This window comes from Vibrio sp. ArtGut-C1, from assembly GCF_002105475.1.
Lineage (GTDB): Bacteria > Pseudomonadota > Gammaproteobacteria > Enterobacterales > Vibrionaceae > Vibrio > Vibrio diabolicus.
This window is the reverse complement of sequence record NZ_NCTH01000028.1, coordinates 1-57671: the sequence shown is the minus strand read 5'-3', so window position 1 is coordinate 57671 and position 57671 is coordinate 1. Positions and strand designations below refer to the sequence as shown.

The 57671-nt window shown below is 46.7% G+C and carries 55 protein-coding genes and 1 pseudogene; 20 read left to right on the top strand and 36 right to left on the bottom strand.

Annotation, left to right across the window (positions count from 1 at the left end; genetic code table 11):
* Window positions 1-261 precede the first annotated feature (261 nt).
* A pseudogene (locus B7360_RS24945) lies at window positions 262-387 on the bottom strand (ATP-binding protein); the annotation flags it as partial.
* A gap of 464 nt (window positions 388-851) precedes the next feature.
* Here B7360_RS24945 and ilvG point away from each other — a divergent pair.
* From ilvG to ilvA, 5 genes are read left to right on the top strand one after another with little or no spacing between them, the layout of a single operon-like run.
* Window positions 852-2498 (top strand): acetolactate synthase 2 catalytic subunit, encoded by a 1647-nt coding sequence (ilvG, locus tag B7360_RS19750; RefSeq protein WP_085344408.1) that lies wholly within the window; start codon window positions 852-854, stop codon window positions 2496-2498.
* 11 nt (window positions 2499-2509) lie between these two features.
* Window positions 2510-2794 carry an acetolactate synthase 2 small subunit gene (gene ilvM / locus B7360_RS19745; RefSeq protein WP_005378958.1) on the top strand — a complete coding sequence of 95 codons (285 nt, stop codon included), beginning with the start codon at window positions 2510-2512 and terminating at the stop codon, window positions 2792-2794.
* Window positions 2795-2806: 12 nt separating this feature from the next.
* On the top strand, window positions 2807-3745 hold the full coding sequence (gene ilvE / locus B7360_RS19740) for a branched-chain-amino-acid transaminase (protein WP_005378953.1): 939 nt from the start codon (window positions 2807-2809) through the stop codon (window positions 3743-3745).
* A 13-nt stretch (window positions 3746-3758) separates the two neighbouring features.
* On the top strand, window positions 3759-5600 hold the full coding sequence (gene ilvD, locus B7360_RS19735; RefSeq protein WP_005394064.1) for a dihydroxy-acid dehydratase: 1842 nt from the start codon (window positions 3759-3761) through the stop codon (window positions 5598-5600).
* A gap of 2 nt (window positions 5601-5602) precedes the next feature.
* Window positions 5603-7150, top strand: a complete 1548-nt coding sequence (ilvA, locus tag B7360_RS19730; protein ID WP_085344407.1) for a threonine ammonia-lyase, biosynthetic — start codon at window positions 5603-5605, stop codon at window positions 7148-7150.
* A gap of 55 nt (window positions 7151-7205) precedes the next feature.
* Here the strand turns inward: ilvA and punR are convergent, their stop codons facing one another.
* Complete coding sequence (punR, locus tag B7360_RS19725) at window positions 7206-8108, bottom strand: DNA-binding transcriptional activator PunR (RefSeq protein ID WP_005394068.1); 903 nt, start codon at window positions 8106-8108, stop codon at window positions 7206-7208.
* Window positions 8109-8260: 152 nt separating this feature from the next.
* On the opposite strand from punR, the gene punC reads away from it, so the two are divergent.
* Window positions 8261-9466, top strand: coding sequence for a purine nucleoside transporter PunC (gene punC, locus B7360_RS19720; protein WP_031780373.1), 1206 nt, complete (start codon window positions 8261-8263; stop codon window positions 9464-9466).
* A 45-nt stretch (window positions 9467-9511) separates the two neighbouring features.
* Here punC and B7360_RS19715 read toward each other — a convergent pair whose 3' ends face one another.
* Window positions 9512-10288 carry a transporter substrate-binding domain-containing protein gene (locus tag B7360_RS19715; protein ID WP_085344406.1) on the bottom strand — a complete coding sequence of 259 codons (777 nt, stop codon included), beginning with the start codon at window positions 10286-10288 and terminating at the stop codon, window positions 9512-9514.
* A 115-nt stretch (window positions 10289-10403) separates the two neighbouring features.
* Here B7360_RS19715 and B7360_RS19710 point away from each other — a divergent pair, with 115 nt between their 5' ends.
* Entirely contained in the window at window positions 10404-11144 is a 741-nt protein-coding gene (locus tag B7360_RS19710) for an amino acid ABC transporter permease (protein WP_031780374.1), read from the top strand.
* A gap of 81 nt (window positions 11145-11225) precedes the next feature.
* Here the strand turns inward: B7360_RS19710 and glmU are convergent, their stop codons facing one another.
* The 23 genes from glmU to B7360_RS19595 form a co-directional block, all read right to left on the bottom strand.
* The gene (gene glmU / locus B7360_RS19705; protein ID WP_005394079.1) at window positions 11226-12587 is read right to left on the bottom strand and encodes a bifunctional UDP-N-acetylglucosamine diphosphorylase/glucosamine-1-phosphate N-acetyltransferase GlmU; all 1362 of its coding nucleotides are present in this window, start codon (window positions 12585-12587) and stop codon (window positions 11226-11228) included.
* A gap of 149 nt (window positions 12588-12736) precedes the next feature.
* The gene (locus tag B7360_RS19700) at window positions 12737-13159 is read right to left on the bottom strand and encodes a F0F1 ATP synthase subunit epsilon (protein ID WP_005378937.1); all 423 of its coding nucleotides are present in this window, start codon (window positions 13157-13159) and stop codon (window positions 12737-12739) included.
* 18 nt (window positions 13160-13177) lie between these two features.
* Complete coding sequence (gene atpD, locus B7360_RS19695; protein WP_005383849.1) at window positions 13178-14581, bottom strand: F0F1 ATP synthase subunit beta; 1404 nt, start codon at window positions 14579-14581, stop codon at window positions 13178-13180.
* Window positions 14582-14616: 35 nt separating this feature from the next.
* Window positions 14617-15483, bottom strand: a complete 867-nt coding sequence (gene atpG / locus B7360_RS19690) for a F0F1 ATP synthase subunit gamma (RefSeq protein WP_005394082.1) — start codon at window positions 15481-15483, stop codon at window positions 14617-14619.
* Window positions 15484-15527: 44 nt separating this feature from the next.
* Window positions 15528-17069, bottom strand: a complete 1542-nt coding sequence (gene atpA, locus B7360_RS19685; RefSeq protein WP_005394084.1) for a F0F1 ATP synthase subunit alpha — start codon at window positions 17067-17069, stop codon at window positions 15528-15530.
* Between the two features lie 13 nt (window positions 17070-17082).
* Window positions 17083-17616: a F0F1 ATP synthase subunit delta gene (atpH, locus tag B7360_RS19680; RefSeq protein WP_005394085.1), complete on the bottom strand. Its 534-nt coding sequence runs from the start codon at window positions 17614-17616 to the stop codon at window positions 17083-17085.
* 14 nt (window positions 17617-17630) lie between these two features.
* On the bottom strand, window positions 17631-18101 hold the full coding sequence (gene atpF / locus B7360_RS19675) for a F0F1 ATP synthase subunit B (RefSeq protein WP_031780375.1): 471 nt from the start codon (window positions 18099-18101) through the stop codon (window positions 17631-17633).
* A 74-nt stretch (window positions 18102-18175) separates the two neighbouring features.
* Complete coding sequence (gene atpE, locus B7360_RS19670) at window positions 18176-18430, bottom strand: F0F1 ATP synthase subunit C (protein WP_002540812.1); 255 nt, start codon at window positions 18428-18430, stop codon at window positions 18176-18178.
* 57 nt (window positions 18431-18487) lie between these two features.
* Window positions 18488-19300 carry a F0F1 ATP synthase subunit A gene (atpB, locus tag B7360_RS19665; protein WP_005378922.1) on the bottom strand — a complete coding sequence of 271 codons (813 nt, stop codon included), beginning with the start codon at window positions 19298-19300 and terminating at the stop codon, window positions 18488-18490.
* An 8-nt stretch (window positions 19301-19308) separates the two neighbouring features.
* Window positions 19309-19698: a F0F1 ATP synthase subunit I gene (locus tag B7360_RS19660; protein WP_005378921.1), complete on the bottom strand. Its 390-nt coding sequence runs from the start codon at window positions 19696-19698 to the stop codon at window positions 19309-19311.
* Between the two features lie 189 nt (window positions 19699-19887).
* The gene (locus tag B7360_RS19655; RefSeq protein WP_085344405.1) at window positions 19888-20769 is read right to left on the bottom strand and encodes a ParB/RepB/Spo0J family partition protein; all 882 of its coding nucleotides are present in this window, start codon (window positions 20767-20769) and stop codon (window positions 19888-19890) included.
* A 24-nt stretch (window positions 20770-20793) separates the two neighbouring features.
* Window positions 20794-21567 carry a ParA family protein gene (locus tag B7360_RS19650; RefSeq protein WP_005383838.1) on the bottom strand — a complete coding sequence of 258 codons (774 nt, stop codon included), beginning with the start codon at window positions 21565-21567 and terminating at the stop codon, window positions 20794-20796.
* Between the two features lie 10 nt (window positions 21568-21577).
* Window positions 21578-22213: a 16S rRNA (guanine(527)-N(7))-methyltransferase RsmG gene (gene rsmG, locus B7360_RS19645; RefSeq protein ID WP_005394093.1), complete on the bottom strand. Its 636-nt coding sequence runs from the start codon at window positions 22211-22213 to the stop codon at window positions 21578-21580.
* On the bottom strand, window positions 22213-24108 hold the full coding sequence (mnmG, locus tag B7360_RS19640) for a tRNA uridine-5-carboxymethylaminomethyl(34) synthesis enzyme MnmG (protein ID WP_047010278.1): 1896 nt from the start codon (window positions 24106-24108) through the stop codon (window positions 22213-22215). The genes rsmG and mnmG overlap by 1 nt, the downstream gene beginning before the upstream one ends.
* Window positions 24109-24585: 477 nt before the next feature.
* Window positions 24586-25020: an FMN-binding protein MioC gene (mioC, locus tag B7360_RS19635; RefSeq protein WP_005394096.1), complete on the bottom strand. Its 435-nt coding sequence runs from the start codon at window positions 25018-25020 to the stop codon at window positions 24586-24588.
* Window positions 25021-25120: 100 nt separating this feature from the next.
* Window positions 25121-26482: a tRNA uridine-5-carboxymethylaminomethyl(34) synthesis GTPase MnmE gene (gene mnmE / locus B7360_RS19630; RefSeq protein ID WP_012841264.1), complete on the bottom strand. Its 1362-nt coding sequence runs from the start codon at window positions 26480-26482 to the stop codon at window positions 25121-25123.
* Between the two features lie 117 nt (window positions 26483-26599).
* Window positions 26600-28222: a membrane protein insertase YidC gene (gene yidC, locus B7360_RS19625; protein WP_005394100.1), complete on the bottom strand. Its 1623-nt coding sequence runs from the start codon at window positions 28220-28222 to the stop codon at window positions 26600-26602.
* Window positions 28223-28224: 2 nt separating this feature from the next.
* Window positions 28225-28482 (bottom strand): membrane protein insertion efficiency factor YidD, encoded by a 258-nt coding sequence (yidD, locus tag B7360_RS19620; protein WP_005378822.1) that lies wholly within the window; start codon window positions 28480-28482, stop codon window positions 28225-28227.
* Entirely contained in the window at window positions 28449-28772 is a 324-nt protein-coding gene (rnpA, locus tag B7360_RS19615) for a ribonuclease P protein component (protein ID WP_005394102.1), read from the bottom strand. The genes yidD and rnpA overlap by 34 nt, the downstream gene beginning before the upstream one ends.
* Window positions 28773-28818: 46 nt before the next feature.
* Entirely contained in the window at window positions 28819-28953 is a 135-nt protein-coding gene (gene rpmH, locus B7360_RS19610) for a 50S ribosomal protein L34 (protein ID WP_005378825.1), read from the bottom strand.
* 242 nt (window positions 28954-29195) lie between these two features.
* Window positions 29196-29933, bottom strand: a complete 738-nt coding sequence (locus B7360_RS19605; RefSeq protein ID WP_005378827.1) for an amino acid ABC transporter ATP-binding protein — start codon at window positions 29931-29933, stop codon at window positions 29196-29198.
* Window positions 29930-30601: an amino acid ABC transporter permease gene (locus tag B7360_RS19600; protein WP_005378829.1), complete on the bottom strand. Its 672-nt coding sequence runs from the start codon at window positions 30599-30601 to the stop codon at window positions 29930-29932. Before B7360_RS19600 ends, B7360_RS19605 begins: the two co-directional genes overlap by 4 nt.
* Before the next feature lie 114 nt (window positions 30602-30715).
* Window positions 30716-31462, bottom strand: coding sequence for an amino acid ABC transporter substrate-binding protein (locus B7360_RS19595; RefSeq protein WP_005378831.1), 747 nt, complete (start codon window positions 31460-31462; stop codon window positions 30716-30718).
* 412 nt (window positions 31463-31874) lie between these two features.
* Between B7360_RS19595 and dnaA the strand changes: the two genes are divergently transcribed.
* From dnaA to gyrB, 4 genes are all read left to right on the top strand, one after another.
* Window positions 31875-33281 carry a chromosomal replication initiator protein DnaA gene (gene dnaA, locus B7360_RS19590; protein ID WP_005378835.1) on the top strand — a complete coding sequence of 469 codons (1407 nt, stop codon included), beginning with the start codon at window positions 31875-31877 and terminating at the stop codon, window positions 33279-33281.
* A gap of 63 nt (window positions 33282-33344) precedes the next feature.
* A complete protein-coding gene (dnaN, locus tag B7360_RS19585) occupies window positions 33345-34445 on the top strand; it encodes a DNA polymerase III subunit beta (protein WP_005394106.1) in 1101 nt (366 codons plus the stop codon).
* Between the two features lie 9 nt (window positions 34446-34454).
* Window positions 34455-35534 (top strand): DNA replication/repair protein RecF, encoded by a 1080-nt coding sequence (gene recF, locus B7360_RS19580; RefSeq protein WP_005394107.1) that lies wholly within the window; start codon window positions 34455-34457, stop codon window positions 35532-35534.
* Window positions 35535-35547: 13 nt separating this feature from the next.
* Entirely contained in the window at window positions 35548-37965 is a 2418-nt protein-coding gene (gyrB, locus tag B7360_RS19575) for a DNA topoisomerase (ATP-hydrolyzing) subunit B (RefSeq protein WP_005394109.1), read from the top strand.
* A 12-nt stretch (window positions 37966-37977) separates the two neighbouring features.
* Here gyrB and B7360_RS25130 read toward each other — a convergent pair whose 3' ends face one another.
* Window positions 37978-38253 (bottom strand): hypothetical protein, encoded by a 276-nt coding sequence (locus B7360_RS25130; protein ID WP_085344404.1) that lies wholly within the window; start codon window positions 38251-38253, stop codon window positions 37978-37980.
* Between the two features lie 57 nt (window positions 38254-38310).
* On the opposite strand from B7360_RS25130, the gene B7360_RS19565 reads away from it, so the two are divergent.
* Together B7360_RS19565 and B7360_RS19560 are read left to right on the top strand one after the other, a co-directional pair.
* Window positions 38311-38727: a GreA/GreB family elongation factor gene (locus B7360_RS19565; RefSeq protein WP_047010275.1), complete on the top strand. Its 417-nt coding sequence runs from the start codon at window positions 38311-38313 to the stop codon at window positions 38725-38727.
* Between the two features lie 532 nt (window positions 38728-39259).
* The gene (locus B7360_RS19560; protein WP_085344403.1) at window positions 39260-39697 is read left to right on the top strand and encodes an Hsp20 family protein; all 438 of its coding nucleotides are present in this window, start codon (window positions 39260-39262) and stop codon (window positions 39695-39697) included.
* An 84-nt stretch (window positions 39698-39781) separates the two neighbouring features.
* On the opposite strand, the gene B7360_RS19555 is transcribed toward B7360_RS19560, so the two are convergent.
* The 5 genes from B7360_RS19555 to B7360_RS25125 all read right to left on the bottom strand — a co-directional run bounded on the left by B7360_RS19555 (window position 39782) and on the right by B7360_RS25125 (window position 46878).
* A complete protein-coding gene (locus B7360_RS19555; protein WP_085344402.1) occupies window positions 39782-41035 on the bottom strand; it encodes a valine--pyruvate transaminase in 1254 nt (417 codons plus the stop codon).
* 221 nt (window positions 41036-41256) lie between these two features.
* Entirely contained in the window at window positions 41257-43341 is a 2085-nt protein-coding gene (locus B7360_RS19550) for an alpha-amylase (RefSeq protein ID WP_085344401.1), read from the bottom strand.
* A gap of 218 nt (window positions 43342-43559) precedes the next feature.
* The gene (gene glyS, locus B7360_RS19545) at window positions 43560-45626 is read right to left on the bottom strand and encodes a glycine--tRNA ligase subunit beta (RefSeq protein ID WP_085344400.1); all 2067 of its coding nucleotides are present in this window, start codon (window positions 45624-45626) and stop codon (window positions 43560-43562) included.
* A gap of 12 nt (window positions 45627-45638) precedes the next feature.
* Entirely contained in the window at window positions 45639-46556 is a 918-nt protein-coding gene (gene glyQ, locus B7360_RS19540) for a glycine--tRNA ligase subunit alpha (protein WP_048625586.1), read from the bottom strand.
* Window positions 46557-46734: 178 nt separating this feature from the next.
* Entirely contained in the window at window positions 46735-46878 is a 144-nt protein-coding gene (locus B7360_RS25125; RefSeq protein ID WP_012841258.1) for a hypothetical protein, read from the bottom strand.
* A 162-nt stretch (window positions 46879-47040) separates the two neighbouring features.
* Between B7360_RS25125 and B7360_RS19535 the strand changes: the two genes are divergently transcribed.
* Window positions 47041-47595, top strand: coding sequence for a TMEM165/GDT1 family protein (locus B7360_RS19535; protein WP_012841256.1), 555 nt, complete (start codon window positions 47041-47043; stop codon window positions 47593-47595).
* 206 nt (window positions 47596-47801) lie between these two features.
* The gene (locus tag B7360_RS19530) at window positions 47802-48062 is read left to right on the top strand and encodes a hypothetical protein (protein WP_031780377.1); all 261 of its coding nucleotides are present in this window, start codon (window positions 47802-47804) and stop codon (window positions 48060-48062) included.
* Between the two features lie 42 nt (window positions 48063-48104).
* Here B7360_RS19530 and tusA read toward each other — a convergent pair whose 3' ends face one another.
* Window positions 48105-48353, bottom strand: coding sequence for a sulfurtransferase TusA (gene tusA, locus B7360_RS19525; protein ID WP_005394130.1), 249 nt, complete (start codon window positions 48351-48353; stop codon window positions 48105-48107).
* A gap of 133 nt (window positions 48354-48486) precedes the next feature.
* Between tusA and B7360_RS19520 the strand changes: the two genes are divergently transcribed.
* Window positions 48487-48669, top strand: coding sequence for a hypothetical protein (locus B7360_RS19520; RefSeq protein WP_005394131.1), 183 nt, complete (start codon window positions 48487-48489; stop codon window positions 48667-48669).
* Window positions 48670-48835: 166 nt separating this feature from the next.
* The gene (locus B7360_RS19515) at window positions 48836-49780 is read left to right on the top strand and encodes a LysR family transcriptional regulator (protein WP_005378881.1); all 945 of its coding nucleotides are present in this window, start codon (window positions 48836-48838) and stop codon (window positions 49778-49780) included.
* A 51-nt stretch (window positions 49781-49831) separates the two neighbouring features.
* Here the strand turns inward: B7360_RS19515 and B7360_RS19510 are convergent, their stop codons facing one another.
* The 3 genes from B7360_RS19510 to fadB all read right to left on the bottom strand — a co-directional run bounded on the left by B7360_RS19510 (window position 49832) and on the right by fadB (window position 54455).
* Window positions 49832-50812, bottom strand: a complete 981-nt coding sequence (locus B7360_RS19510) for an MDR family oxidoreductase (RefSeq protein WP_085344399.1) — start codon at window positions 50810-50812, stop codon at window positions 49832-49834.
* Between the two features lie 281 nt (window positions 50813-51093).
* A complete protein-coding gene (fadA, locus tag B7360_RS19505) occupies window positions 51094-52269 on the bottom strand; it encodes an acetyl-CoA C-acyltransferase FadA (RefSeq protein WP_047010268.1) in 1176 nt (391 codons plus the stop codon).
* A 14-nt stretch (window positions 52270-52283) separates the two neighbouring features.
* The gene (gene fadB / locus B7360_RS19500; RefSeq protein WP_085344398.1) at window positions 52284-54455 is read right to left on the bottom strand and encodes a fatty acid oxidation complex subunit alpha FadB; all 2172 of its coding nucleotides are present in this window, start codon (window positions 54453-54455) and stop codon (window positions 52284-52286) included.
* A gap of 261 nt (window positions 54456-54716) precedes the next feature.
* On the opposite strand from fadB, the gene B7360_RS19495 reads away from it, so the two are divergent.
* The 3 genes from B7360_RS19495 to hemG are packed head-to-tail and all read left to right on the top strand — an operon-like array spanning window position 54717 to window position 57381.
* Window positions 54717-55340: a YigZ family protein gene (locus B7360_RS19495; protein WP_085344397.1), complete on the top strand. Its 624-nt coding sequence runs from the start codon at window positions 54717-54719 to the stop codon at window positions 55338-55340.
* A 46-nt stretch (window positions 55341-55386) separates the two neighbouring features.
* Complete coding sequence (locus tag B7360_RS19490; protein WP_085344396.1) at window positions 55387-56844, top strand: TrkH family potassium uptake protein; 1458 nt, start codon at window positions 55387-55389, stop codon at window positions 56842-56844.
* Between the two features lie 9 nt (window positions 56845-56853).
* Window positions 56854-57381: a menaquinone-dependent protoporphyrinogen IX dehydrogenase gene (gene hemG, locus B7360_RS19485; RefSeq protein ID WP_085344395.1), complete on the top strand. Its 528-nt coding sequence runs from the start codon at window positions 56854-56856 to the stop codon at window positions 57379-57381.
* The last annotated feature ends 290 nt before the right edge of the window (window positions 57382-57671 follow it).

The following is a 57671-nucleotide window of genomic DNA, read 5'->3' as shown; positions in this document are numbered from 1 at the left end:
ATGTAACCTGGTATCACTCACTAGGAGAGGGAATTTATCAACAACATGTTCTCGCTGGTGAGTAACTTGTCGGATTTTGTGACCATCGCCAACCTCAAGGAATTCATCACTAAGAGATGGCAGTGCTCCAAGGTCCAAGCGTGTTTGGATAATAGAGATCATCGTACTGTCCATTTATATCCGTTTAATACATTAATAATGTAACAATATAAACAAAAAGTTAATATGCAATTAATACCAAAATTAGATAGATGTGACTATTACCGTCGTCTCTGGCAGCCCTACCAAGGTAAACCCGGGCATACCATTGCTAATATGAACTTCTACACTAACCGATGGCGCTTGCACCCCGACGCTTGCTCGACTATGAATGATTGCCAGCCCCATACGTTCCTCAATTTATTGAACACTCTGTAAACAAATGTTTTATCTAGTTGGTTATGTTATATACCGCGTCCCAATTGAGAGTTAATGTGAAAAAAGAATGACTTTTTGCTTGTCATGCAGCGGAATTGTGTGATACCACTAATGACGCAAACAATTTCGTAGAACATTACACAACATTTTTTAACGAAAAAAGAACGACAGACAGATGAACCTTTTCGCTCATATCAACGCACTGCTAGCCCTGATTATCGTGGTCATTATTGGCACCGCGCGGGGTATTGTGGGCGAAAGGTAACCACAAATTACAAAAGACCCCCGCACTGAAAAGTCCGGGGGTTTTTTTACAACTACAAGTTGTCATCTGTCTAACCCTCGGACAGTTTAACGGGAAGAATGGGAGTGCACATGAAGTGCAATAAATATGGCAATCGCTACGAGCCACAACGTAGCAAAGGAGGTTTACGATGACTGGTGCACAACTTGTCGTAGCCGCTTTAAGACAGCAAGGCATCGAAACCGTTTTTGGCTACCCTGGCGGGGCCATCATGCCAATCTACGATGCTTTGTATGACGGAGGGGTGGAGCACATCCTATGCCGTCATGAGCAAGGAGCCGCCATGGCCGCCATCGGTATGGCTCGTTCCACACAAGACGTTGCCGTATGCATGGCAACTTCCGGCCCAGGAGCCACTAACCTTGTTACCGGCCTTGCCGACGCTTTCCTTGACTCCGTACCTCTAGTTGCCATCACAGGCCAGGTTGCTAGCTCTCATATCGGTACCGATGCATTCCAAGAAATGGATGTGATCGGAATGTCCCTAGCCTGTACTAAGCACAGCTATCTCGTGACCGAAATTGAAGACCTGGCGCCAACGCTAGCCGAAGCGTTTGAAGTGGCCAAAACGGGTCGTCCGGGTCCAGTCATTGTCGATATCGCCAAAGACGTTCAACTGGCTCAAACCCCAACAGATCTACTGCCTCCATACGTAGCGCCTGCAATCGAAGATGTCAGCGCTGAAGACATTAAGCGCGCACAAGATGTACTGGCAGCCTCAACTCGCCCAGTGTTGTATGTTGGTGGTGGCGTGCAACTCGCGAAAGCAACCGATGCAGTACGCGAATTCCTTCGCTTAAACCCAATGCCAGCAGTTAGCACACTAAAAGGCCTCGGTACCATTGAACGCCATGACCCTCACTATCTTGGTATGTTGGGCATGCACGGCACCAAAGCCGCTAACCTAGTGGTTCAAGAAGCCGATCTATTGATCGTGGTTGGCGCACGCTTTGATGACCGTGTGACGGGTAAGCTCGACACGTTTGCACCAAATGCGAAAGTGATTCACATCGACATTGATGCCGCAGAAATTCATAAACTGCGCCACGCCAACGCACCATTGCGTGGCGACATCAACACCATTCTTCCTCAGCTAGAGCTGACTCAAGATATCTCACCGTGGGTTCATCACAGTGAAAGTCTGCGCAGCGGCTTTAAGTGGCGTTACGACCACCCGGGCGAGTTAATCTACGCACCTCTATTGCTTAAACAACTGTCAGACATGATGCCAGACAGCTCAATTGTCTCGACTGATGTAGGTCAGCACCAGATGTGGGCAGCGCAACATATCCAGCCACGCGAACCACAAAATTTCATCACTTCTGCTGGCCTTGGCACCATGGGCTTTGGCTTGCCAGCAGCGATGGGGGCAGCAGTCGCACGTCCTGATGATCAGTCTATCCTTATTACAGGTGACGGTTCATTTATGATGAACGTGCAGGAATTGGGCACGCTGAAGCGTCGTCAGATTCCAGTGAAGATTGTCCTTCTTAATAACCAACGTCTTGGCATGGTTCGCCAATGGCAGTCGCTGTTTTTCGACGGTCGCCACAGTGAAACCATTCTTGATGACAACCCAGATTTCGTGATGTTGGCAAAAGCCTTCGACATTCCGGGCAAAGCCATCACCAAGAAAGAAGAAGTCGAACCAGCGCTGAAAGAGATGCTAGCGAGTGAAACTTCTTACATGCTTCACGTTTTGATTGATGAAGAAGAAAACGTGTGGCCATTGGTGCCACCTGGCGCATCAAACAGTGATATGTTGGAAAATACATAGGAGGCAATCGCATGGACAGATATTTACTCGACATCAAAGCCGATGACAAACCGGTACTGTTGGAGCGCGTTCTACGTGTGATTCGTCACCGAGGCTTCGTGATCAAACAAGTCGCTGCTACGCAAAACCATGAAAGTAAAGTAGCCAGCGTCGAGATCATCGTCGACAGCGATCGACCAATCTCGTTTTTGATCAATCAAATAGAGAAGTTGTGGGACGTTCGTAAGGTTGAGGTGCTAAAAATCCGCAACGATGAACTGCCAAATCACAACTTACAACAACACGTAAGTGCATAAGGAAGGCAACAAATGGCAACGAAAACTGCAGATTTCATTTGGTTTAATGGTGAGATGGTTCCATGGGCAGAGGCGAACGTTCACGTTCTAACTCACGCAATGCATTATGGTACATCCGTGTTTGAAGGCGTGCGCTGTTATAACACACCAAAAGGCCCAATTGTCTTCCGTCACCGTGAGCATGCACAACGTTTAAAAGATTCCGCCAAGATTTACCGTTTCCCGATCCCTTTTTCTGTAGAAGAAATAATGGAAGCGACCCGCGAAACACTGCGCCAAAACAAACTCGATAGCGCCTACATTCGCCCATTGGGTTTTGTGGGTAATGTCGGTTTGGGCGTGTGTCCACCAGTTGGCACTGAAATGGATCTAATCATTGCGGCATTCCCTTGGGGCTCTTACTTAGGCGAAGAAGCGCTAGAGAAAGGCGTGGATGCGATGATTTCAAGCTGGAACCGCGCGGCACCAAACACCATCCCGACAGCAGCTAAGGCCGGCGGTAACTACCTATCTTCACTACTGGTTGGCGGTGAAGCCCGTCGTCACGGATACGACGAAGGTATCGCACTGAGCGTTGATGGTTACCTATCTGAAGGGGCTGGCGAAAACATCTTCGTTATCAAAGATGGCGTGATCACCACACCACCAGCAACCAGCGCGATTCTGCCGGGCATCACTCGTGATTCGATCATGACGATTGCACGCGATAAAGGCTACGAAGTACGTGAAGCTAACATTGCTCGTGAAGCCCTTTACCTTGCCGATGAAGTCTTCATGACAGGTACTGCGGCTGAAATTGTGCCAGTTGCAACCATCGACAAAATTGAAGTGGGCACTGGTAAGCGCGGCCCTATCACTAAAGAACTACAAGCAGCCTACTTTGGCCTATTTGACGGCACCACGGAAGATAAGTGGGGCTGGTTAGACTATGTGTACCCAGAACAGAAGTAAGAAGGATTAGGAAATGCCAAAATATAGATCAGCTACCACCACACATGGTCGTAACATGGCGGGTGCACGAGCACTGTGGCGTGCAACGGGTGTGAAAGAAGAAGACTTCGGTAAACCAATCATCGCCGTTGTAAACTCGTTTACTCAATTTGTTCCGGGTCACGTACACCTGAAAGACATGGGTCAGCTTGTAGCACGCGAAATCGAAAAAGCTGGCGGTATTGCGAAAGAATTCAACACCATCGCGGTTGATGATGGTATCGCAATGGGTCACGGCGGCATGCTGTACTCACTGCCTTCACGCGAACTGATCGCAGACTCAGTAGAATACATGGTCAACGCGCACTGTGCCGATGCCATGGTATGTATCTCTAACTGTGACAAAATCACTCCGGGAATGTTGATGGCATCTATGCGTCTTAACATCCCTGTTATCTTTGTTTCTGGTGGTCCAATGGAAGCGGGTAAAACCAAGCTTTCTGATCAGATCATCAAACTAGACCTTGTTGATGCGATGATCCAAGGTGCGGATCCAAAAGTGTCTGATGAGCAAAGCGAACAGATCGAACGCAGCGCATGTCCAACCTGTGGATCGTGTTCAGGCATGTTCACGGCAAACTCGATGAACTGTCTAACGGAAGCGCTGGGTCTTTCTCAGCCGGGCAACGGTTCTATGCTGGCGACTCACGCTGATCGTGAACAACTATTCCTTAACGCGGGCAGACGCATTGTTGAACTGACTCGCCGTTACTACGAGCAAGATGACGAATCCGCGTTGCCACGCAACATTGCAACTTATGATGCCTTCGAAAATGCAATGGCACTGGATATCGCCATGGGTGGCTCAACCAACACCATTCTGCACCTACTGGCCGCGGCGCAAGAAGGTGAAGTGGATTTCGATATGGAAGATATCGATCGCCTATCACGTCAAGTACCACACCTATGTAAAGTGGCACCATCTACCCAGAAATATCACATGGAAGACGTACACCGCGCAGGTGGCGTAATGGCGATTCTTGGTGAATTGGATCGTGCTGGTCTACTGCACAATGATGCTCGCACCGTACTGGGTCTTTCAATGAAAGAGCAGTTGGCAAAATACGACATCATCCAAACGGAAGACGAAGAAGTACTTAAGTTCTACCGTGCCGGTCCGGCTGGTATTCGTACCACCCAAGCGTTCTCGCAAGATTGTCGTTGGGATCGCCTTGATGACGACCGTGCAGAAGGTTGTATTCGCGCGAAAGACAACGCCTTCAGCCAAGAAGGTGGCCTAGCCGTTCTATCAGGCAACATCGCATTGGATGGCTGTATCGTTAAGACAGCCGGTGTTGATGAAAGCATTCTTAAGTTCACTGGTCCAGCTGTGGTATTTGAGAGCCAAGAAGATGCGGTGGAAGGCATCTTGGGTGGCAAAGTCAAAGCAGGTGACGTGGTTGTTATCCGTTACGAGGGCCCTAAAGGTGGTCCGGGCATGCAAGAAATGCTTTACCCAACCACTTACCTAAAATCGATGGGCCTTGGTAAAGAATGTGCACTGCTGACTGACGGTCGCTTCTCTGGTGGTACATCAGGACTCTCTATCGGCCATGCTTCTCCTGAAGCCGCTAACGGCGGTGCTATTGGACTGGTGAAACCGGGCGATATGATCGCGATTGATATTCCGAACCGTTCAATTTCACTCGAAGTGTCTGAACAGGAACTTGCAGAGCGCCGTGCAAAACAAGACGAACTTGGCTGGAAACCTGTTGATCGTCAAAGAGAAGTTTCCTTTGCACTTAAAGCGTACGCGAGCATGGCCACCAGTGCTGACAAGGGTGCAGTACGAGACAAGTCGAAGCTAGAGGGCTAGCAATGATGGAATCTCAACCCGAAAAGAAAGTAAATCAAACTGGCGCAGACTATCTGCGCCAAATCCTCCGCGCACCTGTTTATGAAGTAGCAACAGTGACGCCACTGCAAGAAATGCCTCGTTTATCTGCACGTATCGGGAATAATGTGCAGATCAAGCGTGAAGATCGCCAACCCGTGCACTCGTTCAAATTGCGCGGTGCATACAACATGGTGGCGAGTTTATCTGAAGCGCAGAAAGCCGCTGGTGTCATCGCAGCATCGGCAGGTAACCACGCTCAAGGCATGGCGCTGTCTGGCACTAAGCTGGGCATCAAAACCACCATAGTGATGCCAAAGACCACGCCGGATATCAAAGTCGACGCAGTACGCAGCTTTGGTGGCAATGTGGTACTACACGGCAGCAACTTTGATGAAGCAAAAGCAGAAGCCGAACGTTTGTCAGAGCAATATAGCTATACTTTTGTACCCCCCTTTGATCACCCACTGGTGATCGCAGGTCAAGGCACCATCGGTATGGAAATGCTACAGCAAAATGGTCACCTTGATTACATCTTTGTTCCTGTCGGTGGCGGCGGTTTGGCCGCTGGTGTTGCGGTACTCGTGAAGCAGTTAATGCCAGAAATCAAAGTCATTGCCGTAGAGCCGGAAGACTCATCTTGTCTAAAAGCCGCGCTGGATGCTGGTGAACCTGTGGTACTAGACCAAGTCAGCATGTTTGCCGATGGCGTCGCAGTAAAACGCATTGGTGAAGAGACTTTCCGTCTGTGTCAAAAGTACATTGATGGCCATATTGCGGTCTCTAGTGATGAAATCTGCGCAGCCGTAAAAGACATCTTTGAAGATACCCGTGCGATTGCTGAGCCTTCGGGTGCGCTTGCTCTGGCGGGGCTGAAGAAATTTACTGAACAGAACAAGCTGAAAGACAAAAACCTAGGTACGGTACTGTCTGGCGCAAACACCAACTTCCACGGGTTACGCTATGTTTCTGAGCGCTGTGAGCTTGGTGAAAAACGTGAAGGTTTATTGGCAGTGACGATCCCTGAACGCCAAGGAGCATTCTTTGAGTTCTGTAACTTGATTGGCGGCCGTGCAGTTACGGAGTTTAACTATCGTTATAACGATGACGAACTCGCTAATATCTTTGTCGGTGTTCGTCTGCAAGGTGGTCAAGAAGAGTTGGAAAACATCATTCACGATCTACGTGAAGGTGGCTATCCGGTGGTTGACCTTTCTGACGATGAAATGGCGAAGCTACACGTTCGCTACATGATCGGCGGGAAGCCATCGAAGCAACTCAAAGAGCGACTCTACAGCTTTGAATTTCCAGAGTACCCAGGTGCCTTGCTGAAATTCTTAAGCACTCTTGGTACCCATTGGAATATTAGCTTGTTCAACTACCGTAACCACGGTGCAGACTACGGACGCGTTTTATGTGGTTTCGAGTTAGATGAAGGGGATTTAGCTCAATTTTCGGCACATTTGCGCGAACTTGGCTATCAATGCAAAGACGAAACAGACAACCCGTCTTACAAGTTCTTCCTGTCATAAAACGCCACGCTCCAAACATATCAAATAAAACACCTCGCTATTGCGAGGTGTTTTTTTATGACTGTAACCAATCTTGATGTAGTTGATTAGGCGATCCTAGATAATCCACCATCCATTGGATCAATTTATGATTATCATCTTTGCGCCAGACCAAGCAACAATGACTGAGCGGCTTATCATCTGGCATCACCTTCTCCACCAGCACACCATCATTGATCAGTGGCGTTGCAATATGACGTGGCATATAACCCACGCCAACTCCATTTTTCAAACATTCAATTGCACTGTACCAGTTGGGTAGTAACAATCGGCGTTGTTGCGGATAATGGCCAGTATGGCGCTTTGGCAGCACGTTCGAAGTATCATCAAGGCAGATCGCCGGAAATTGACTCACAAACTCTTCAGTAAGCACTTGTTGGCGAACACAGGGATGAGCGGGAGACATCACAAATGCCCAATCCAATACGCCCATATCTTTGACTTCAAAATCCCCACCAACGGGAACCGCAGACGTGGCTCCAACGACTATATCAGCTCGTCCTTGTGCTATAGCCTCCCAAGAACCATTGAAGACCTCCATATTGATCTGCAATTCAGCAAATTCAAACTCGCGATAAAAATCTTCCACCAAAGGTTTGAGCTTCTCTAACTTCACCACGTTATCTAAGGTCAGCTTTAACGTGCTCTTCCATCCTTGAGCTGCTCGGCGTGTTTGCGCTTTCACCTCTTCCATTTGACGCAGCAAAGAGCGAGCCTCAGCCATAAAAAGTTCACCTGCTGGAGTTAACTCCACTTTCCTCGGTAAGCGTCGAAACAGCACCACATCTAAATCTTGCTCGACCTGCCTTACTCCATAACTGATGGCTGAAGGGACTTTATGCAGCACCTCAGCCGCAGCGGTGAAACTGCCTAAACGGGCAACCGTATCCAGCATTTCCAGAGACGCTTTAGAGAACATGATTTAACCTTTCAAAAAATTTGATTGATAACCAACAATTTTAGCGTTTTATTTTCTTAAAATCGAAAAATAGAATAATAAGGTAAATAAATCAGGGTTGGCGCCAACTGATGTTGATTAAAAAATGATTAAATAATTTGACTGGTTGAATCATGAAAATATCAAAACTACAGCTCATTTATCTGGCAGCATTATCGATGCTTGGCTTCGTTGCTACCGATATGTATCTGCCAGCATTCAAAGCGATGGAAATCGACTTTGCAACAGGCCCTGAGCAAATAGCGCTCTCTTTAACAGTATTCCTAGTTGGTATGGCGGTTGGCCAGCTAATGTGGGGATTGGCATCCGATAAATTTGGCCACCGCAATACACTCGCAGCCGGGTTAGTGCTGTTTACTATCGCGTCATTCGGTTTGGCTTTCTGTGACCAAGTATGGCAACTACTGACACTGCGCTTTATCCAAGCTATCGGTGTATGTGCACCAGCCGTGATCTGGCAAGCCATGGTCATTAAACGCTACTCAAGCAGCAGTCAGCAAATTTTCGCAACGATCATGCCGTTAGTCGCGCTATCACCAGCACTAGCACCTCAATTAGGGGTAGTGTTGGCAGATAACTTCGGCTGGCACAGTATCTTTATTACGCTAACACTAGTTGGTGTCTTCTTGGTCTTTGCGACAATGGCCCAAAAAGACGAGAAAGCAGAAATCAAACAAACCAGTATGTCTGCCGATATCAAAGCGCTGCTAAGCTCTAAAAAATACCTTGGCAACGTGTTTATGTTTGCGACGGCTTCGGCTGCATTCTTTGCTTACCTAACTGGTATGCCAGAAATCATGGCGCAACTGGGCTACGAAGCCAAAGACATTGGTCTGAGCTTTATCCCACAAACTATCGCGTTTATGGCTGGTGGTTACTTGGGTAAAGTCGGCGTTCGTAAATTTGGTGATGAAAAAGTTCTACGTCAATTGATTGGACTATTTAGTGTCGCGGCAATAATGATATTCATTGCCTCACAATGGGAACTGTCTTCTATCTGGCCAATTCTAGCGCCTTTCTGTTTAATTGCGGTAGCCAATGGTGCGCTATACCCAATCGTAGTAAACCGCGCGTTGGCAAGTGCTAAGCAAAGCCCTGCAACAGCTGCAGGCCTGCAAAACAGCTTACAAATTACTGTGAGCAGTCTATCAAGCGCATTAGTTGCTGCAATGGCAAGCCAAGCTCAAATGGTAACGGGCGTTGCAATCATCATCTGTATGGGTGGTCTTTGGATGGGTTACATCTTATCTAACCGTGAATTGTCTCAGCACTTCACGACTCCAGACAATGCTCGTGTAGTGAGTGAAGACGAACTTTAATTGTTCAGATAATAAAAAAGAGCCGCGTAATGCGGCTCTTTTTGTTTATAAGCTTTTCAACCCCCACTTCTTGGCAGTCAGCTTGAAAAAGCCTTGGGTCTTTTTCAGCTCAACCCAGTGGTTGATGTAATTAATCCATACTTGATCGTCTTGCGGCAACAGCATCGCAATTGGTGTCGGTTTACGCGGAGCGGTCACTGGTACTATCGCTAGTTGTTTAAACTTGTCCACCAACGTCGCTGCTTCCACATTGGACGTCACCGATACATCGGCCCTGCGAGCTAGTAATTCTTGGAAGTCGCGCGCTGGCGCTTCAATCACAATGTGTTGAGCCAGCGGGAAAAACTCTTTCACCATTTTTTCTTGCACCGTTCCTAGTGTCGCCGCGACTTTCACATCAGGCGTATTAAAATCTGCCCAATCAGAGAATTTGGCGAGATCTTTCTTTTGCACAACAGGTACAAAGGCAAGGTAGAAATACGGTTGGCTGTATCCAGCGACTTTCGCGCGCGACATATTCAGGGACGCGCTGCCAGTAATATCGTATTTGTTGGCGGTAATGCCATTGACTAACGTCTTCCAATCCGTGGCTACATACTCTACTTTTACACCGAGATCTTTAGCAAGCTCTGTCGTTACGTCGATATCAAAGCCACGATAACTGTTGGTTGCAGGGTCTTTCATCGTCATCGGATTCCAATCTCCCGTCGTTCCAACACGGAGTACACCATTGTCTAAAATGGATTGAAGACGGCTTTCAGCATGAGCAATTTGAGTTGCAGCAAGTAAACACATTCCTAGCGTTAGTAAAATCTTTTTCATTTTTATTCCCTTAAAAATAATGACCTTATACGGTTTAATGATTAACCTTTATTAAAGCTCTATTGATAACATAGCAGCAACAATGGAAGTTTTTTAGTTAATTCAGGGAGTAAATGTGACCTTTCGAACTCTATGGCTGATTTCGCTGCTGTTGCTCACAGGTTGCTCAGATTATCAATGGGGCTGGTATGTACTCGATCCTTCTACGGAGCAAGGACTCACCAATCTGAAGTTTTTAATCGCCGGATTTAGTGACACCATCCAAGTATCACTCCTCAGTATGTTATTTGCGATGACATTAGGTTTAATCATCGCCCTACCGGCTCTGTCGAACTCTCCCTACTTGAAGTGGATCAACCGCATTTACGTCGAGGTAGTCCGTTCAGTGCCTGTTTTAGTCTTACTACTTTGGGTGTATTACGGCATGCCAACGCTGTTGGATGTCTCACTCAATCACTTTTGGGCGGGTGTTATTGCACTGACCATTGCTGAGAGTGCGTTTATGGCGGAGGTGTTTCGCGGTGGGATACAAGCGATCAGCCGTGGCCAGCATGAAGCGGCTGAATCTTTGGGCTTAAGCTATTGGCAAAAGATGCGCTTGGTAATTCTTCCCCAAGCGTTTCGACAAATTCTCCCACCATTGGGAAATCAATTTGTGTATATCCTGAAGATGAGTTCTTTGGTTAGTGTGATTGGTTTGAGCGATCTCACTCGCCGTGCCAATGAGCTGGTGGTGAATGAGTACTTACCCCTAGAGATTTATACCTTCCTCGTTTTGGAGTACTTGTTGCTCATTCTATTCGTATCCCAAGCCGTTCGTTGGCTCGAAAAACGCATCGCCATTCCCAGTTACTAACGATGAAGCCTTTAGCTAGAAACAACAAAGCCGCTCTTGTTGAGCGGCTTTGACAATATATCTACAGAGTGCAGGTACTGCTTATTTCTGTTTTACAGGGCGTTGCCAGCCATTAATTTTGCGCTCTTTGACGCGAGTAATCACTAACTCGCCTTCTTCAACATCTTTTGTCAGCGTCGTGCCTGCACCGATGGTTGCGCCATCAGCGATAGTGACAGGAGCCACCAGCTGACTATCAGAACCAACAAATACATCATTACCGATGATGGTTTTAAACTTGTTCGCACCATCGTAGTTACAAGTAATCGTACCGGCACCGATGTTCGTACGTTGACCGATTTCAGCATCACCAAGGTAAGTTAGGTGGTTCGCTTTTGACCCTTCTCCGATACGCGCATTTTTAACTTCTACGAAGTTACCCACATGGGAATCGTTACGCATCTCAGCACCAGGACGAAGGCGAGTAAATGGACCAACGGTACATTCTTCACCAACCGTTGCACCTTCAATCACACTGTAAGGGCGAACGATGGTGTTGTCGTCGATTTCGCAATCTTTCAGTACACAGCCAGCACCGATAACCACGTTATCACCGAGTGATACTTTACCTTCAATGATAACATTCACGTCAATTTCACAGTCCATACCGCACTGCAACTCACCACGCAAATCAAAGCGTGCTGGATCGCGTAGCATCACACCTTGCTCTAGTAGCTTCTGAGCTTGCATTGATTGGAAAGCACGCTCTAGACGAGCAAGCTGTGCGCGGTCGTTGACCCCTTCCACCTCAATGGCATTGACTGGGTGTACAGCTTCAACGGCACGACCTTCATCGTGTGCGGCTGCAATAACGTCAGTTAGGTAGTATTCGCCTTGCGCGTTGTTGTTGTTTAAGCCAGACAACCAACGCTTGAGATCCCCACCAGTCGCAACCATGACACCCGTGTTGATCTCTTTAATTTGTTTTTGTTCTTCCGTTGCATCTTTTTGCTCAACGATCGCAACAACAGGACCATTTTTACGAATAATACGACCATAACCTGTTGGGTTATCAAGCATCACTGTAAGCAGTGCAATACCACCAGTTGGTTGAGCATCCAACAAGTTCTCGATGGTTTCAGCTGAGATTAATGGCACATCACCATAAAGCACGAGGATTTTCTCATCGTCTTCGAAGCGAGGAGATGCTTGGTCAACTGCATGGCCAGTCCCCAACTGATCCGCTTGCAGCACCCAGTTTACTGGCTCTTCAGCAAGAGTGGTTTGCATTTGATCACCACCGTGACCAAATACTAAGTGAATATTTTGTGCACCAAGACCAGTACATGTATCAATCACATGTTTTGCCATTGGCTTCCCTGCCAAAGTGTGTAGCACTTTAGGCATGTTCGAATGCATACGGGTACCTTTACCCGCAGCAAGAATCACAGCACTGAATTTCATTGAGAACCTATTGACGTTTTATGTTAATTGGCCGTTATTTTAAACAGCTCTTTTAAAATAGTTAATGGAGTAAGGTAAATTTCCAACTAAAATTAATCAAAAAGGCGACCATTTGGCCGCCTTTTGTCATGCAACGTTGCTAATTGAGCTTAGCGACGCTTTTTTGTCAGCTCGATAACTCGTAGCTGAGCAATGGCTTTAGCCAGTTCACTGGCCGCTTGTGCGAAGTCCATGTCACCATGCTGATTCTGGATTTGCTCCTCAGCGCGGCGCTTGGCTTCTTCTGCCTTCGCTGCGTCTAGCTCTTCACCACGGATAGCGGTATCAGCCAGTACAGTCGCTGTACCAGGCTGAATCTCTACCATACCACCAGAAACATAAATGATTTCTTCGTGGCCGTGCTGTTTCACAATACGCACCATACCAGGCTTGATAGCGGTCAGCAGCGGTGTGTGACCATGGAAAATACCAAGTTCACCTTCGCTACCGGTCACCTGAAACGTTTCAACACGACCAGAGAAGATTTTCTTCTCAGCGCTTACTACGTCTAGGTGAAAGGTTATTGCTGCCATATCGCCTCCTAGTTAGCCTTATAGCTTCTTCGCATTCTCAATAGCATCGTCGATGCTACCGCAGTACATGAATGCCTGCTCAGGAATGTCGTCGTATTCACCAGCTAGTAGACCTTTAAAGCCACGTAGAGTCTCTTTTAGAGGTACGTAAATACCAGGGTCACCTGTAAATACTTCTGCTACGTGGTAAGGTTGAGTTAGGAAACGCTCAATCTTACGTGCACGAGATACAACTTGCTTATCTTCTTCAGATAGCTCGTCCATACCTAGGATAGCAATGATGTCTTTCAGCTCTTTGTAGCGCTGAAGTGTCTGCTGAACGCCACGAGCAACTTCGTAGTGATCTTGACCAACTACTAGTGGATCAAGCATACGAGATGTTGAATCTAGTGGGTCGATCGCAGGGTATAGACCCATTGCCGCGATGTTACGGTTAAGTACAACCGTTGCATCCAAGTGCGCGAACGTTGTTGCTGGAGACGGGTCAGTCAAGTCATCCGCAGGTACGTATACCGCCTGTACAGACGTGATAGAACCTGATTTCGTTGACGTGATACGCTCCTGAAGTACACCCATCTCTTCTGCAAGAGTTGGCTGGTAACCTACCGCAGAAGGCATACGACCTAGCAGTGCCGATACCTCTGTACCTGCAAGTGTGTAACGGTAGATGTTATCAATGAACAGTAGTACGTCACGACCTTCGTCACGGAAACGTTCTGCCATTGTTAGACCAGTCAGTGCAACACGTAGACGGTTACCTGGTGGCTCGTTCATCTGACCGTAAACCATCGCTACTTTCGATTCTTCAGGCTTCTCAACGTTTACAACGCCCGCTTCCTGCATCTCGTAGTAGAAATCGTTACCTTCACGAGTACGCTCACCAACACCCGCAAATACGGATAGACCTGAGTGCTGTAGTGCGATGTTGTTGATAAGTTCCATCATGTTAACGGTCTTACCTACACCTGCACCACCGAATAGACCGATTTTACCACCCTTAGCGAATGGACAAATTAGGTCGATTACTTTAACGCCCGTTTCTAGAAGTGCGATCTCGTTTGATTGTTCTTCGTAGCTTGGTGCGCTGCGGTGGATAGAGTAAACCTCTTCCGCGCCCACTTCACCACGCTCATCAATCGCGTCACCTAGGACGTTCATGATACGACCTAGAGTTTTAGTACCGACTGGTACTGAAATTGGAGCGCCAGTGTTAACCACTTCAACTCCACGACGTAAACCATCAGAGCTACCCATTACGATACAACGAACTACGCCACCGCCTAGCTGTTGTTGAACTTCAAGAACTAGACGCTCTTTTGAGTCCGTTACGTTTAGAGCGTCATATACACTAGGTACATTGCTCTGTGGGAACTCTACGTCGACTACCGCACCGATGATCTGTACGATCTTACCTGTAGCCATCGTTAATCCTCTAAACTGTTTCGTTTTACCTAAGCTTAAACCGCAGCTGCACCACCAACGATTTCCGATAGTTCTTGTGTGATCGCAGCCTGACGGGCTTTGTTGTACACAAGTTCCAAATCGTCAATCAAGTTGGTTGCGTTATCCGTTGCAGCCTTCATCGCAATCATTCGAGCCGCTTGTTCACAAGCAAGGTTCTCAACCACACCTTGGTATACCTGAGACTCTACGTAACGCACTAGTAGCGTATCCAGTAGAGGTTTTGGCTCAGGCTCATAGATGTAGTCCCATGAGTGCTCACGCTGCATCTCTTCGCTGTCCGATTTAGGCAAAGGTAGCAATTGATCGATCGTTGGTTGCTGAACCATAGTATTCACAAACTTGTTGAATACTACGTATAGACGGTCCAGTTCACCTTCATCGTATTTCTTCAGCATTACGCCAACAGAACCGATTAGGTCTTCTAAGCTTGGGTTATCACCCAGGCCAGAAACCTGTGCCGCAACTTTTGCGCCACCATGTTTAAAGAAAGCTGTTGCTTTTGAGCCAACAACGGCAAGCTCAATCTCAGCACCTTTCTCTCTCCATGCTTGCATGTCTGTAACGGCTTTTTTGAACACGTTAATGTTCAAACCACCACACAGACCACGGTCTGTCGAAACGATGATGTAACCAACACGTTTAGCTTCACGCTCTTCTAGGTACGGATGACGGTACTCTAGGTTTGCGTTAGCCACATGACCGATCACTTTACGCATTGTTTCAGCGTATGGACGAGAAGCTTCCATTGCATCTTGAGAACGACGCATTTTTGAAGCTGCTACCATTTCCATCGCTTTCGTAATTTTCTGCGTGCTTTTAACACTACCGATTTTATTACGTATCTCTTTTGCGCCGGCCATCGTTACTCTCCGTTAGTTGGTGGCAGAAACTGCCACCGACCTAATTACCAAGTTTGGGTTGCTTTGAAGTCGTCAGTCAGTTTCTTCAACTGAGCTTCGATTTCATCGTTGTAAGCGCCAGACTTGTCGATCTCAGCTGCTAGTTCAGCGTATTGACCGCGAGCGTACGATAGTAGAGCCGCCTCGAAATCTAGAACTTTGTTAAGTTCTACATCATCAAGGTAACCGCGCTCTGCCGCGAAGATAGTTAGAGCTTGGTCAAATACAGACATTGGAGCGTACTGCTTCTGCTTCATTAGTTCTGTTACTTTTTGACCATGGTCTAGCTGTTTCTTCGTTGCTTCATCAAGGTCAGAAGAGAACTGAGCAAATGCAGCTAGTTCGCGGTACGCAGCTAGTGCTGTACGGATACCACCTGATAGTTTCTTGATGATTTTCGTCTGAGCTGAACCACCTACACGAGATACTGAGATACCTGGGTCAACAGCTGGACGAACACCGGCGTTGAATAGCTCAGTTTGTAGGAAGATCTGACCATCGGTAATCGAGATTACGTTAGTCGGTACGAATGCTGAAACGTCACCTGCTTGAGTTTCGATGATAGGAAGAGCAGTCAATGAACCAGTCTTACCTTTCACTTCACCGTTAGTGAAACGTTCTACGTACTCTTCGTTTACACGAGCTGCACGCTCTAGTAGACGCGAGTGTAAGTAGAATACGTCACCTGGGAATGCCTCACGGCCTGGTGGACGTTTAAGTAGTAGAGAGATCTGACGGTAAGCTACCGCTTGCTTAGATAGGTCATCGTAAACAATCAGTGCGTCTTCACCGCGATCGCGGAAGTATTCACCCATCGCACAACCTGCGTATGGCGCTAGGTATTGCAGCGCTGCAGATTCAGAAGCTGATGCAACTACAACGATAGTGTTTTGTAGTGCGCCGTGCTCTTCTAGTTTGCGAACTACGTTAGCGATAGTCGATGCTTTCTGACCAATTGCTACGTAGATAGAGAAAATACCAGAGTCTTTCTGGTTGATGATCGCGTCGATCGCCAGTGCTGTTTTACCAATCTGACGGTCACCGATGATAAGCTCACGCTGACCACGACCGATAGGGATCATTGAGTCAACTGACTTATAACCAGTTTGCACAGGTTGGTCTACCGATTTACGGTCGATTACACCTGGTGCGATCACTTCTACAGGCGAAGTCATTTTCGCTTCGATTGGACCTTTACCATCGATAGGCTCACCCAGCGTGTTTACTACGCGGCCTAGTAGTTCTGGACCAACTGGCACTTCAAGAATGCGGCCAGTACCTGTAACTTTCATGCCTTCCTTAAGGTCAGCATATGGGCCCATTACAACCGCACCAACCGAGTCACGCTCAAGGTTAAGTGCCAGTGCATAACGGCCACCCGGTAATTCAATCATTTCACCTTGCATCACGTCCGCTAGGCCGTGGATGCGGATGATACCATCGCTTACCGATACGATAGTACCCTCGTTGCGAGCTTCACTAACAACTTCGAAAGATTCGATACGTTGTTTGATTAGATCGCTAATTTCCGTGGAATTAAGTTGCATGCTCCAATCCCCATTAAGACTGCAATGCATCGCTCAGGCGGTTCAAACGACCACGCGCTGAGTCATCGATGACTAGGTCTCCGGCTCGAATAATAACCCCACCAAGTAGGGTCTCATCTACACTGCAATTCAGCTTCACTTTGCGTTCAAGACGCTTTTCAAGTTTGCTGCCAATGTTTGCAAGTTGCTCATCAGAAAGTTCTGTAGCTGAAATGACTTCAACATCGATTTCTTTCTCATGCTCTTTCTTCAGAGTGTAAAACTCTGTGCAAACATCAGGAAGGGCCGCTAAACGACCATTCTCAGCCATCACCTTCAAAAGGTTTTGACCGTGCGTATCAACTTGTTCGCCGCAAACTGCAACAAAAATCTCTGCCATTTTATCAGCAGAAACCGAACCGGTTAGAAGTTCGTTCATTTGTTCGTTTTTGGCCACTTCAGCAGCAAAAGATAACATTTGGCCCCATTGGTCCAACTGGTCTTTCTCTAAAGCAAAGTCGAAGGCTGCTTTAGCATAGGGGCGTGCGATAGTAGTCAAATCAGACATATGCGCCCCCAGACTTAAAGTTTTGCAGTAATGTTGTCGAGAATATCTTTTTGCGCATCTTTATCGATAGAACGCTCAAGGATTTTCTCAGCACCAGCTACAGCCAGAGTAGCAACTTGTTTGCGCAGGTCATCGCGCGCACGATTGCGTTCAGCTTCAAGTTCTGCTTCTGCTTGCGCTAGGATTTTCTGGCGTTCTGCCTGAGCTTCCTCGCGAGCTTCATCAAGAATTTGAGACTTGCGCTTGTTCGCTTGTTCGATGATCTCAGTTGCTGTGCGCTTCGCTTCTTTCAATTGATCAGAAGCGTTGGCTTGTGCTAGATCCAAGTCTTTCGCAGCACGTTCTGCTGCTTGAAGGCCATCAGCAATTTTCTTCTGACGCTCTTCGATCGCTTTCATCAATGGTGGCCATACATACTTCATGCAGAACCACACAAATAGTGCAAACGAGATTGCTTGACCTAGCAGAGTTGCGTTTATGTTCACAACAGCTACCCCTCTATTTGGACTTAGTGTTAATCAGTGACAAGCGCTAATCGCTCGTCCCGAGTTAAAGGTGATTAACCTAGTTGACCAACGAATGGGTTTGCGAAAGTGAATAGTAGCGCGATTACGATACCGATCATTGGAACCGCATCAAGTAGACCCGCGATGATAAACATCTTAACTTGTAGCATAGGAGCCATTTCTGGTTGACGTGCAGCACCTTCTAGGAATTTACCACCTAGCAGTGCGAAACCAATCGCTGTACCAAGAGAAGCAAGACCGACGATAATACCTACGGCGATTGCAGAAAAGCTCAGTAAAGTTTCCATTACTATCTCCAATTTATAGTTGTTGGCTTAGTGCCCAAATAAAAAGCTTTAAAAAAATTAATGATCAGGATCTTCGTGTGCCATTGACAGGTAAACAATTGTCAACATCATGAATACGAAGGCTTGAATCGTAATAACCAAGATATGGAAGATTGCCCACGGTAGTGAACCCATCCATTGTAAGTACCATGGTAGCATTGCCGCACAAAGAATGAATACAACCTCACCCGCGAACATGTTACCGAATAGACGCATACCAAGTGATAGAGGTTTCGCCAGTAGCGATACCACTTCAATCAGTAGGTTAAACGGAATCATAAGTGGGTGATTGAATGGATGTAGTGCAAGTTCTTTTGCGAATCCACCTAGACCTTTCACTTTGATGCTGTAGTAAATCATCAATGCAAAAACGCCTAGAGCCATAGCCATGGTGATATTCACATCAGCAGACGGTACAACCTTAAGGTAAGGGATACCTAGCCAATGTTCTGCTGGGTACGGTAAGAAGTCGATAGGAACTAAGTCCATCACGTTCATCAAAAATACCCAACAAAAGATAGTCAGTGCTAAAGGCGCGATCAGTGGGTTGCGTCCATGGAACGTGTCTTTGACGTTATCGGCGACAAATTCAACGATCATTTCTACAGCACACTGAAGCTTACCCGGTACACCCGCTGTTGTTCTCTTCGCTACTTTGTAAAAAATTCCGAGGAAGATTAAACCAGTAAACCAAGAAAAAAACAGGCTATCGATATGTACGTTCCAGAAACTTGTCTCCGACCCTACTAAACCCAACTTATACAGCGATAGGTTAGAAAGGTGGTGGGCAATGTAACCGGACGATGTTAGCGCTTCACCTGGCGCAGCCATAACTCATCCTATTTTTTGTTGTTAATGAATAGCACTGGTGCACAGATATTAATACCTAGTACCAGCAAATAGGTTAGTTTGAGGGGAACAAGTTCCACCTGCATATACATGTAGGCAACATAGAACAGTGCAACCGTGATGAGAATTTTCAGTACTTCACCCGTATAGAAGGAAGCCGCGATGCGCTTGGCAGCGCGAGCCCCACTAAACATGAAAGCACACAGCGCGAATACTGCATTGGCAACAACAAAAATGCCTCCGCCAATCAGCGCTGAAAATCCCCAGTCAGGATTTATGGCTACCGCCATTCCTGCTGCCACAAAAATAACCGCGCCAGACTGGATCATTAACAATTGCCTTGCGAGCTCTCGTCCTGGTCTAGCTAACGCAGCTACCATGTATTCGTACCTCTAGTAATATCCACTTCGCACTAAACTCTCTGTGCTGGGAAATTGGCGAAAATTATACGTTCAGTTCAACGTAAAGCAATTCGATTGCATCAAAAACTTACAGTTTTGTTTACAAAACGACAACTTTCGCACAAAATTCGATTAATTAGATTAATTGACCTAAATCAATTATCTCATCTAGGCCTCAAGCTTGGCAATTAGTTGGTCCAATTTGTGAGGCTCATCAAGACTTATCGTCAATTTCGCTTTTCCGTTTGCAGAACGGGTCAGAGAAACTTTTGCATCAAGCAGCTGACTCAATTTATGCGACATTTGCTCAGCTTCGGTATCTTCTTGTTGCCCTTTTTGCTCATTTTGTGGGGCTAAGCACTTTTTTACTAACTGTTCGGTTTGACGAACAGTCATTTGCTTTTTCGCGACTTGTTGAGCAACCTCAACCTGCTGCTCACCCTGCAAGGCCAATAACGCTCGCGCATGACCCATTTCTAGCAATTTATCCGCAACCAAGCTTTTCACATTGGACTCAAGCTGATTTAAACGTAACAAGTTACTGACCGTCGTTCTCGACTTACCAATCACTTCTGCGACTTGTTGATGCGTAAGCGTAAATTCGTCTTGTAAGCGCTCAAGCGCTTGTGCTTCTTCAATCACATTCAAGTCTTCACGTTGAATGTTCTCAATCAACGCCATGGCAATCGCCGCGCGATCTTCGACTTTCTTCACCAAACACGGCACGCGTTTTAAACCAGCCTGCCTTGCCGCACGCCAGCGGCGCTCACCTGCGATGATCTCAAACTGACCGCTTTCAACCTGGCGAACCACGATTGGCTGAATAATGCCTTGTGACTGAATCGAAGCCGCTAATTCTTCTAGCGCTTCAGGCGCCATATCTTTACGCGGTTGGTATACGCCCGGTTGCAATTGACCAATCGCTAAGTCGGTTAACTCACCGTCTGCCGATAATTCTTGGCTATGCGATGCAATATGCTGTTTTTCACGAGCAAACGAACTGGTCGACAATAACGCATCCAGTCCTTTTCCGAGACCACGCTTAGACATGGGATTGAATTCCTTAGGTTAGAGTTAAACTGGGATTTCTTCGCGGCGGAGCATTTCGCCCGCTAGAGCAAGATACGCTTTGGCCCCTGCAGAGTACTTATCGTAGTACATCGCTGGTTTACCGTGACTTGGCGCTTCAGCCAAACGCACATTACGCGGAATGACGGTACGGTAAACTTTATTGCCAAAGTGTTTTTTAAGTTGATCGGACACTTCATTCGATAGGCGGTTGCGCGGGTCGTACATAGTACGCAGTAAACCTTCGATTTTGAGGTTTTCATTAACCACAGCCGCTAACTTGCTGATTGTGTCCATAAGAGCAGTTAAACCTTCTAACGCAAAGTATTCACATTGCATCGGCACCAGCACAGAATCAGCTGCCGCCATCGCATTGATTGTAAGAAGGTTTAGAGAAGGAGGACAATCAATAAAGATGAAATCATAGTTATCGCGAACTGACGACAATGCATTTTTTAAACGCACTTCGCGAGCGAACACTTCCATCAATTTGATCTCTGCCGCGGTTACGTCTCCGTTCGCCGCGATCAAATCATACTTCCCTGTGGTTTGGGTACAAACGACTTGATCGAACGGTGTATCTTCGACCAAAAGATCGTATGCGGTGGCATCGACCATATACTTATCCACGCCACTGGCCATCGTAGCATTGCCTTGCGGGTCGAGATCGATCACCAAAACCTTGCGCTTTGTTGCCGCCATCGAAGCCGCTAAGTTAATGCACGTTGTTGTTTTGCCGACCCCACCTTTCTGGTTGGCGATTGCTACAATTTTACCCACGATTACCTCGCTAATTTTCCTTGCGCGATAAGATTACTAGATGACGATCACCTTCCAACTCAGGAACAGCTAAAGATATGATCTCTGTCACACTGCACCATTCAGGAAGCTGATCCATTTCATCTTTAGGGTGCTGTCCTTTCAGCGCTAGAAACACCCCATGCTCTTGTTTCGGCAAATGGTGGCACCATTCCACCATGTCTGTCATTGAAGCAAAAGCTCGACTCAAAACGCCATCAAATTTTTCTTCAGGTTGGAATTCTTCGACGCGACTTTGAATTGGTGTCACGTTTTTCAGCCCTAATGTGTGCACGACTTGCTTGATAAAACGGATGCGTTTGCCAAGACTGTCGAGCAAGAAGAAGGTCTTCTCAGGGTTCATGATTGCCAAAGGTATGCCCGGTAAACCCGGACCAGTACCAACATCAATGAAGCGCTCACCGGGCAGGTGTGTGCTCACCACGATGCTATCAAGAATATGTTTCACTAACATATCAAGCGGATCGCGCACCGACGTTAAGTTGTACGCTTTGTTCCACTTGTCGAGCAGTTCGACGTAACCGACCAATTGCTCTCTTTGTTGCTCTGACACTTCTAAATCGGTTTTCGCGATCAGTGAATCCAGCTTTGTTCGCAATGCGCTCATTATTCTTCCTCACCTTTCTTCAGCAAACCATGCTTTTTCAAGTGAACAAGAAGAATAGAAATTGCAGCAGGCGTAATACCAGAAATGCGCGATGCAATACCGATGCTCTCTGGTTTGGCTTCACTCAGTTTAGCAACGACTTCGTTTGATAAACCTTTTACATCGCGGTAATCCAAATCTGCGGGTAGCTTGGTATTTTCGTGACGCAATGATTTTTCGATCTCTTCCTGCTGACGCTTGATGTAACCATCGTATTTTACTTGAATTTCAACTTGCTCAGCCGCTTGCTGATCTTCAAGTGCAGGAGCAAACGCTTCAAGTTGCGTCAGTTGCGAATAAGTGATCTCAGGACGACGCAGAAGATCCTCACCACTAGCTTCACGTGCCATTGGTGTTTTCAGCAGCTTGTTCAGCTCATCCACGCCTTCTGACTTCGGATTCATCCACGTTGATTTCAAACGTTGACGTTCCGTTTCCATGTTATTGAGTTTCTCGTTAAAGCGAGCCCAACGAACATCGTCAATCAAGCCTAACTCGCGTGCTTTTTCCGTTAAACGTAAATCGGCGTTATCTTCACGTAGCAACAAGCGATATTCCGCACGAGAAGTGAACATGCGGTACGGTTCTTTGGTACCCATGGTCGATAAATCATCAATCAATACGCCCATGTAAGCTTGGTCACGACGTGGGCTCCAGCCTTCTTTGTCTTGGCTGTACAAGCTTGCGTTTAGACCGGCCATCAAGCCTTGCGCTGCGGCTTCTTCGTAACCAGTCGTACCATTAATCTGACCAGCAAAGAACAGACCATGAATAAACTTGGTTTCGTACGTTTGCTTCAAATCACGTGGATCGAAGAAATCGTACTCAATCGCATAACCAGGACGAACGATATGCGCATTTTCAAAACCTTTCATTGAGCGAACGATTTGTACTTGCACATCAAATGGCAAGCTAGTCGAGATACCGTTAGGGTATAGCTCGTGCGTCGTTAAACCTTCTGGCTCAATGAAGATTTGGTGGCTATTTTTATCCGCAAAACGCATCACTTTGTCTTCAATCGACGGGCAGTAACGCGGACCAATGCCTTCAATCACACCCGCGTACATCGGACTGCGATCCAAGTTGCTACGGATCACGTCGTGCGTTTGCTCATTGGTGTGCGTAATAAAACATGGGATCTGACGCGGGTGTTGTTCGCGTTTACCCATGAATGAAAATACAGGGGTAGGGTTATCACCGTGCTGAGCTTCAAGCACTGAAAAATCAACGGTGCGAGCATCAATGCGCGGTGGGGTACCCGTTTTTAAACGATCCACACGGAATGGCAGTTCACGTAATCGATCCGCTAATGCGATCGACGGTGGATCTCCTGCACGTCCGCCTGAAGAGCTCTCCATGCCAATGTGGATCTTACCACCAAGAAACGTACCTACCGTTAGTACGACGGCTTTCGCATGGAAGCGAAGTCCCATTTGAGTCACCACGCCAACCGCGCGGTCTTGCTCAACAATCAGATCATCCACTGACTGCTGGAACAGCGTTAAGTTAGGTGCATTTTCTAATGCGTTACGGACGTACGCTTTGTACAGAGCACGATCCGCTTGAGCTCGAGTCGCTCGAACTGCAGGACCTTTGGAGGCATTTAGTGTACGGAATTGAATACCTGCATGGTCGATGGCTTCAGCCATCAAACCGCCCATAGCATCCACTTCTTTTACTAAGTGACCTTTACCAATACCACCAATCGCCGGGTTACAAGACATCTGGCCTAATGTATCGATGTTATGGGTAAGGAGAAGCGTTTTTTGTCCTGTGCGTGCAGATGCGAGCGCGGCTTCCGTTCCTGCGTGTCCGCCACCGACAACAATGACGTCAAAGTTTTCGTGATAAAGCATGAACTGACCTCAGGTATTCAAAGGGATTTAATGGACAGATAAAGGAGCCGTATTTTACCTGCTTTATGCCACAGAGAAAAACGTTTTCTCGTTTTATCCGTTTTAAGCTTCAAGATAAATATATATAAGATCTATATATATGATCTTTTATTAGATCTACTATTAGGATCGACCGTTTCTGTGGATAACCTAAAAATGATCAACAAGATCATGGATCTTCTTTGGATCATATCTTGTGATCATGATTGGATCAGATCGAGGATTACCTGGGATCAAAAGTGGTAGTTATACACAGGGGGTAAAATTGATCAAAGTTGTTATTGGGATAACTAAAGGAAAATCACTGGATCTTATCGTAGTTATCCACAGCTCGTTTGATTGGTTTTTGAGCAGTTAAACAAAATAATTTGACGGGAGTTATTCACATTGGGGAAAACAGAGCCGAATTTCGACTCTGTTGAAGGGAAAGCGGAGAGCTTAAAAGCGTTCGATATTCTCTTTTAACCATGCCTCAGCGGCGTCTTCGGGTACTGCATGGCTCAGTACATCAATCTTAAGACAATCAGCGAGCGGTGTGGCACCAATGTCCTCTAGTAAATCATAAGCGTGTTGACCAGCGGCGCAGAACGTATCATAGCTTGAATCACCAATCGCAATCACTGCGAACTTTACGTCGGTCATTTTCGGCGGGGTATTTTGTAATGCCGCGATAAAAGGTTGAATATTATCAGGGTACTCACCAGCCCCATGGGTTGAGGTGATCACCAACCACGTTCCTTGATTTTCGATCTCATCAAGAGATGGCTGATTGTGGATCGTTGTTTCAAATCCATTCTCGTTGAGTAGATCACTCAGGTGATCCCCTACGTATTCTGCGCCACCTAGCGTGCTGCCTGTAATAATGTGGATCATACTTCTTCCTTATTGAATGCGACGGCTAAAGCTCATGGATGGCTTGCCGTACAAAAAGAAACGCGGTGTGAGTTAAGCTCAGCACCGCGCGTTCGATTATTTACTTACCGATACAGAATGAAGAGAAGATTCGGCCCAGTAAGTCGTCAGAACTGAACTCGCCGGTAATCTCGTTGAGATGCTGTTGGGTGATGCGCAGCTCTTCTGCCAATATCTCACCAGCCATATAGCCTTCAAGCTGTTCTTGGCCTATTTGAAGGTGCTGTGCGGCGCGTTCCAACGCATCGAGGTGACGGCGACGAGCCATAAAGCCACCCTCACTGTTGCCAGAGAAGCCCATGCATTCTTTGAGGTGTTCACGCAGAGCTTCAACTCCTGCACCAGTTTTCGCTGACAAGCGGATGAGGGTAGGGTTATTGACGTGGCAGATCCCCATTTCTTCACCCGTTTGATCCGCTTTGTTTCGGATCACGGTTATGCCGATATTGTCGGGTAGGCGATCTACAAAGTCTGGCCAGATATCTTTTGGATCGGTGGCATCGGTTGTGGTGCCATCTACCATGAACAAGACGCGGTCTGCTTGAGCGATTTCATCCCACGCGCGTTCGATACCGATTTTCTCGACTTCGTCGGAGGCATCACGCAGACCTGCTGTATCAATGATGTGCAGTGGCATACCATCAATGTGGATATGCTCACGCAGTACGTCACGTGTCGTACCTGCGATGTCGGTTACGATTGCAGACTCTTTGCCTGATAGTGCGTTCAGTAGGCTTGATTTGCCCGCATTTGGACGACCAGCAATCACGACTTTCATCCCTTCACGCATGATTGCGCCTTGGTTGGCTTCTTTGCGCACCGCATCTAGGTTATCGATGATGGCTTGTAGGTCACCAGCCACTTTGCCGTCGGCCAGAAAGTCGATCTCTTCTTCTGGGAAGTCGATGGCTGCCTCAACATAGATACGCAAATGAATCAGCGACTCAACTAAGGTATTAATGCGCCCTGAAAAGGCGCCCTGTAAGGATTGCAGCGCCGATTTTGCTGCTTCTTCAGAACTTGCATCAATGAGGTCTGCAATTGCTTCTGCTTGAGCGAGGTCGAGTTTATCGTTCAGGAACGCGCGTTCAGAGAACTCACCAGGGCGAGCTGCTCGAATGCCATCAATACCTAGAATGCGTTTTATCAGCATATCCATCACGACGGGGCCGCCATGGCCTTGCAGCTCAAGTACGTCTTCACCTGTAAATGAGTGCGGGTTAGGGAAGTACAGAGCGATGCCCTGATCAAGCACAGTGCCATCTTCTGACTTAAACGGCAGGTACTCTGCATAGCGGGGCTTTAGTGTCTTACCCGTGACTTCTAACGCCACTTGGTTGGCTTTAGGGCCTGATACTCGAATAATACCGACACCGCCACGACCAGGCGCGGTCGCTTGAGCGACAATCGTATCTGTAGTCATAATTTTGCCTTTTGAGCTGGGCTCAAATTGAGCCATAACTTTAGTTAGCTGAATTGTAATCAGCCAAAAACAAAAAGGCGACCTTTTGGCCGCCTTTCTCAATCATTTCCTAAAAGGTTACTTGCTGTGTAAGCCTTTTTTCTCTAACCCTTTGTAGATCAGAGTTTGCTGGATAAGCGTTACGATGTTCGACACCAACCAGTACAGAACGAGACCTGATGGGAAGAACAAGAAGAAGAAGGTAAACATAACCGGCATAAAGGTCATGATCTTCTGCTGCATTGGATCCGTTACTGTTGTCGGGCTCATCTTCTGGATTAGGAACATAGACGCACCCATCAATAGCGGCAGGATGTAGTAAGGGTCCTGCGCTGACAAGTCGTGAATCCAACCAAAGAATGGTGAGTGACGAAGCTCTACCGATTCCATTAGCGCCCAGTATAGTGCGATGAAGATAGGCATCTGTAGGATAAGAGGTAAACAGCCACCGAGTGGGTTCACTTTCTCTTTCTTGTACAGTTCCATCATTTCTTGGCTCATGCGCTGACGGTCATCACCGATACGCTCACGCATTGCTTGCAGCTTAGGCTGTAGCATACGCATTTTCGCCATAGACGTGTATTGCGCTTTTGTTAGTGGGTACATTGCACCACGAACGATGAAGGTCAGACAGATGATTGCCACACCCCAGTTACCAACAAAGCTCTGGATGAATGAAAGCAACATATGAAGAGGCTTCGCAATGAACCATAACCAGCCGTAGTCCACTACTAGGTCTAGGTTAGGTGCCACTTCTGCCATTTCATCTTGCAGTTTTGGACCAACCCAAAGTGTTGCTTCAAACTTAGCCTGATCGCCTGTTGCGATAGTTTTGTTCGGCATACGAACGCCGATGTCGCCTAGGTTGCCAATTACACGAGTGTATAGGTTAGTACCTGGTTCGTTACGTGGGATCCAAGCTGCGGCAAAGTAGTGCTGAATCATTGCTGCCCAACCTTGGCCATCGGCTAGATTAAGAGACAGGTTGCGATCCTGCATATCATCAAAGCTGTACTTCTTGTAACGCGTATCTTCTGTTGAGTATGCGCCACCACGGTAAGTAGGCATTGTGATGCTACCACCATCGTCCATTAGGTTTTGACGTAGGTGAGCGTACATACCAAATGTTGCGTTGTTGCCTGAGTTGTTCACTACATCGTATTCAACATTAAGCGCGTAGCTGCCGCGTTTAAAGATGTAAGTTTTGGTGTATTCGATGCCGTTTGCAGTGAATGTCATCGGAACACGAAGTTCATCTTGACCGTCAGCTAGAGTGAAGCTGTCTGCACTTACGTTGTAGTGAGGGCGATTTGTGCTGCTCAAGTCGATACCTTGAGGACCCACTAGACCGCTTTGAGCGATAAATTGGTGACCTTGAGCGTCTTTAAGCAGAACAAAAGAATCTGATGAATCTAACTCAGCAGAGTATTCGTTAAGGTTGGCATGTACCACATCGCCACCAACGGTGTCGATCGACAGAGTTAAAACATCAGTCGTTACTGTGATAGTTTTTGCAGAAGCTTGCTGTTGGCCAGGAACTGGGTCAAGTTCATCAGCAAAAGATGGTGCAGGTAGAGTGCTGCTTGATTGAGCCTGTTCAACTGCTTGAGGTTCTGGATTCTTTGCAACTTGCCATTGTTGAAACAGCAAAAAAGAAACCAGGGCCAAACCGATGAGCAGGATATTACGTTGAGAATCCATCGTTAGTTATCTCTGTCTTGTTTTTGGACTGGTGGAACGGGGTCATACCCCCCTTCATTCAAAGGGTGGCATTTTAATAGACGTTTGCCTGATAACCAACATCCTTTTACAAAACCGTGAGCTCTCAAAGCTTCTAGCGCGTAAGTGGAACAGGTTGGTGTGAACCGGCAACGAGGACCAATCAAAGGGCTGATAAACCAGCGATACAGATAAACGAGCCCAATGGCTATCCACGTGAAGGGCGAGACAGGCGTTGCCATAGCTTATCAAACAACTTAAAAATTTCCTCATTGCTTAAATCTTGCGCGCTTTTCTTCGCAATCACAACAAAATCTTTGTTTGGAAGCTGATGTTGATTGTTACGAAAGCTTTCACGAGCCAAACGCTTAAATCGGTTACGACCGACAGCCGTTTTGATTTGCTTTTTGGGAACCGCTAAACCTAATCGTGGGTGAGAAAGTTTGTTATTGCGAGCAATGATGGTGAAATGAGGCGAGCCAGCTCGATGAGCTTGCTGGAAGACGTTTTGATAATGCTCGGGAGTTAACAAACGTAACTCCCGATTAAACGCGTACGTGTTCAAAATAAACTAGCGATTATTTTGATAGGCGCGCACGGCCTTTTGCACGACGTGCGTTGATAACTTTACGACCGTTCTTAGTTGCCATGCGAGCACGGAAGCCGTGAGTACGCTTGCGCTTTAGAACTGTAGGTTGAAAAGTGCGTTTCATGATAATTACCTTTACTGATCAGTAGTTTTAGGTTCTTGTTAAACCCGGCGTGGGTATTTGCTTTCTTATATAAAGAAGCTCTTTATATAGAGAAGGACAACCGACGCCTCTCAACAAAGAGGCGGAATTGTAATCACACTCACATAATGTGTCAATGACTCAATGAGTACGAAATTCCGGCCGGGCGATTATACGTAGTGTGAGTAAAATCTCAAGGATCAATCGATCCTGATGCTTGATCGTTACTCTATTCCTACTTGGTTAAGGAATTTTTTCAAACGAGGATCTTGTGGATTATCGAAGATATCCTGTGGAGAACCTTGCTCAACGATATTGCCTTCCGCCATGAAGATCACTCTATCGGCAACTTCTTTCGCGAATTGCATCTCGTGCGTCACCACCAGCATGGTCTGATGCTGATTGGCTAACTTCTTCATTAATGAGAGAACTTCACCGACCCATTCAGGATCTAGCGCAGAAGTTGGTTCGTCAAACAACAGCAGTTCTGGTTGCAGCGCCATCGCTCGGCCGATACCCACACGTTGTTGTTGGCCGCCAGACAATGCCGCTGGATAACTATCGCCTTTATCCCCAAGGCCGATGTCATCCAGAATTTGTTGCGCTCGTTTGAGAGCATCGGCTTTTTTCCAACCTCGAACGGTCACTAGACCTTCGGCAATGTTCTGGCGCGCATTCATATGGGCAAACAGGGCATAGTTTTGGAACACAAAGCCAGTTCGACGACGCAGCGCTAATACTTCGGCTTTAGTGTGTTTTTGAGTATCAACGGAGATGTCATCTATCGTGATACGACCTTCATCTGCTTGTTCTAGAAAGTTCACCGTACGCAGCAAGGTTGATTTACCCGTGCCACTTGAGCCGATAATCACGATGATCTCACCTTGCTTAATATCGAGGTCGATGCCTTTCAGTACTTCAGTCTCACCAAAACGTTTGTGAATATTTTCTAACTTAATCATCGTACGTACGCCTTATTCAGTTTTGCTTCTGCCCAGATTTGTACGCGAGTCAGAATCACCACCACGCCCCAGTAAATAAGAGCAACCGCAAGGAAAGCTTCAAAGAAACGGAAACTTGATGAGGCTTCCATCTGTGCTTTCGCCATGATTTCGGCCACACCAAGCGTAAAGGCGAGAGACGTTGACTTGATCATATCGATGAAATAGTTCATCAGTGAAGGCAGCGCTACGCGGGTTGCTTGAGGCAAAATGACGCGGCGCATTGCTTGGGATGTTGTCATGCCCACCGATAAGCTCGCTTCCATTTGACTACGATCAATACCAATAATGGCGGCACGAATGCTTTCCGCCATATAAGCGGCAAAGTGCAGCGTTAAACCGATCACCGCTGCTGAGAAGGCATCAATACCCACCATCAATGGGAAAATTTGTGGTAAGCCGTAATAAAGCAGGAAAAGCTGAACTAGGAGAGGGGTGCCACGGAAGAAGCTGATGTACAGTTGGCTTAATTGATCCAGAACTGGCAGTTTAAATACGCGAATATTGGCTAAAATAACGGATAAAATCAGTGAAAACACCAATCCCCACGTCGCCATTTCCATGGTAGTGCCAAGATATTTCAGCAATATCGGCAGCAGTTCCAACATGTAATTAAAGTCAAATCCCATACGGCTTACCTAAAGGCTAGAGAAAAGAAAAGGTGGAAAACAAGTTCCACCTTTACGTAAGTTTATTTTAGTCCGAGAGTGATACCACTTTGCGGCCTAAAGTACAAAGAGTTCTTATTTCGTGATGTCAGCGCCAAACCACTTCACGGAAATTTTCTCTACTGTACCATCTGCGCGCATCTCAGCCAGTGCTTTGTTTACTTCTTCTTGCAGCTTACGACCTTTCTCGTTGTCAACGAAAGGCCATGCGTTTTGAATGGTCTCAAACGGTTCGCCTGCCAATTCCAGAGGAAGGCCAGTTTTCTTAATCAGCTCTAACGCAGAAAGACGATCCATTACAAACGCGTCTGCACGACCGAGCGCCACGTCATGTTCGATACCTGTGTCGTACGTTTTAATGTTGATCTTGCCGTCTTTGTCGTATTGACGCAGCAGTTGCTCGAAGTTAGATCCTAGGTTCACCGCAACGGTTTTACCCGCGAGATCGTCAACACCTTTAATGCTGTCGTTACCTTTACGCACGGTAATTTGTGCGCCATCTACAACGTAAGGGTCAGCAAATAGGTATTTGGCTTTACGCTCATCAGTCATGGTGATTTGGTTGGAGATCGTATCGATGCGACCGGTTTCTAGCAGACCAAATAAACCAGAGAAGTTAGCGGTTACGTATTCGATTTTGTAATCGTTGCGTTTGCCGATTTCATCCCACATGTCGACTTCAAAGCCTTGTAGCTTATCTTGCTTTACAAAAGTAAACGGGAAGTAGCGACCTGACATACCAACTTTGACTTCAGTAGCGGCTTGTACGGTTGCTGCCGACAGTGCAATGGCTGCAACGGCAACCTTAATCCAGTTTTTCATAATACATCTCCATAATTTTATGGTTGGAAATACTACTGTTAGTTAGCTCAATTAAATAAATAACCAAGAGCAATAACCTAGACCTGTGAGTTATTAGATAATAGAAGAAGAATGTTAAATGTGACGAAAATGCGAACTGAACCAGGGGAAATGATCGACAAAATCAGCATTGGGAATAAAATAATACACAGACTTATCACCAATCACTCGATCTTGTGAATTTTGCCCAATTGTGGATCGTTGTGTGGGCAAATTTGGGGCAAGGTGTGTTGATCTCATCAAGTTTGCAGAAATAATTGTGAATAACTTGGATCTTATTCACTGGATCGTCGAACAATCGCTGGCGATCTTGGTTATCAACAGGTAAAATTGCCAGTCTTTTCCGATAATTCAATTACTCAGTGGGGGCACCGTGTCATCTTCGCTTTGGCTGCAATGTTTGCAGCAGCTTCAAGAAGAGCTACCAGCTACAGAATTCAGCATGTGGGTTCGTCCGCTACAAGCGGAGCTCAATGACAATACTCTCACTCTATTCGCGCCAAACCGCTTTGTGTTGGACTGGGTGCGTGATAAGTATCTGAACAATATTACTCGTTTACTACAGGAATACTGTGGTGGCGACATTCCTAACTTACGCTTTGAAGTGGGGAGTCGACCTGTCTCTGCTCCAAAACCAGCGCCGACACGTACGCCTGCAGATGTGGCTGCGGAGTCATCTGCACCTGCGCAATTACAGGCACGTAAGCCAGTACACAAAACCTGGGATGACGACGCTCAAGCGATTGCGGCGATCAATCACCGCTCAAACATGAACCCAAAACACAAGTTCGACAACTTTGTTGAAGGTAAGTCGAACCAACTGGGTTTGGCTGCGGCGCGTCAGGTATCGGATAACCCAGGTGCAGCTTACAACCCACTATTCCTATACGGCGGCACGGGCTTGGGTAAAACCCACTTATTGCATGCGGTGGGTAACGCGATTGTGGATAACAACCCGAACGCGAAAGTGGTCTACATGCACTCAGAGCGTTTTGTGCAAGACATGGTAAAAGCGCTGCAAAACAATGCGATTGAAGAATTCAAACGCTACTACCGCAGTGTGGATGCACTCCTTATCGATGATATCCAATTCTTTGCTAATAAAGAACGTTCGCAAGAAGAATTCTTCCATACCTTCAACGCACTATTGGAAGGTAACCAGCAGATCATCTTAACGTCTGACCGTTATCCTAAAGAGATTAATGGCGTTGAAGATCGTCTTAAATCTCGCTTTGGTTGGGGGCTTACTGTTGCGATCGAGCCGCCTGAGCTTGAAACGCGTGTGGCGATCTTGATGAAAAAAGCCGAAGATCACCAAATCCACCTTGCTGATGAAGTGGCATTCTTCATTGCCAAGCGTCTGCGTTCGAACGTTCGTGAGCTAGAAGGTGCACTGAACCGTGTTATCGCTAACGCGAACTTTACTGGCCGCCCAATTACGATTGATTTTGTTCGTGAAGCGCTGCGCGATCTGCTTGCTCTACAAGAGAAGCTGGTGACGATCGATAACATTCAAAAGACCGTGGCGGAATACTACAAGATTAAAGTGGCGGACTTGCTGTCTAAACGTCGCTCTCGTTCTGTAGCGCGTCCTCGTCAGCTGGCCATGGCGTTAGCAAAAGAGCTAACCAACCACAGCTTGCCTGAAATTGGCGATGCGTTTGGGGGCCGCGATCATACGACCGTACTTCATGCGTGTCGCAAGATTGAGCAGCTGCGTGAAGAGAGCCACGATATTAAAGAAGATTACTCTAACTTGATTCGCACCCTGTCCTCGTAATCGGTTAGAATAACGGTATTCTAAGCAAATCATTTATTGAGCTGACAGCGTAAAGAGCCAAGCATGAAATTTACCATTGAACGTAGTCATTTAATCAAACCGCTACAGCAGGTTTCGGGCGCTTTAGGTGGCCGACCAACTCTGCCAATCCTAGGTAACCTACTTCTTAAAGTAGAAGAGAACGTATTGTCGATGACGGCAACCGATCTTGAAGTAGAGTTAGTAAGCAAAGTGACGCTAGAAGGTGATTTTGAAGCGGGCAGCATTACCGTTCCTTCGCGTAAGTTTCTCGATATCTGCCGTGGTTTACCGGACGATGCGATCATCACATTTGTTTTAGAAGGTGATCGCGTACAAGTTCGCTCTGGTCGCAGCCGTTTCTCATTGGCAACGCTTCCTGCGAACGATTTCCCTAATATTGAAGACTGGCAAAGTGAAGTGGAAGTATCACTGAGCCAAGCTGATTTACGTACGCTGATCGACAAAACTCAGTTCTCGATGGCGAATCAAGACGTTCGTTACTACCTCAACGGCATGTTGTTTGAAATTGACGGCACCACGCTACGCAGCGTGGCGACGGACGGCCACCGTATGGCGGTATCGCAAACTCAGCTAGGTGCAGACTTTGCGCAGAAGCAAATCATCGTGCCACGCAAAGGTGTGCAAGAATTAGTGAAGTTGATGGATGCGCCAGAGCAGCCCGTAGTACTTCAGATCGGTAGCTCCAATGTTCGTGCTGAGGTGAATAACTTTACTTTTACCTCTAAGTTGGTTGATGGTCGTTTCCCTGACTACCGCCGCGTATTGCCTCAGAGCACCAATAAGACCCTAATAGCAAGTTGTGACGAGTTGCGCCAAGCCTTTTCTCGTGCTGCGATTCTTTCCAACGAAAAATTCCGTGGCGTGCGTGTGAATCTGGCTGATACTGAAATGCGCATAACCGCGAATAACCCAGAACAAGAAGAAGCGGAAGAGATGCTTGATGTAACCTTTGAAGGTGACGCCATCGAAATCGGCTTTAACGTAAGCTATGTGCTTGATGTTCTGAACACGTTGCGTTGTGAAAATGTACGTGTGTCGATGTCGGATGCTAACGCTAGCGCATTGATTGAAAATGCCGACGATGACAGTGCCATGTACGTGGTGATGCCAATTCGTCTATAAGCCAACTGAATGCCTCTTTCTCGTCTCATCATTCAGCAGTTTCGAAACATTAAAGCCTGTGATATTGAGTTATCAGCAGGCTTTAACTTTCTTATCGGGCCGAACGGCAGCGGTAAAACCAGTGTCTTAGAAGCGGTTTACCTGCTCGGGCATGGCCGCTCATTCAAGAGCTCTCTCACCGGACGAGTGATACAAAATGAGTGTGACGAACTGTTTGTTCATGGTCGTTTTTTGAACTCGGATCAATTTGAGCTACCTATCGGCATTAATAAGCAGCGTGATGGCTCAACAGAGGTTAAAATAGGCGGTCAATCTGGACAAAAATTAGCGCAGTTGGCACAAGTTCTGCCTCTGCAGTTGATACACCCAGAAGGGTTTGATTTACTGACAGATGGCCCTAAACATCGTCGCGCGTTTATTGATTGGGGCGTGTTTCATACCGAGCCCGCTTTTTATCAAGCATGGGGAAGGTTCAAGCGCCTGAACAAGCAGCGCAACGCGCTGTTGAAAACCGCCAATAGTTATCGTGAGCTCAGTTATTGGGATCAGGAAATGGCAGGGTTGGCTGAAAACATCAGCCAATGGCGAGCAAGTTACATCGAGCAGATGAAAACCGTCGCAGAAACTATCTGTCAGACATTTTTGCCAGAATTTGAGATCCAATTGAAGTATTATCGTGGCTGGGATAAAGACACCCCATACCACGAGATACTAGAAAAGAATTTTGAGCGTGATCAGGCATTGGGATACACCTTTAGTGGCCCAAACAAAGCTGATTTGCGCATTAAAGTGAACGGAACGCCCGTTGAAGATGTTCTGTCACGCGGTCAATTAAAACTCATGGTGTGTGCATTGCGTGTCGCGCAAGGGCAACACCTGACAGAGATGACCGGTAAACAATGCATTTACCTAATTGATGACTTCGCGTCGGAATTAGATAGCCAACGTCGCAAGCGTCTTGCTGACTGCTTAAAAGAGACGGGCGCACAAGTATTTGTAAGCTCTATCACTGAAAGCCAAATCGCCGATATGTTGGACGATAACGGTAAATTGTTTCATGTGGAACATGGCAGGATAGAGTCAAACTAGAAGAGAGAAACTCATGTCTGAAAATTACGATTCATCGAGTATTAAGGTACTGAAGGGTCTGGATGCGGTACGTAAGCGTCCAGGAATGTACATCGGCGATACGGACGACGGCACCGGCCTTCACCACATGGTTTTCGAGGTGGTGGATAACTCAATTGATGAAGCGTTGGCAGGTCACTGTAAAGACATCGTTGTGACAATTCATGAGGATAACTCGGTTTCCGTTAGCGATGATGGTCGTGGCATTCCAACAGAAATCCACTCAGAGGAAAATGTCTCTGCAGCAGAAGTAATCATGACGGTACTTCACGCGGGTGGTAAGTTCGACGATAACTCATACAAAGTATCGGGTGGTCTTCATGGGGTAGGCGTTTCAGTGGTAAACGCGCTATCTGAGAAAGTTGAGCTGACGATTCATCGTGGTGGCCATATCCATACGCAAACCTACCGCCATGGTGAGCCTCAAGCGCCACTAGCTGTTGTGGGTGATACGGATAAAACCGGTACACAAATTCGTTTCTGGCCAAGTGCCGAGACCTTCTCTAACACTGAGTTCCACTATGACATTCTGGCGAAACGCCTGCGTGAACTGTCATTCCTGAACTCTGGTGTGTCGATCAAATTGGTTGATGAGCGTGAAGCGGACAAACATGATCACTTCATGTATGAAGGTGGTATTCAAGCGTTCGTTGATCACCTAAACACCAACAAAACGCCAATCATCGAAAAAATCTTCCACTTTAACTCAGAGCGTGAAGACGGCATTTCAGTTGAAGTGGCGATGCAATGGAACGATGGTTTCCAAGAGAATATCTTCTGCTTTACCAACAATATCCCACAGCGTGATGGTGGTACTCACCTTGCTGGTTTCCGTGCTGCGCTAACACGTACATTGAACAGCTTTATGGATAAAGAAGGTTTCTCGAAGAAAGCGAAAACAGCGACTTCAGGCGACGATGCGCGTGAAGGTCTAACTGCGGTTGTTTCGGTGAAAGTACCAGATCCTAAGTTCTCAAGCCAAACAAAAGACAAACTGGTTTCTTCTGAAGTGAAATCAGCTGTTGAGTCTGCAATGGGTGAAAAACTGTCTGAGTTCCTGATTGAGAACCCGACAGAAGCGAAGATGGTTTGTTCGAAAATCATCGATGCAGCACGTGCACGTGAAGCAGCGCGTAAAGCTCGTGAAATGACGCGCCGTAAAGGAGCACTAGACCTAGCTGGCCTTCCAGGTAAACTTGCAGACTGTCAGGAAAAAGATCCGGCACTCTCTGAACTATACATAGTGGAGGGTGATTCGGCAGGCGGCTCCGCAAAACAAGGCCGTAACCGTAAGAACCAAGCAATCCTACCGCTAAAAGGTAAGATTCTTAACGTAGAAAAAGCACGTTTCGACAAGATGCTGTCTTCGCAAGAAGTGGCCACTCTGATCACTGCACTTGGTTGTGGTATCGGTCGTGACGAGTACAACCCGGACAAGCTGCGTTACCACAACATCATCATCATGACCGATGCCGATGTCGATGGTTCGCACATCCGTACGCTACTATTGACCTTCTTCTACCGTCAAATGCCAGAGCTTATCGAGCGTGGTTACGTGTACATCGCTCAGCCACCACTTTACAAAGTGAAAAAAGGCAAACAAGAGCAGTACATCAAAGACGAAGAAGCGATGAACCAATACCAAGTATCATTGGCTCTGGATAATGCATCGCTACACGTAAACGCAGAAGCACCAGCATTGGCAGGTGAAGCACTAGAGAAGCTTGTTCAACAGTACAATGCGGGGATTAAACTGGCGGAACGTATGAGCCGTCGTTACCCAAGTGCTTTGGTAAACGAGTTGATTTACACTCCTCGTCTAACGCCTGAGCAATGCCATGACGCATCAGTTGTTGAAGCGTGGACGAAGCAGCTTATTGAGCAGCTGAATGCGAAAGAAGTGGGCGCGAGCCAATACAGCTACGAAGTTGAGCAGCACGAAGAACTAGGCTTAAACTTGCCTAAGATCGTGGTTCGTACTCACGGTGTGACGCACGAACATGCAATTAGCATCGATTTCCTAAACTCGAAAGAGTACGGCAAATTAGCTGATCTATCAGAAGCACTGGATGGGCTTCTGGAAGAAGGCGCGTACATCAAACGTGGTGAGCGTACGATGCCAGTAGCAAGCTTTGCAGAAGCGCTTGATTGGTTGGTTAAAGAGTCAATGCGTGGTCTGAGCCGTCAGCGTTACAAAGGTCTAGGTGAGATGAACCCAGATCAGCTGTGGGAAACGACTATGGACCCAGAAACGCGTCGCATGATGCAAGTAACGATTGAGGATGCGGTAGGCGCAGACCAATTGTTCACAACACTGATGGGTGACCAAGTAGAACCTCGTCGTAACTTCATCGAAGAAAACGCGCTGAAAGTAGCGAACTTAGACGTGTAACGACAACTTGCCTTAATAGAAAAAAGCAGCGAGAAATCGCTGCTTTTTTTGTTTTAACCACCAATGAAAATCGCCACTTTCTGCCAAGACTTTGGTTTTTCTGGTGCTAACTGCCAATAACCTGATCAAGCTTGCCATTTTATTTCTGTTTTCTTTTTTTCTCGCCATTTTGTTCGCTTGGGCGCTTTTGCTTTCTTTTTTCTGCTCGCTATAGTGCTGAAGAGCTGATGAATAAGGAGGTTGAAAAAATGGTGATGACTTTCCTGAACTAAGCCGGAGGTGATGCACTTCCGGTTCAATGCACTGAATTTATTTGTAAGACAAGGCATTAAGAAGGAAATAATCATGTTTGAACGCTGGTTCTCGGCGTACTGTTTGGCGCTGCGAACTTGGTGGTTAACCAGTCGCTTTTTAACCTATCAATCACCACTAAGGTTGTTATCGCTATTTGAAACCTGCGAGCAACAGGCCCATTGCCGTAACCGAGCTCGTATTGCGGTTGGGGATACGGTTCGCTTAGTGGATGTTGAACGCGCCTATCAATATCGCATGACGTTAGTCAGCTCGCGCAAGGGGCAACCGATGACAGGTATGCTCGCGGTCGATTCTTATTTGGGATCCCGTTTATTAGGGCGAGCTAAAAATGATGCGTTCGAAATAGAAATTTTTAATCAGCGACGCTGCTTTGTGATTACTGAAATTGTTCATCAATCGCAGCCACCAGCGCAGAAAATGCTGTGTGGCTGTCTGTTGTGTCAATAAATAGAGGTGAAGTCATGAGTAAGAAAGACAAGAAACAACCACAGTTGAGTCTGAAAGAAAAGCGTAAGTTAAAACAGGAAAAAGCGGCAGAAAAGAGCGTTGTAAAAGCGCGTAAATCCTCCCGCAAGTAGAGTGCAGATTAAGCCCACCAGAAAGGTGGGCTTTTTAATACCGATCGCAAAGCGAGGGTAAACTGACCTTTCTGGGGAGATAGCGAGCGCACTTAAAATTTTTTATTTTTTCCCTTGAAAGTCATTTTTGACGACCTTATATCTAGTTGTGAAGAGGATGATTGGCTTGCTAGAGACTAGAAGACAGCCCTCTGGAATCGCTAAAACGAGATCGCTCAAAAGAGGATATGGCGTTTTAGCACACAACTTAAACCTTTAGATTTCCTATCATGTCTCCGAGCCAAATGATGGCCTGCGGAATGATAAGAATCTCTTAGCTCGGCGTTGGTTTTTGCATAAACACGCCTGTGAGATGAACGTCATCTGAGCTAAGACTATTGCTTAATTAAGAGGATAGATTTATGCGTAACGTAGATTTCTCACCACTATACCGTAATGCAATTGGCTTTGATCGTCTGCTAAACCTGATGGAAGCGAATACAGCGAAAAATACTTCTGGCGGTTACCCTCCGTACAACATTGAGCAAAAAGACGAGCACAACTACCGTATTACTATGGCCGTTGCTGGCTTTGCTGAAGAACAGCTCGATCTGACTCAAAACGAAAACATGTTGATTGTGAAGGGCGAACGTAAAGCCGAAGAAGGCAAAAACTACGTTTACCAAGGTATTGCAGAACGCGATTTTGAACGTAAATTCCAGCTAGCGGATTATGTAAAAGTGACTGGCGCTTCAATGGAAAACGGCTTATTACATATTGATTTGGTTCGTGAAATCCCAGAAGCAATGCAACCACGTAAAATTGCTATCGGTGGCAACAACCTGCTAGAAAGCAACTAATCAGCAAGTTATTTGCCTTATAGAGTGAGAAAGAGCGCCAGTTGGCGCTCTTTTTAATTTGTGTCTTTGATGTGGGAGTTTGCTTTACTGACCTTGTTGGTAAGCCTTTTCAACTTCTTCCGCGATAATCGCAATGCCTTTTTGCATCATCTCATCGTCTTGAACGTAGTTCATACGCAGGCATTGGTGCGCGTGATCCCACTCGTCTTGCTGACCAATAAAGAAGTACTCACCCGGAACAATCAATACGCCACGCGCTTTCAAGCGTTGGTACAGTTCCATTGTTGTTATTGGCAGTTCATCAAACCACAACCACAAGAAGATAGCGCCTTCCGGTTTGTGAATACGGAAGCGCTCATCGGTAATCGCTTCTTGCAGCAGTTCAACCGCACGTTGCGACTTCTGCTTGTAAAACGGCTTAATCACCTCTGAACTCAGTTTAAGCAGGTCGCCTTTAGCGATGATGTGGTTTGCCAGCGCTGGACCCACACTGCCTGGTGCTAGGCTGATGATGCCGTTCATATTGGTTAACGCTTGAGTGATTTTTTCACTCGCAATCACAATGCCACAACGCACACCCGGTAAGCCCAGCTTAGATAGGCTCATGCACAAGATGGTGTTTTCATTCCAGAATGGTTCGACATCTTCAAAGATGATGTTCGGGAACGGCAAGCCGTAGGCGTTATCGATGATCAGTGGGATGTTGTTTTCACGTGCGAGTTTGTCCAGTTTACGCACTTCTTCGTCTGTCAGTACGTTACCCGTTGGGTTGGTTGGGCGAGATGCGCAGATTGCCGCAACAGAATCGTCGACGGTTAGCTGTTCAAAATCGACGTGGTATTTAAACAATCCGTTATCTAACAGCTCGATTTCTGGGTGGTAAGAGACAAAAATATCTTCATCAATGCCAGCATCACCATAGCCGATGTACTCAGGCGCGATAGGCAGTAGCACCTTCTTATGCGAACCGTCTGGCTGTTTACCTGCGAGTAAGTTGAACAAGTAGAAGAAGCCACTTTGGCTGCCGTTAGTTAGGCTGATGTTCTTCTCTGAAATGTCCCAACCGTAAGTTTCACGGAATAACTGAGCCAGCGCTTTCACGAACGCATCTTTACCCTGCGGCCCATCGTAGTTGGCTAGGGCGGCGACGAGCTCTCCACTGGCGAGCATTTCCTCACTGGCTTGGTGAAAGTAATCGAGCATGGCAGGAATGGCGGCTGGGTTACCTCCACCGAGCATGATGGCACCTGGTGTGCGTAGACCATCATTCAAATCGTCCATTAACTGCGTGATACCTGAATACTGATTAAATTTTTCACCAAACTTTGAGAGCTGCATGCTGACTGATACCTAATTCATTGTGATTGCTTATGTGTATTGAATGCTGATGAAACATCAGCTTATAGAGTAATACTTGACCTTACCCTAATGTTATTACGACGCAAAGTGTGAATTTACTCGAAGAAGAAAAAAGTTTGTCATCAGACCAGATGATGGGGATATGAGCAGTGAATAAAAAAGGGAAGCGAAATGCTTCCCTTGCTGGTGGAGTGAATCGGCTATTCGCCAGTGTAGACGATCAGCACTTTGTCGTCGTGGTATTGGCGCTCGAACGCGTAATACCCTTCTTGATTGCGAGTGATGTGTTTGCCTTGCGCAACCGCTGGGTGGCGTTGACGGAACTCGCCGAGTTTTTGCCAATGTTGCAGCAAGTCTTCACGTTCGCCATGAATCTTATCCCATGGCATATCAGAGCGAGTACCTTGAGTAGGGTCGGAACCGGTAATACCAAAATCACGAGCAATCTCATCGCCGTAATAGATTTGCACTGCACCCGGCGTCAGCATTAGTGCATTGGCAGCGCGTGCTTGGTCATCGAAGCTGCGGCTGCGTGCCGACCAAAACAGTTGAGTATCGTGCGAAGACAGGTAACTCAACACGTTGAACTCAGGATCGGAGTTAATACGTTCCGCGTAGCGGCGATAATCGCTATCGAGTTGCGCAAAGCATTTCAGCGCTTTTGGTGCCACATCAGATTGGAACTCGAAGTTGATGATGGAATCGAAGCCGTTATCGAAATACGGGCTCTTCACCACGCTGTGTGCCCACACTTCACCTGTCATCCAGAAAGGTAAATCATCCAAGGCTTTGTCTGGGTTGTTTTGCTTCCACTGGGCAAGCGCTTGGGTGGTGCTGGCTTTCAACTCTGCCCACGCTTCCATTTCAACGTGTTTGGCCGTGTCGACGCGGAAGCCATCAATGCCGTAGTCGCGCACCCAATCGGATAACCAGGTAATCAGGTGTTCACGTGGGGTTTGCAGCTCATCTTGCGCATTGGTGTCTTTATTGCGGAAGAAGTTTGGTAATCCGGTTTTCTGAGTCGATTCGGTTTTGAGATCCGGTAGGTAGTTCAAAGACATGGTGATGTCGTTGTAGCCTGGTGCATCATAGTCACCAATGTCGGTGCGGATCCAATCTTTGCCCCACCATTTTTCCCACGCTTCACTATCACCGTATTTGATGTAGTCGTTGAAGCTGTGCCAGCTTTGTCCCGATTTTGGTTGCCAGTCGGTCCATTTCTCTCCAAGTACTTGTTTGGCTTCTTGGTCATCAAGGTAAAGTTGACCAAAGCCGAATTCCTGCATGTCTGCTAATGTTGCGTAGCCAGTGTGGTTCATGACCACGTCCCAAATCACGCGGATGCCTTTCTTGTGCGCGGTATCGATGAAGGTTCTCAGCTCATCTTCGGTACCCATGTTGGCATCAAGCTTGGTCCAATCTTGGTGGTAGTAGCCGTGATAGCCGTAGTGCTTGAAGTCGCCTTTATCGCCGCCGCCAACCCAGCCATGGATTTGTTCCAGTGGTGAGGTTATCCAGATAGCATTCACACCAAGTGATTCGATGTAATCGAGTTTTTTCGTCAGACCCGCTAAGTCACCACCGTGGAAGGTGCCAATCTCGTATTTTCCGTCTTTGCTGCGACCGTAGCTGTTGTCGTTGTCTGGGTTGCCATTGTAGAAGCGGTCGGTCATGACGAAGTACACCGTCGCGTTATCCCAGCTGAAAGGTTTATCGGCTTGCTGTTCAACTTCTTCTAGCAGCAATAGACCTTGGCTCATAGGACCCGGTTGCATGGTGACGCTGCCATTGGCGACTGTGGCTTCTTGTCCGGTTAAGGCATCACGAACGACAGTGCCATCATTAAAGGTTTGCTCAACGTTGATGGTTTTTGGCGTATTGGTTGCGACAGGGCAAGAGTAGGTGATGTCTTGATTCTTTTTGGGTTTGAGCCTAACAGTTAGCTCGTTAGTGGTTGGGTTGAGCGTAAATTGATAGGTGTTGGCTTTGAAGATGCGCAGCGGCATTTGGGCATCTGTGGCGCAATTATCCATTTTTAATGGACGATTGAATTTGATGCGGCTTTCTTCTGCCAAAGCAAAACTACTTCCACAGCTTTGATTACTGTCGGCAATGGTAAAGGTGTAGCTGCCTTTTTCGAGTTTTTGCTCGGCGACAAGTAAGCCGTTAGAGTTTGGTTCGAAGACGGCTGTATCGTCTCCAACGCTCAGTACGATAGCATTTTCTGGAATCTGGCTGCAGGCGCTCAATAGTCCAATAGAGAGTGCGAGAATTGTTTTTTTCATTGTGTCCTTCCCCCGAATAAACAGTCCAGTTATAGCAAAACTGAGCCTCTACAATCCGAGCTCTGCACCAACAAGTTAAACGTGTCTCACCCTACAAATTTTTGCCTTGTTCACAAAATGAATAATAAGAACCGATTATCTCCGTTTAAAGACAACAAAAAAGGGAAGCCGACGCTTCCCTTTACTTATCTCTTAATCACTTCTGAATCAGTAATGAATTACTTTTGAAGGACAGAGATATCTGCGACCTGTAAGAACAGGTTACGCAGGTTGTTCAGCAATGTCAGACGGTTCTTCTTAAGTGCTTCGTCGTCTGCCATTACCATTACGTTATCGAAGAACGCATCCACTGGCTCACGTAGATCTGCTAGCTTGCTTAGGGCTTCTTGGTAGTTACCGATCGCAAATGCAGGCTCTAGTGCTTCAGTCATGACTTCAACGCTTTCTGCTAGTGCTTTCTCTGCGTCTTCTTGTAGCAATGCTAGGTCAATTTCTTCTGCTAGTTCGCCGTCGAATTTCGCTAGGATGTTACCTACACGCTTGTTCGCCGCTGCTAGAGACTCAGCTGCTTCTAGTTCACGGAAGTGAGAAACCGCTTTAACTCGTTGGTCGAAGTCAGCTGGTTTCGTCGGGCGACGAGCTAGAACCGCTTGAATGATGTCTACGCTGAAGCCTTCGTCTTGGTACCAAGCACGGAAACGACCAAGCATGAATTCAATTACGTCTTGCTCAACGTTTTCGTTAGTTAAGCGGTCACCAAACAGTGATTTCGCTTTCGCAACGAGGTCAACAAGATCTAGGTTGTAACCGTATTCAACGATGATACGTAGTACACCTAGAGATGCGCGGCGTAGTGCGAATGGGTCACTGCCTTTAGGTGCTTGACCAATACCGAAGATACCTACGATAGTGTCTAGCTTGTCTGCCATTGCAACTGCAGTTGAAACGCCGTTAGATGGCAGTTCATCACCCGCGAAACGAGGCATGTATTGCTCGTTCAGTGCGACTGCAACTTCTTCTGCTTCACCGTCGTGGCGCGCGTAGTGCATGCCCATGACACCTTGAGTATCCGTAAATTCGAATACCATAGAGGTCATTAGGTCACATTTTGCTAGTAGACCAGCACGCTTTGATTTCTCAACGTCAGCCCCGATTTGTTCTGCGATGTAGCCAGCAAGTTCAGTGATGCGGTCTGTTTTGTCTTTGATCGTACCCAGTTGCTTTTGGAAGATCGCTTGCTCTAGTTCAGGAAGACGGTCGATAAGCGGACGCTTACGGTCTGTGTTGAAGAAGAACTCTGCGTCAGCAAGACGAGGACGAACCACTTTCTCGTTACCTTCGATTACGTAACGAGGTTCTTTTGATTCGATGTTCGATACGAAGATGAAGTTAGGTAGTAGCTTCTTGTTTTCGTCATAAACAGGGAAGTACTTCTGGTCACCTTTCATGGTGTAAACCAACGCTTCAGAAGGCACTTTTAGGAACTCTTCTTCGAACTTCGCTGTAAGTACTACTGGCCATTCAACCAGAGACGTGACTTCTTCTACTAGGTCATCTTCTAGATCAGCGATACCGCCAACTTCGGCTGCCGCTTTTTGTGCGTCAGCTAGGATGATGGCTTTACGTGCTTCGTAATCTGCCATAACTTTACCGCGCTCTTCTAGGATTGCAGGGTATTGCTCAGCAGAATCGATAGTGAACTCTTGTTCACCCATGAAGCGGTGACCACGGATAGTGCGGTCAGAAGCGACACCAAGGATCTCGCCTTCGATTAGGTCGCTGCCCATCAGCATGGTTAGCGTCTTAACTGGACGGATAAATTGAGTCGTTTTGTTACCCCAGCGCATTGGTTTTGCGATAGGTAGGTTTGCTAGTGCTTTCGCTGCAAGTTCAACTACGATCTCAGACGTTGGCTGACCTTTCACTTCTTGTTTGAACAGTAGCCATTCACCTTTGTCGGTTACCATGCGATCAGCTTGGTCAACCGTGATGCCACAACCGCGTGCCCAGCCTTGAGCCGCTTTGGTTGGGTTGCCTTCCGCGTCAAATGCTGCAGAAACCGCAGGACCACGTTTTTCAACAACTTTGTCTGATTGGCTTTCTGCCAATGCTGCGACTTTAAGTGCAAGACGACGAGGTGCCGCGAACCATTTCACGCCTTCGTGAGCAAGCTCAGCGCCTTTTAGTTCTGCTTCGAAGTTTGCTGCGAATGCTTCAGTTAGCGTACGAAGTTGCGTTGGTGGTAGCTCTTCTGTACCTAGCTCGATTAGAAATTCTTTTGCCATGTTCTCTACCCCTTACGCTTGTTCTTTCTTACACATTGGGAAGCCAAGAGCTTCACGCGATGCGTAGTATGCTTCTGCTACTGACTTAGTCAGATCGCGAATGCGCAAGATGTAACGCTGACGTTCAGTTACTGAGATCGCTTTACGCGCGTCTAGTAGGTTGAATGCGTGACCTGCTTTTAGGATGCGCTCGTAAGCAGGTAATGGCAGTGGCTTTTCAAGCTCAAGCAACTCTTTACACTCTTTCTCACACTGTTCGAAGAAACCAAATAGGAATTCAACGTCTGCGTGCTCGAAGTTGTAAGTCGATTGCTCTACTTCGTTTTGGTGGAAGATATCACCGTAAGTCACTTTGCTGCCGTCTGGTGCGATGTTCCAAACTAGGTCGTAAACCGAGTCTACTTCTTGGATGTACATTGCTAGACGCTCGATACCGTAAGTGATTTCGCCAGTGACTGGTTTACACTCAAGGCCGCCAACTTGTTGGAAGTACGTAAACTGAGTTACTTCCATACCGTTTAGCCAAACTTCCCAGCCTAGACCCCATGCGCCTAGTGTTGGGTTTTCCCAGTTGTCTTCTACGAAACGGATGTCGTGTACAAGAGGGTCAATACCAAGAACTTCAAGGGAGCCAAGGTACAACTCTTGAATATTGTCAGGCGATGGTTTTAGCGCTACTTGGAATTGGTAGTAGTGCTGAAGACGGTTAGGGTTTTCACCGTAACGGCCATCAGTAGGACGACGTGAAGGTTGTACGTAAGCTGTCGACATTGGCTCTGGGCCAAGCGCTCGTAGACAGGTCATTGGGTGAGAGGTACCCGCACCCACTTCCATATCTAGCGGTTGAACAATGGTACAACCATTTTGAGCCCAATAATCCTGCAGCGCGAGGATCATTCCCTGGAAGGTTTTGATATCGTATTTTTGCATAAGTCAGGTTCGCGCGATTCTCTTGTTACTCGTTAATTCGTCATCTATGCCGAGTTTTTCAACTCTAACAACGGCGATAAAGAGTAATTACGGTTGAATAAATTAACAATCTAGTATAACCAGATATTGAGCATGGGAGTAGAGCTAATCTTGATTAATTCGTGGGCGATTTTCTCCTTTAATGAATTTTTACCGCGTTATCTGCTGTATTTTTCTTAAAAGGGAGTTTTTGCCTGCTTTGGCTCTTGAGAAGCGCAACAAAGGTGGCTAGAATTGCGCCTGTCTTTGGGGAGTAGCTTACCTGATGAAGTTTCTGTTTCATCTGGTTCGTCCGTCAACATAATTGGTGCAAAATCACCATGGCGTTCGAGACTTGAAGCCTTTCAAGTTTAGCAAGACCTTAGACAAATCATCACGAACCGGGGTAGGGGCGTGAGGTTTGTCTTCGGTTAAAAATAATAATCCCTGCCCCAATGAGCATGTCGTGAGCGTTTTAGCTATTTCAATTACTACTGTAGCGTTAGCAGAAATTGGCGATAAGACCCAATTGCTATCTCTATTACTCGCAAGTCGTTACCGCAAACCAATCCCAATTATTGCAGCAATCTTTTTGGCAACCATTGCCAACCACGCTTTGGCTGCATGGTTAGGTGTGGTTGTCGCTGACTATTTATCACCTGATATTTTAAAGTGGGTGCTGGTGGTCAGTTTTGTCGCGATGGCGGCTTGGGTGTTGATTCCTGATAAGTTGGATGATGACGAACAGATTTCAAACCGAGGTCCTTTCATTGCCAGCTTTATTGCTTTCTTTGTGGCTGAGATTGGTGATAAAACTCAGATCGCCACTTCTATCCTAGGCGCGCAATACGCGGATGCGCTGAGTTGGGTCATACTTGGCACGACCATTGGTATGTTGTTGGCTAACGTGCCTGTGGTGTTAATTGGTAAGCTTTCAGCAGACAAGATGCCCCTGGGTTTGATTCGTAAAGTCACCGCTATTTTGTTCGTGTTGTTGGCGATTGGTGCGGCCTTCTTTTAATGTTTTTAGGCGGATAACGCAGCCTGAAAATGGAAAATGTTATCCGCGAACAATCGTTACAATGATGCAGATAATCAATAACTAGCGAATTAGTGGCGTAGCTCAAACTCTGACTTAAAATCGCTCCGTAGCGTGACGGATGACATATTAGTGTCATACTTGTCATGGTAGTTTAATGGTGTGAATGATAGCGAGAGGGCAAGTTTATGCTTACACGTTACATGGGGATGACCCCAAAGAGTCAGAGTTATTTATTCACCTTTGGTTTGGCGCTGTGCTTGTTAGCGATGGTACTGACTGATATGTGGTTGCCGATTGTGGCAGGATCGTTCGTTCTTACTGGATTAACAGTAGAGGCGTGGATTCGCGTAGCCCACATCATTCCTATGCATGAAGAGATGCGGGCAATGAAAAAACAACTCAACAAGCTCCAATCAGAAGTTCGCACACTCGAATACGATGAATAAACAAACGGCAGCCAATCGGCTGCCGTTTTTAATTCGACCAGATTATTCCAATCCTTTCTTGATCAGGTACTGATACGGAACTTGCTCCGTTTGTGCTGCAATTAATTGGTGATCCATAAAACGACAGAAACTCGGAATGTCTCGAGTCGTGGATGGGTCATCTGCTTTGACCAGCAAAATCTCACCATCTTGCATGTTGCGAATTGTCTTCCTGACCATCATCACTGGCTCTGGGCAGCGCAGTCCTTCCGCCTCTAATGTCTTTGTTGCCAGTTCAGGATTAAAGCTCATAGTGTGATTCTCGTAACTAACTTAGCGGTGAATTCTACGTTCGTTGAAAAAATATTCAATAACCACTTGGCAAACGGGATTTTTTGTTTTACCTTAAATTAACAATTTGGTAACAACTGGCAAGGGAGAGGCAATGTTAACAGCGTTAGACAGACTTACGATTTACTCCGTACTTTGTTTTATCTCGTTTTGTGCTTTGGTACTCAGAACGCCAGCTGACACCTCTTTGATGCCTCTTGTAGGCATGGTTGCCACTATTATTGGGATTTGGATCGAGATGCGCAAATGGTCAGGTGCATCTGAGCAAGAAAATTAGCGCTTTTTGCTTCGATCAGAATACTTTAATAACGCTCACCTATTTTTACCGACACTTCATTCCGACACTATCCCCATTTTTCTTGGGCTTCCCCGCTGAAAGGCGGGATTTTTTTTGCCTGAAGAGTACAATTTACCCAAACACATACAAAATAAGTGGCTAATTCGTGGAACTGGAAGACATCTATCGCCGAGATTTAAATTTACTGGTTGCGTTGCGAGTACTGATAGAAGAAAACAGTGTCAGTAAGGCGGCAACACGTCTGAATTTGAGTCAATCGGCAATGAGTCGTGTGTTAGGGCGATTACGCGATCTGCTTGGCGATCCGCTGTTTACGCGCCAAGGTCAGCACTTGATCCCAACCCAAAAAGCGCTAGAAATTGATCGCTCATTAGGCGAGCCCTTAGAGTCTTTACGTCAGTTGTTATCTCCGGTTGAGTTTGACCCATTGCAATGCGTACAGACTTTCAACATCGTGACCACCGACTATGCCATGCAAACGATCTTACCGTTCGCTTTGCCGAGAATTTACCAAGAAGCGCCAAACGTGTCTTTTAACTTCTTACCACTGCAACACGACCGTTTATCAGATCAGCTCACTTATGAAGGTGCAGACTTAGCGATTTGTCGCCCGACAGGTCCGGTGGAGCCGCTACGCAGTGAAGTGTTGGGGCGAGTGGGGGTGCTGTGTATGCTTTCAAAACAGCATCCATTAGCGGATAAAGAAATGAGCTTGGATGATTATCTGAGTCATCCACATGCCATGATCGCCATCAGTGATGGTGTTAAGGCACTGATCGAACAAGCTTTGATGGAGAAACCTAAGCGTAAAATGGTTCTGCGGGCTTATCATTTAGAAGCCGCATTGGCGATCATGGATACCTTGCCAATTATCATCACAGTGCCAGCGGACTTAGCGTATCTGGTTGCCGAGCGTTATGACTTGGTGGTGAAACCATTACCATTCCAATTTACTCCATTTGAATACTCGATGATTTGGCATGCGCGTTGCGAGCATTCTCCTGCTCAAGAATGGTTAAGAACGATTGTGCGTGAAGAATGTAGCCGTCTAATAGCTAAGCGTATCGAAGATATGGGACTAAACTGCTAACAAAAAGAGCCAGTAATACCGGCTCTTCGTCTGTTTACGCTGAGTCAGTGTTTATAGCTTGATAACTACACGACCTGTTACTTGACCGTTGGTGATGTCTTCTGCGTATTTTGGTGCTTCTGCTAGTTCTACTTCAGTACATGCTTGCTCGAAATAGCTGTCTGGTAGTAGTTCAACCAGTTTTTCCCATGCTGCGATGCGTTTCTCTGTTGGACACATTACTGAGTCCACACCTTGTAGACGAACGTTACGTAGGATGAACGGCATCACTGTAGTTGGTAGATCAAAACCACCTGCAAGACCACAAGCGGCGACTGCACTGTTGTAATCCATTTGCGCTAGTACTTTTGCTAGTACTTTGCTGCCGACGGTATCTACCGCACCTGCCCATACTTGCTTTTCAAGTGGACGTGCTGGTTCCTCAAATTCAGTACGGTCGATGATGCGGCTAGCACCTAGTTTTTCAAGTAGCGGGCCGTTTGTCTCTACACGTCCTGTCACTGCAGCAACTTTGTAGCCAAGCTGTGCTAGGAGCGTTACTGCAACCGAGCCTACGCCGCCACTTGCGCCCGTTACTAGGATTTCACCAGCTTCAGGTTTGATGCCTGCATCAAGCAGTGCTTGAACACATAGCATACCAGTGAAGCCAGCAGTACCAACCATCATTGCTTTCTTGCTGTCTAGACCTTTTGGTAGTGGCACGAGCCAATCCGCTTTTAGACGAGCACGTTGAGCCATGCCACCCCAATGGTTTTCACCCACGCCCCAGCCAGTTAAGACCACTTTGTCACCAGCTTGGTAACGCGAATCTTCAGAACTTACAACCGTACCCGCTAGATCAATGCCAGGTACCATCGGGAAGTTACGGATGATTTTACCTTTACCTGTGATCGCCAAACCATCTTTGTAATTCAACGATGAGTAATCGACTTCAACCAGAACGTCACCTTCCGGCAGTTGTGTTTCATCGATTTGCTCGATACTAGCGATAGTGCGTTTGTCTTCTTGGTTTAGAACTAGAGCATTAAACATAAGGTTCTCCGAAATTGCGTTAGCGTGACTCAGTTGCCACATACAGCAAGATATTAACTGTCTATAAGTCTATGTCTTCTCTATCTATGAATAAAATGAAAGTTACTCATTTTATGTATGCTTTGTATGCATATTTACTGTGTTTGGCGTAAAACAAAGGGCGACATCTGATGTCGCCCTTAAGTGTAATACTAAATTATTTTAGTATTTATTCATTTCATGCTGGTTGTTGAGTAGATCACTACGACCATCGTCGTTTTGAGCCTACTTCACTCAAAGCGTTAAGGCCTCTCAAATACGGTCGCTATACCCTGACCCAAACCGATACACATGGTGGCTAGACCGTATTTCGCGTCTTTCGCTTCCATTAGGTTGATCAACGTTGTTGAGATGCGTGAACCAGAACAGCCTAATGGATGACCCAATGCAATCGCACCGCCGTTAAGGTTGACCTTCTCATCCATCACATCAAGCAGACCTAAGTCTTTAGCACACGGCAGAGACTGCGCTGCAAATGCTTCGTTTAGCTCAACCACATCCATGTCTTCAATTGAAAGACCAGCACGCTTGAGCGCTTTCTTTGTTGCAGGTACAGGGCCGTAACCCATGATGGATGGATCGCAACCTGCGATCGCCATGCCCTTAATACGTGCGCGAATTTTCAAGCCAAGCTCATTGGCTTTCTCTTCGCTCATGATCAGCATCGCTGATGCGCCATCAGACAGCGCTGATGATGTACCGGCTGTTACTGTGCCGTTTGCTGGGTCAAACACAGGACGAAGCTGAGACAGACCTTCAACTGTTGTCTCTGGACGAATCACTTCATCATAGTCGAGAGTAAACAGTGTACCGTCAGCCGCATGGCCTTCAATTGGTAGAATTTCGTTTTTAAAACGACCCTCTACGGTTGCTGCGTGCGCACGAGCGTGAGAGCGCGCGGCAAACTCGTCTTGTTGCTCACGGCTAATGCCATGTAATTTACCAAGCATTTCAGCCGTTAAGCCCATCATGCCCGCAGCTTTTGCTACGTTCTTTGACATACCAGGGTGAAAGTCTACCCCGTGGTTCATCGGCACATGCCCCATGTGCTCAACGCCACCAATTAGGCAGATTTCAGCATCGCCAGTCATGATCGCACGTGTACCGTCATGCAGCGCTTGCATGGATGAGCCACACAAACGGTTAACCGTCACAGCGCCAATTTCAATCGGCAGGCCCGCGAGTAGCGCGGCATTACGTGCAACGTTAAAGCCTTGCTCTAGTGTTTGCTGTACACAACCCCAGTAGATGTCTTCAATCTCGCTTGGGTTCACTTGTGGGTTACGTGCAAGAATGCCTTTCATTAGACGCGCAGATAGATCTTCTGCTCGTGTATGACGGAAAGCACCACCTTTAGAGCGACCCATTGGAGTACGTAGACAATCGACTACGACAACATTTCTTGTTTGATTAGTCATTTTAGAATCCCTCCTTAGATAGAACCTTGCTGTTGTGCACCGTAAAAGCTTTCACCTTTCGCCGCCATATCAATCAGCATTTGCGGTACTTGGTACATCGCACCTAGCTCGGCGTGTTGTTTTGCCATTTCAACGTATTCAGCAATACCCACGCTGTCTAGATAGCGGAATACGCCACCGCGGAATGGAGGGAAACCAAGACCATAAACCAATGCCATGTCTGCTTCCTGCGGAGTAGCGATGATGCCTTCTTGAAGGCACAGCACAACTTCGTTGATCATTGGAATCATCATACGTTGAATGATGGTCTCATCGTCAAAGTCATGCTTATCGGCACAAACGTCGGCAAGTACTGGTAAGATCGCTTCTGAGAAGGTCTTCTTCGGCTTACCTTTTTTATCTATGGTGTAGCTGTAGAAGCCATTACCATTCTTCTGACCATATTTGTCTGCTTCGAATAGTGCATCAATCGCATCACGACCTTGTTTACCCATACGCTCAGGGAAACCCTCTGCCATCACAGCTTGTGCGTGGTGCGCGGTATCAATGCCGACTACGTCAAGCAAGTACGCCGGTCCCATCGGCCAGCCAAACTTACGCTCCATGACTTTGTCGATTTTCGTAAAGTCAGCACCATCACGAAGTAGCATGCTGAAGCCGCCAAAGTATGGGAACAATACGCGGTTAACGAAGAACCCTGGGCAGTCATTGACGACAATTGGTGATTTGCCCATTTTCGCAGCATACGCTACAACACGATTGATGGTTTCATCAGAGGTGTGCTCACCACGGATGATCTCAACAAGAGGCATACGATGCACTGGGTTGAAGAAGTGCATACCACAGAAGTTTTCTGGGCGTTTTAGTGATTTTGCCAATAGGTTGATTGGAATCGTCGAGGTGTTTGAGGTGATAACGGTGTCGTCACCGACATGGGATTCAACTTCACTCAAAACTGCTGCTTTTACTTTCGGATTTTCAACGACAGCTTCAACAATCACATCAGAGTTCTCAATACCTGCGTAATGTAGGCTCGGTGTGATTGACGCTAAAATACCCGCCATCTTAAAGCCATCAATGCGACCGCGAGATAAGCGTTTATTCAGCAGCTTAGATGCTTCAGTCATGCCTAGGTCGAGCGACGCTTGTGCGATGTCTTTCATTAAGACAGGCACACCTTTTAGCGCTGATTGGTAAGCAATGCCGCCACCCATGATACCTGCACCTAATACGGTTGCACGTTGCGTGTCTTTACTTGCTGACTTCGCTGCTTTTTTCGCAATGCCTTTGATGTATTGATCGTTAAGGAATAGGCCAACCAGTGATTTTGCTTCTTCCGATTTAGCCAATTTCACGAAGTGCTTACGTTCAATGTCTAACGCTTCATTACGTGCAAAGCGAGCACCTTCTTCAATCGTGATAACGGCTGTCATTGGGGCAGGGTAATGAGGACCTGCTTTTTGTGCCACCAGACCCTTCGCCATGGTGAAGCTCATCATTGATTCAAGCTTACTCAGCGTTAGCGGAGATGTTTTCTGTGCTCGGCGTGCTTGCCAGTCAAGTTTCTCATTAATTGCAGAGTTCAGCGTTTGTAGTGCCGATTCGTATAAAGCATCAGTCTCTACAACAGCATCGAGTAAGCCAATTTTCAATGCTTCATCAGCTCGGCATGCTTTACCTTGGGTGATGATTTCCATTGCGCTGTCTGCGCCAATAACGCGAGGTAAGCGTACACAACCACCAAAGCCCGGCATGATTCCCAGTTTCGTTTCTGGTAGGCCGATGCTGGTGGTTTTGTCACCAATACGCATGTCTGTTGCTAGCACACATTCACAACCGCCACCAAGAGCGTGGCCTTTGATCACCGAGATGGTCGGAACGGGTAAGTCTTCTAATTTGTTAAAGATGCTGTTAGCAAATTGCAGCCATTGGTCGAGCTCGGCATCCGTTTTAGCAAACAGACCTAAAAACTCGGTAATGTCTGCGCCTACAATGAATGCGTCTTTATCTGAAGTGAGCAACAACCCCTTGAGGCCTTGATGGGCAATGAGCGCATCAAGAGCTTTATCTAGCGATTCCAATGTCGCTAGGTCGAGTTTGTTGACGGATTTTGGAGAGCAGAAGCTTAGCTCTGCAATACCATCTTGTATTTCCTTTACCTGTAGGGTTTCGGCTTGGTAAATCATTGTCTATCTCCATGACATACAATCGTGGATTGTCTGTATACCTATTTCAACGACGCCGTGTACCTCGGCAAATAGGTATCGAGGAAGTCGTTTTATTTTTGTTCTGGTTTGACCAGTAAAGTTAGTTTGGATCGTGGATTGTCTAATTTCAATACATTTTTTAAACAAGTGTTTAACATTGTGCGCTGTGGCAGATCTTATGCGACGGGTAAATCACACTCGTGATAGACTTCAGGCAAATAGACCTGAATCCATAATCCTATGAATGACAAGCCTTATCTGATTCCAGCAGAGCCCGCTCAATTTGAAGAAGAAATTAAAAAGAGCGTCTTCATTACTTATTTGGCACACACGCCAAGTATCGAAGCTGCAAAAGCATTTGTTGAGCAGATCAAAACCAAACATTCTGATGCAAGGCACAACTGCTGGGGATTTGTTGCTGGTCGACCAGAAGATTCGATGAAATGGGGCTTTAGTGATGATGGGGAGCCATCCGGAACTGCAGGCAAACCGATCCTGGCGCAGCTGTCTGGCTCTGGGGTGGGGGAGATCACGGCAGTGGTCACGCGATACTCTGGTGGAATCAAGTTAGGTACAGGCGGCTTGGTTAAAGCGTATGGTGGTGGGGTACAACAAGCACTCAAGCTGCTTCAAACTATTGAGAAAAAAATAACCACAAAGCTCAGACTAACGTTAGACTATGGGTTTATGCCGATCGCACAGTCAATCATGCCGCAATTTGGTGCGATAGAAGTCGAGGCTGAATACAGCGATCAGGTGGTATTAGTGGTGGAAATTGAGCTTCGAGAAGTGAGCGCGTTTACCCAAGCAATCATCAATAAAAGCGGGGCAAAGGCAATTGTCACTCCGCTAGACGGACAATAATGAAAAACAGGAAGCAACAGGGACAGCTTCGCTAGTCAATTTATCCATGCAATTTCGTTCAATTATTCGAATCGTCGGGCTACTGCTCGCACTCTTTAGTGTCACTATGCTTGCGCCAGCACTCGTTGCGCTGATCTATCGAGATGGTGCAGGTGTGCCTTTTGTCACGACATTTTTTGTTCTGCTGTTTTGTGGGGCCGTTTGTTGGTACCCAAACCGCAGGTATAAGCACGAGCTTAAAGCTCGAGATGGCTTTCTTATTGTCGTTCTGTTCTGGACAGTACTTGGCAGCGCAGGCTCGATCCCCTTTCTTATAGCTGACAACCCGAACGTCTCAGTCACGGATGCGTTTTTTGAATCGTTTTCTGCTCTCACTACGACCGGGGCGACCGTTATTGTTGGTTTGGATGAGTTACCTAAAGCAATTCTATTCTATCGACAGTTACTGCAGTGGTTCGGCGGTATGGGAATCATCGTATTAGCGGTGGCGATTTTGCCAGTACTTGGCATTGGTGGTATGCAGCTTTACCGCGCCGAGATCCCTGGTCCAGTCAAGGACACTAAAGTGACTCCGCGCATAGCAGAAACTGCTAAGGCGCTTTGGTACATCTATTTGAGCCTGACTATCGCCTGTGCATTGGCTTTTTGGTTAGCTGGTATGACGCCATTTGACGCCATCAGTCACAGCTTTTCCACCATTGCCATTGGTGGTTTCTCTACCCACGATGCCAGCATCGGATACTTTGATAGTTACGCGATTAACCTGATTACTGTGGTTTTTCTGCTTATATCTGCATGTAACTACACGCTGCACTTTGCTGCATTTGCATCAGGTGGCGTACATCCCAAGTATTACTGGAAAGATCCTGAGTTTCGCGCCTTCTTGTTTATTCAAGTGCTGCTATTTATCATTTGCTTTCTATTATTACTGAAACATCACTCTTACACATCGACATACGATGCTTTCGATCAGGCTCTGTTCCAAACCGTATCAATATCCACAACAGCGGGCTTTACGACAACAGGTTTTGCGGATTGGCCGCTCTTCTTACCTGTGCTGTTATTGTTCTCTTCCTTTATAGGTGGTTGTGCTGGTTCAACAGGCGGCGGCATGAAAGTGATCCGTATCCTGCTTCTTACCTTACAAGGTGCGCGTGAACTAAAACGTTTAGTCCATCCACGCGCGGTTTACACCATCAAAGTAGGTGGCAGTGCCCTACCGCAACGTGTTGTCGATGCGGTTTGGGGCTTCTTCTCCGCATACGCATTGGTATTTGTGGTTTGTATGTTGGGGTTAATTGCAACAGGAATGGATGAGCTCAGTGCGTTCTCGGCGGTGGCTGCGACTCTGAACAACCTCGGTCCTGGCTTGGGAGAAGTGGCGCTTCACTTTGGTGATGTTAACGACAAAGCAAAATGGGTATTGATAGTTTCTATGCTGTTTGGTCGTTTGGAAATCTTTACCTTACTTATTCTACTTACGCCGACGTTTTGGCGTAGCTAAGGGGAAATCGTGGCAAAAGCATTATTTCTATACTCTTCCCGCGAAGGGCAGACTAAAAAAATTCTCCACTATATAGATGAACAACTTCCAGACTTCGATTGTGAGCTGGTGGATTTACATAATGTCGAGACGATTGACTTCAGTCAATACGACAGAGTGTTGATAGGCGCCTCTATTCGTTATGGTCATCTTAATAAAAAGCTATACCAGTTTATTGAGAAAAACCTAACTCAACTAGAGCAAAATAAAGTGGCATTTTTCTGCGTAAACCTAACCGCTCGTAAAGAGGACCAAGGAAAGGATACACCTGAAGGTAGTGCTTACATTCGCAAGTTTCTAATTAAGTCGCCTTGGAAACCAACGCTAATCGGTGTTTTTGCTGGTGCACTTTATTACCCACGTTACAGCTGGTTCGACAGAACTATGATTAGGTTCATTATGTCGATGACAGGTGGCGAAACCGATACGACCAAAGAAGTGGAATACACCAATTGGGAAAAAGTGGCTCTTTTCGCAGATAAATTCAGAGAACTGTAGAAATAACGTTCCCTTTTGACCGCTTTTGATGCAAATTTATCCGNTAAAAAAATCAAAAAAAACGTGAAAAAGGGCTTGCCAATGTGATCGCAATCTCTATAATGCCACCTCGCTGACACGGCAACGCTTCGAAAGAAACGCGGCCGAGGTTAGCAAGCCAAATTAGCCAAGCGGAAACGCTTGAAGAAAGTTTGAAAAAAGTGATTGACACTAAACTTTAACTCGCTAAAATGGCCGTCCTGTTTTGAGCAAAGCTCAACAGGAAAAGCTCTTTAACAATATAGACCTAT

Coding starts and splice junctions, on each gene's coding strand:
- ilvG (WP_085344408.1), top strand. CDS start 852: ATGACTGGTGCACAACTTGTCGTAGCCGCTTTAAGACAGCAAGGCATC.
- ilvM (WP_005378958.1), top strand. CDS start 2,510: ATGGACAGATATTTACTCGACATCAAAGCCGATGACAAACCGGTACTG.
- ilvE (WP_005378953.1), top strand. CDS start 2,807: ATGGCAACGAAAACTGCAGATTTCATTTGGTTTAATGGTGAGATGGTT.
- ilvD (WP_005394064.1), top strand. CDS start 3,759: ATGCCAAAATATAGATCAGCTACCACCACACATGGTCGTAACATGGCG.
- ilvA (WP_085344407.1), top strand. CDS start 5,603: ATGATGGAATCTCAACCCGAAAAGAAAGTAAATCAAACTGGCGCAGAC.
- punR (WP_005394068.1), bottom strand. CDS start 8,108: ATGTTCTCTAAAGCGTCTCTGGAAATGCTGGATACGGTTGCCCGTTTA.
- punC (WP_031780373.1), top strand. CDS start 8,261: ATGAAAATATCAAAACTACAGCTCATTTATCTGGCAGCATTATCGATG.
- B7360_RS19715 (WP_085344406.1), bottom strand. CDS start 10,288: ATGAAAAAGATTTTACTAACGCTAGGAATGTGTTTACTTGCTGCAACT.
- glmU (WP_005394079.1), bottom strand. CDS start 12,587: ATGAAATTCAGTGCTGTGATTCTTGCTGCGGGTAAAGGTACCCGTATG.
- B7360_RS19700 (WP_005378937.1), bottom strand. CDS start 13,159: ATGGCAGCAATAACCTTTCACCTAGACGTAGTAAGCGCTGAGAAGAAA.
- atpD (WP_005383849.1), bottom strand. CDS start 14,581: ATGGCTACAGGTAAGATCGTACAGATCATCGGTGCGGTAGTCGACGTA.
- atpG (WP_005394082.1), bottom strand. CDS start 15,483: ATGGCCGGCGCAAAAGAGATACGTAATAAAATCGGTAGTGTTAAAAGC.
- atpA (WP_005394084.1), bottom strand. CDS start 17,069: ATGCAACTTAATTCCACGGAAATTAGCGATCTAATCAAACAACGTATC.
- atpH (WP_005394085.1), bottom strand. CDS start 17,616: ATGTCTGATTTGACTACTATCGCACGCCCCTATGCTAAAGCAGCCTTC.
- atpE (WP_002540812.1), bottom strand. CDS start 18,430: ATGGAAACTTTACTGAGCTTTTCTGCAATCGCCGTAGGTATTATCGTC.
- atpB (WP_005378922.1), bottom strand. CDS start 19,300: ATGGCTGCGCCAGGTGAAGCGCTAACATCGTCCGGTTACATTGCCCAC.
- B7360_RS19660 (WP_005378921.1), bottom strand. CDS start 19,698: ATGGTAGCTGCGTTAGCTAGACCAGGACGAGAGCTCGCAAGGCAATTG.
- B7360_RS19655 (WP_085344405.1), bottom strand. CDS start 20,769: ATGTCTAAGCGTGGTCTCGGAAAAGGACTGGATGCGTTATTGTCGACC.
- rsmG (WP_005394093.1), bottom strand. CDS start 22,213: ATGAGCGCATTGCGAACAAAGCTGGATTCACTGATCGCGAAAACCGAT.
- mnmG (WP_047010278.1), bottom strand. CDS start 24,108: ATGCTTTATCACGAAAACTTTGACGTCATTGTTGTCGGTGGCGGACAC.
- mioC (WP_005394096.1), bottom strand. CDS start 25,020: ATGATCCACATTATTACAGGCAGCACGCTAGGTGGCGCAGAATACGTA.
- mnmE (WP_012841264.1), bottom strand. CDS start 26,482: ATGACTACAGATACGATTGTCGCTCAAGCGACCGCGCCTGGTCGTGGC.
- yidC (WP_005394100.1), bottom strand. CDS start 28,222: ATGGATTCTCAACGTAATATCCTGCTCATCGGTTTGGCCCTGGTTTCT.
- yidD (WP_005378822.1), bottom strand. CDS start 28,482: ATGGCAACGCCTGTCTCGCCCTTCACGTGGATAGCCATTGGGCTCGTT.
- rpmH (WP_005378825.1), bottom strand. CDS start 28,953: ATGAAACGCACTTTTCAACCTACAGTTCTAAAGCGCAAGCGTACTCAC.
- B7360_RS19605 (WP_005378827.1), bottom strand. CDS start 29,933: ATGATTAAGTTAGAAAATATTCACAAACGTTTTGGTGAGACTGAAGTA.
- B7360_RS19600 (WP_005378829.1), bottom strand. CDS start 30,601: ATGGGATTTGACTTTAATTACATGTTGGAACTGCTGCCGATATTGCTG.
- B7360_RS19595 (WP_005378831.1), bottom strand. CDS start 31,462: ATGAAAAACTGGATTAAGGTTGCCGTTGCAGCCATTGCACTGTCGGCA.
- dnaN (WP_005394106.1), top strand. CDS start 33,345: ATGAAATTTACCATTGAACGTAGTCATTTAATCAAACCGCTACAGCAG.
- recF (WP_005394107.1), top strand. CDS start 34,455: ATGCCTCTTTCTCGTCTCATCATTCAGCAGTTTCGAAACATTAAAGCC.
- gyrB (WP_005394109.1), top strand. CDS start 35,548: ATGTCTGAAAATTACGATTCATCGAGTATTAAGGTACTGAAGGGTCTG.
- B7360_RS19565 (WP_047010275.1), top strand. CDS start 38,311: ATGTTTGAACGCTGGTTCTCGGCGTACTGTTTGGCGCTGCGAACTTGG.
- B7360_RS19560 (WP_085344403.1), top strand. CDS start 39,260: ATGCGTAACGTAGATTTCTCACCACTATACCGTAATGCAATTGGCTTT.
- B7360_RS19555 (WP_085344402.1), bottom strand. CDS start 41,035: ATGCAGCTCTCAAAGTTTGGTGAAAAATTTAATCAGTATTCAGGTATC.
- B7360_RS19550 (WP_085344401.1), bottom strand. CDS start 43,341: ATGAAAAAAACAATTCTCGCACTCTCTATTGGACTATTGAGCGCCTGC.
- glyS (WP_085344400.1), bottom strand. CDS start 45,626: ATGGCAAAAGAATTTCTAATCGAGCTAGGTACAGAAGAGCTACCACCA.
- glyQ (WP_048625586.1), bottom strand. CDS start 46,556: ATGCAAAAATACGATATCAAAACCTTCCAGGGAATGATCCTCGCGCTG.
- B7360_RS25125 (WP_012841258.1), bottom strand. CDS start 46,878: ATGAAACAGAAACTTCATCAGGTAAGCTACTCCCCAAAGACAGGCGCA.
- B7360_RS19530 (WP_031780377.1), top strand. CDS start 47,802: ATGCTTACACGTTACATGGGGATGACCCCAAAGAGTCAGAGTTATTTA.
- tusA (WP_005394130.1), bottom strand. CDS start 48,353: ATGAGCTTTAATCCTGAACTGGCAACAAAGACATTAGAGGCGGAAGGA.
- B7360_RS19520 (WP_005394131.1), top strand. CDS start 48,487: ATGTTAACAGCGTTAGACAGACTTACGATTTACTCCGTACTTTGTTTT.
- B7360_RS19510 (WP_085344399.1), bottom strand. CDS start 50,812: ATGTTTAATGCTCTAGTTCTAAACCAAGAAGACAAACGCACTATCGCT.
- fadA (WP_047010268.1), bottom strand. CDS start 52,269: ATGACTAATCAAACAAGAAATGTTGTCGTAGTCGATTGTCTACGTACT.
- fadB (WP_085344398.1), bottom strand. CDS start 54,455: ATGATTTACCAAGCCGAAACCCTACAGGTAAAGGAAATACAAGATGGT.
- B7360_RS19495 (WP_085344397.1), top strand. CDS start 54,717: ATGAATGACAAGCCTTATCTGATTCCAGCAGAGCCCGCTCAATTTGAA.
- B7360_RS19490 (WP_085344396.1), top strand. CDS start 55,387: ATGCAATTTCGTTCAATTATTCGAATCGTCGGGCTACTGCTCGCACTC.